This window comes from Novosphingobium sp. YAF33 (genome assembly GCF_052113265.1).
GTDB lineage: Bacteria > Pseudomonadota > Alphaproteobacteria > Sphingomonadales > Sphingomonadaceae > Novosphingobium.
This window is the reverse complement of record NZ_JBFRCW010000007.1, coordinates 394,460-450,508: the sequence shown is the minus strand read 5'-3', so window position 1 is coordinate 450,508 and position 56,049 is coordinate 394,460. Positions and strand designations below refer to the sequence as shown.

Annotated in this window: 50 protein-coding genes and 1 other RNA gene (2 of these 51 only partly in view); 27 read left to right on the top strand and 24 right to left on the bottom strand. The window is 65.6% G+C overall.

Features of this window, described 5'->3' with window-relative positions; all coding sequences use genetic code 11:
* On the top strand, positions 1-578 hold the 3' portion of the coding sequence (locus AB4Z00_RS17620; protein WP_314465952.1) for a DUF202 domain-containing protein. Its footprint begins 85 nt before the window's first position; 578 of the gene's 663 nt are visible here — the last part of the coding sequence; the start codon falls outside the window, past its left edge; the stop codon is at positions 576-578.
* A 48-nt stretch (positions 579-626) separates the two neighbouring features.
* On the top strand, positions 627-1,532 hold the full coding sequence (locus AB4Z00_RS17615; RefSeq protein WP_134093196.1) for a formylglycine-generating enzyme family protein: 906 nt from the start codon (positions 627-629) through the stop codon (positions 1,530-1,532).
* 31 nt (positions 1,533-1,563) lie between these two features.
* Here AB4Z00_RS17615 and AB4Z00_RS17610 read toward each other — a convergent pair whose 3' ends face one another.
* The 3 genes from AB4Z00_RS17610 to AB4Z00_RS17600 form a co-directional block, all read right to left on the bottom strand.
* On the bottom strand, positions 1,564-2,430 hold the full coding sequence (locus AB4Z00_RS17610) for a Na+-dependent transporter (protein WP_134093195.1): 867 nt from the start codon (positions 2,428-2,430) through the stop codon (positions 1,564-1,566).
* A gap of 122 nt (positions 2,431-2,552) precedes the next feature.
* A complete protein-coding gene (locus AB4Z00_RS17605; protein WP_442046742.1) occupies positions 2,553-3,809 on the bottom strand; it encodes a BamA/TamA family outer membrane protein in 1,257 nt (418 codons plus the stop codon).
* Positions 3,810-3,886: 77 nt separating this feature from the next.
* Positions 3,887-4,879 carry a SphA family protein gene (locus tag AB4Z00_RS17600; RefSeq protein WP_431566754.1) on the bottom strand — a complete coding sequence of 331 codons (993 nt, stop codon included), beginning with the start codon at positions 4,877-4,879 and terminating at the stop codon, positions 3,887-3,889.
* Between the two features lie 272 nt (positions 4,880-5,151).
* Between AB4Z00_RS17600 and AB4Z00_RS17595 the strand changes: the two genes are divergently transcribed.
* The 3 genes from AB4Z00_RS17595 to AB4Z00_RS17585 all read left to right on the top strand — a co-directional run bounded on the left by AB4Z00_RS17595 (position 5,152) and on the right by AB4Z00_RS17585 (position 8,442).
* Complete coding sequence (locus AB4Z00_RS17595; protein WP_132263524.1) at positions 5,152-5,844, top strand: DUF3313 family protein; 693 nt, start codon at positions 5,152-5,154, stop codon at positions 5,842-5,844.
* A 190-nt stretch (positions 5,845-6,034) separates the two neighbouring features.
* Positions 6,035-7,567, top strand: a complete 1,533-nt coding sequence (locus AB4Z00_RS17590; protein WP_442046741.1) for an arylsulfatase — start codon at positions 6,035-6,037, stop codon at positions 7,565-7,567.
* Positions 7,567-8,442 (top strand): acid phosphatase, encoded by an 876-nt coding sequence (locus AB4Z00_RS17585; RefSeq protein WP_442046740.1) that lies wholly within the window; start codon positions 7,567-7,569, stop codon positions 8,440-8,442. The genes AB4Z00_RS17590 and AB4Z00_RS17585 overlap by 1 nt, the downstream gene beginning before the upstream one ends.
* Before the next feature lie 6 nt (positions 8,443-8,448).
* Here the strand turns inward: AB4Z00_RS17585 and ligD are convergent, their stop codons facing one another.
* The 8 genes from ligD to AB4Z00_RS17545 form a co-directional block, all read right to left on the bottom strand.
* The gene (ligD, locus tag AB4Z00_RS17580) at positions 8,449-10,983 is read right to left on the bottom strand and encodes a DNA ligase D (RefSeq protein WP_442046739.1); all 2,535 of its coding nucleotides are present in this window, start codon (positions 10,981-10,983) and stop codon (positions 8,449-8,451) included.
* Positions 10,984-10,985: 2 nt separating this feature from the next.
* Entirely contained in the window at positions 10,986-11,465 is a 480-nt protein-coding gene (locus tag AB4Z00_RS17575; RefSeq protein WP_314465937.1) for an MgtC/SapB family protein, read from the bottom strand.
* Positions 11,466-11,468: 3 nt separating this feature from the next.
* Positions 11,469-12,449: a non-homologous end joining protein Ku gene (gene ku / locus AB4Z00_RS17570; protein ID WP_442046738.1), complete on the bottom strand. Its 981-nt coding sequence runs from the start codon at positions 12,447-12,449 to the stop codon at positions 11,469-11,471.
* 73 nt (positions 12,450-12,522) lie between these two features.
* The gene (locus AB4Z00_RS17565) at positions 12,523-12,834 is read right to left on the bottom strand and encodes a hypothetical protein (protein WP_243654096.1); all 312 of its coding nucleotides are present in this window, start codon (positions 12,832-12,834) and stop codon (positions 12,523-12,525) included.
* Between the two features lie 130 nt (positions 12,835-12,964).
* On the bottom strand, positions 12,965-13,924 hold the full coding sequence (locus AB4Z00_RS17560) for a glutathione S-transferase family protein (protein WP_134093188.1): 960 nt from the start codon (positions 13,922-13,924) through the stop codon (positions 12,965-12,967).
* A 95-nt stretch (positions 13,925-14,019) separates the two neighbouring features.
* A complete protein-coding gene (locus AB4Z00_RS17555) occupies positions 14,020-14,304 on the bottom strand; it encodes a DUF3325 domain-containing protein (RefSeq protein WP_442046737.1) in 285 nt (94 codons plus the stop codon).
* Positions 14,301-15,863 carry a PepSY-associated TM helix domain-containing protein gene (locus tag AB4Z00_RS17550; RefSeq protein WP_134093186.1) on the bottom strand — a complete coding sequence of 521 codons (1,563 nt, stop codon included), beginning with the start codon at positions 15,861-15,863 and terminating at the stop codon, positions 14,301-14,303. Before AB4Z00_RS17550 ends, AB4Z00_RS17555 begins: the two co-directional genes overlap by 4 nt.
* Positions 15,860-16,201, bottom strand: a complete 342-nt coding sequence (locus tag AB4Z00_RS17545) for a hypothetical protein (protein WP_442046736.1) — start codon at positions 16,199-16,201, stop codon at positions 15,860-15,862. The genes AB4Z00_RS17550 and AB4Z00_RS17545 overlap by 4 nt, the downstream gene beginning before the upstream one ends.
* A gap of 307 nt (positions 16,202-16,508) precedes the next feature.
* On the opposite strand from AB4Z00_RS17545, the gene AB4Z00_RS17540 reads away from it, so the two are divergent.
* The 4 genes from AB4Z00_RS17540 to AB4Z00_RS17525 all read left to right on the top strand — a co-directional run bounded on the left by AB4Z00_RS17540 (position 16,509) and on the right by AB4Z00_RS17525 (position 22,729).
* A complete protein-coding gene (locus AB4Z00_RS17540; protein WP_279388316.1) occupies positions 16,509-17,033 on the top strand; it encodes an RNA polymerase sigma factor in 525 nt (174 codons plus the stop codon).
* Positions 17,033-18,007 carry a FecR family protein gene (locus AB4Z00_RS17535; protein ID WP_442046735.1) on the top strand — a complete coding sequence of 325 codons (975 nt, stop codon included), beginning with the start codon at positions 17,033-17,035 and terminating at the stop codon, positions 18,005-18,007. The genes AB4Z00_RS17540 and AB4Z00_RS17535 overlap by 1 nt, the downstream gene beginning before the upstream one ends.
* Positions 18,008-18,233: 226 nt before the next feature.
* Positions 18,234-21,443, top strand: a complete 3,210-nt coding sequence (locus AB4Z00_RS17530; protein ID WP_442046734.1) for a TonB-dependent receptor — start codon at positions 18,234-18,236, stop codon at positions 21,441-21,443.
* An 11-nt stretch (positions 21,444-21,454) separates the two neighbouring features.
* Entirely contained in the window at positions 21,455-22,729 is a 1,275-nt protein-coding gene (locus AB4Z00_RS17525) for a metallophosphoesterase family protein (protein ID WP_314465931.1), read from the top strand.
* A gap of 137 nt (positions 22,730-22,866) precedes the next feature.
* Here AB4Z00_RS17525 and AB4Z00_RS17520 read toward each other — a convergent pair whose 3' ends face one another.
* The 4 genes from AB4Z00_RS17520 to AB4Z00_RS17505 all read right to left on the bottom strand — a co-directional run bounded on the left by AB4Z00_RS17520 (position 22,867) and on the right by AB4Z00_RS17505 (position 26,658).
* Positions 22,867-23,919 (bottom strand): tyrosine-protein phosphatase, encoded by a 1,053-nt coding sequence (locus AB4Z00_RS17520; RefSeq protein WP_442046733.1) that lies wholly within the window; start codon positions 23,917-23,919, stop codon positions 22,867-22,869.
* Between the two features lie 304 nt (positions 23,920-24,223).
* The gene (locus AB4Z00_RS17515; RefSeq protein ID WP_442046732.1) at positions 24,224-24,631 is read right to left on the bottom strand and encodes a DoxX family protein; all 408 of its coding nucleotides are present in this window, start codon (positions 24,629-24,631) and stop codon (positions 24,224-24,226) included.
* A gap of 290 nt (positions 24,632-24,921) precedes the next feature.
* The gene (locus AB4Z00_RS17510; protein ID WP_442046731.1) at positions 24,922-25,383 is read right to left on the bottom strand and encodes a helix-turn-helix domain-containing protein; all 462 of its coding nucleotides are present in this window, start codon (positions 25,381-25,383) and stop codon (positions 24,922-24,924) included.
* Between the two features lie 345 nt (positions 25,384-25,728).
* Positions 25,729-26,658: a LysR family transcriptional regulator gene (locus AB4Z00_RS17505; RefSeq protein ID WP_442046730.1), complete on the bottom strand. Its 930-nt coding sequence runs from the start codon at positions 26,656-26,658 to the stop codon at positions 25,729-25,731.
* A gap of 119 nt (positions 26,659-26,777) precedes the next feature.
* On the opposite strand from AB4Z00_RS17505, the gene AB4Z00_RS17500 reads away from it, so the two are divergent.
* The 3 genes from AB4Z00_RS17500 to AB4Z00_RS17490 all read left to right on the top strand — a co-directional run bounded on the left by AB4Z00_RS17500 (position 26,778) and on the right by AB4Z00_RS17490 (position 28,908).
* Complete coding sequence (locus AB4Z00_RS17500; RefSeq protein ID WP_132263489.1) at positions 26,778-27,476, top strand: pirin family protein; 699 nt, start codon at positions 26,778-26,780, stop codon at positions 27,474-27,476.
* Positions 27,477-27,614: 138 nt separating this feature from the next.
* A complete protein-coding gene (locus AB4Z00_RS17495; protein WP_132263487.1) occupies positions 27,615-28,511 on the top strand; it encodes a pirin family protein in 897 nt (298 codons plus the stop codon).
* Between the two features lie 13 nt (positions 28,512-28,524).
* On the top strand, positions 28,525-28,908 hold the full coding sequence (locus tag AB4Z00_RS17490) for an OsmC family protein (RefSeq protein WP_132263486.1): 384 nt from the start codon (positions 28,525-28,527) through the stop codon (positions 28,906-28,908).
* Between the two features lie 125 nt (positions 28,909-29,033).
* On the opposite strand, the gene AB4Z00_RS17485 is transcribed toward AB4Z00_RS17490, so the two are convergent.
* Both AB4Z00_RS17485 and AB4Z00_RS17480 read right to left on the bottom strand, forming a co-directional pair.
* The gene (locus AB4Z00_RS17485) at positions 29,034-30,344 is read right to left on the bottom strand and encodes a sigma-54-dependent transcriptional regulator (protein ID WP_442046729.1); all 1,311 of its coding nucleotides are present in this window, start codon (positions 30,342-30,344) and stop codon (positions 29,034-29,036) included.
* Positions 30,341-32,053, bottom strand: a complete 1,713-nt coding sequence (locus AB4Z00_RS17480; RefSeq protein WP_442046728.1) for a sensor histidine kinase — start codon at positions 32,051-32,053, stop codon at positions 30,341-30,343. Before AB4Z00_RS17480 ends, AB4Z00_RS17485 begins: the two co-directional genes overlap by 4 nt.
* 235 nt (positions 32,054-32,288) lie before the next feature.
* On the opposite strand from AB4Z00_RS17480, the gene AB4Z00_RS17475 reads away from it, so the two are divergent.
* The 4 genes from AB4Z00_RS17475 (at position 32,289) to AB4Z00_RS17460 (ending at position 38,019) form a co-directional block, all read left to right on the top strand.
* Entirely contained in the window at positions 32,289-33,611 is a 1,323-nt protein-coding gene (locus tag AB4Z00_RS17475; protein WP_132263481.1) for a dicarboxylate/amino acid:cation symporter, read from the top strand.
* 103 nt (positions 33,612-33,714) lie between these two features.
* The gene (locus AB4Z00_RS17470; protein WP_442046727.1) at positions 33,715-35,184 is read left to right on the top strand and encodes an alginate export family protein; all 1,470 of its coding nucleotides are present in this window, start codon (positions 33,715-33,717) and stop codon (positions 35,182-35,184) included.
* Between the two features lie 94 nt (positions 35,185-35,278).
* Positions 35,279-36,904, top strand: a complete 1,626-nt coding sequence (locus tag AB4Z00_RS17465) for an NAD-dependent malic enzyme (protein ID WP_314465913.1) — start codon at positions 35,279-35,281, stop codon at positions 36,902-36,904.
* Positions 36,905-36,933: 29 nt separating this feature from the next.
* Positions 36,934-38,019 (top strand): oxidoreductase, encoded by a 1,086-nt coding sequence (locus tag AB4Z00_RS17460; protein WP_442046726.1) that lies wholly within the window; start codon positions 36,934-36,936, stop codon positions 38,017-38,019.
* Positions 38,020-38,165: 146 nt separating this feature from the next.
* Here the strand turns inward: AB4Z00_RS17460 and rpoH are convergent, their stop codons facing one another.
* Together rpoH and AB4Z00_RS17450 are read right to left on the bottom strand one after the other, a co-directional pair.
* Entirely contained in the window at positions 38,166-39,068 is a 903-nt protein-coding gene (rpoH, locus tag AB4Z00_RS17455) for an RNA polymerase sigma factor RpoH (RefSeq protein ID WP_132263473.1), read from the bottom strand.
* A 94-nt stretch (positions 39,069-39,162) separates the two neighbouring features.
* Positions 39,163-40,107, bottom strand: coding sequence for an RluA family pseudouridine synthase (locus tag AB4Z00_RS17450; protein ID WP_442046725.1), 945 nt, complete (start codon positions 40,105-40,107; stop codon positions 39,163-39,165).
* Positions 40,108-40,125: 18 nt separating this feature from the next.
* On the opposite strand from AB4Z00_RS17450, the gene AB4Z00_RS17445 reads away from it, so the two are divergent.
* The 4 genes from AB4Z00_RS17445 (at position 40,126) to rnpB (ending at position 42,413) form a co-directional block, all read left to right on the top strand.
* On the top strand, positions 40,126-40,530 hold the full coding sequence (locus tag AB4Z00_RS17445) for a M67 family metallopeptidase (protein ID WP_442046724.1): 405 nt from the start codon (positions 40,126-40,128) through the stop codon (positions 40,528-40,530).
* A gap of 54 nt (positions 40,531-40,584) precedes the next feature.
* Entirely contained in the window at positions 40,585-41,226 is a 642-nt protein-coding gene (locus AB4Z00_RS17440; RefSeq protein ID WP_132263467.1) for a histidine phosphotransferase family protein, read from the top strand.
* A 32-nt stretch (positions 41,227-41,258) separates the two neighbouring features.
* Entirely contained in the window at positions 41,259-41,963 is a 705-nt protein-coding gene (locus AB4Z00_RS17435; RefSeq protein ID WP_132263465.1) for an N-acetylmuramoyl-L-alanine amidase, read from the top strand.
* A gap of 9 nt (positions 41,964-41,972) precedes the next feature.
* Positions 41,973-42,413: RNase P RNA component class A (rnpB, locus tag AB4Z00_RS17430), an RNA gene on the top strand.
* Positions 42,414-42,505: 92 nt separating this feature from the next.
* Here the strand turns inward: rnpB and AB4Z00_RS17425 are convergent.
* Positions 42,506-43,312, bottom strand: coding sequence for a metallophosphoesterase (locus tag AB4Z00_RS17425; RefSeq protein WP_442046723.1), 807 nt, complete (start codon positions 43,310-43,312; stop codon positions 42,506-42,508).
* A gap of 276 nt (positions 43,313-43,588) precedes the next feature.
* On the opposite strand from AB4Z00_RS17425, the gene AB4Z00_RS17420 reads away from it, so the two are divergent.
* Positions 43,589-44,401 carry a TorF family putative porin gene (locus tag AB4Z00_RS17420; protein WP_134093173.1) on the top strand — a complete coding sequence of 271 codons (813 nt, stop codon included), beginning with the start codon at positions 43,589-43,591 and terminating at the stop codon, positions 44,399-44,401.
* Positions 44,402-44,456: 55 nt separating this feature from the next.
* On the opposite strand, the gene AB4Z00_RS17415 is transcribed toward AB4Z00_RS17420, so the two are convergent.
* Positions 44,457-45,212 (bottom strand): SIMPL domain-containing protein, encoded by a 756-nt coding sequence (locus tag AB4Z00_RS17415; RefSeq protein WP_442046722.1) that lies wholly within the window; start codon positions 45,210-45,212, stop codon positions 44,457-44,459.
* 94 nt (positions 45,213-45,306) lie between these two features.
* On the opposite strand from AB4Z00_RS17415, the gene AB4Z00_RS17410 reads away from it, so the two are divergent.
* The 6 genes from AB4Z00_RS17410 to AB4Z00_RS17385 all read left to right on the top strand — a co-directional run bounded on the left by AB4Z00_RS17410 (position 45,307) and on the right by AB4Z00_RS17385 (position 52,114).
* Positions 45,307-45,735 (top strand): VOC family protein, encoded by a 429-nt coding sequence (locus tag AB4Z00_RS17410; protein ID WP_132263458.1) that lies wholly within the window; start codon positions 45,307-45,309, stop codon positions 45,733-45,735.
* A gap of 281 nt (positions 45,736-46,016) precedes the next feature.
* The gene (locus AB4Z00_RS17405) at positions 46,017-47,384 is read left to right on the top strand and encodes a glycosyl transferase family protein (protein WP_243654092.1); all 1,368 of its coding nucleotides are present in this window, start codon (positions 46,017-46,019) and stop codon (positions 47,382-47,384) included.
* Positions 47,381-48,640 carry a hypothetical protein gene (locus tag AB4Z00_RS17400; RefSeq protein WP_442046721.1) on the top strand — a complete coding sequence of 420 codons (1,260 nt, stop codon included), beginning with the start codon at positions 47,381-47,383 and terminating at the stop codon, positions 48,638-48,640. Before AB4Z00_RS17405 ends, AB4Z00_RS17400 begins: the two co-directional genes overlap by 4 nt.
* Positions 48,641-48,687: 47 nt before the next feature.
* Positions 48,688-49,602, top strand: coding sequence for a sulfite exporter TauE/SafE family protein (locus AB4Z00_RS17395; RefSeq protein ID WP_132263452.1), 915 nt, complete (start codon positions 48,688-48,690; stop codon positions 49,600-49,602).
* Positions 49,599-50,363, top strand: a complete 765-nt coding sequence (locus AB4Z00_RS17390; protein WP_442046720.1) for a TIGR02186 family protein — start codon at positions 49,599-49,601, stop codon at positions 50,361-50,363. The genes AB4Z00_RS17395 and AB4Z00_RS17390 overlap by 4 nt, the downstream gene beginning before the upstream one ends.
* Before the next feature lie 83 nt (positions 50,364-50,446).
* Complete coding sequence (locus AB4Z00_RS17385) at positions 50,447-52,114, top strand: ATP-binding protein (RefSeq protein ID WP_442046719.1); 1,668 nt, start codon at positions 50,447-50,449, stop codon at positions 52,112-52,114.
* A 30-nt stretch (positions 52,115-52,144) separates the two neighbouring features.
* On the opposite strand, the gene AB4Z00_RS17380 is transcribed toward AB4Z00_RS17385, so the two are convergent.
* From AB4Z00_RS17380 to AB4Z00_RS17370, 3 genes are all read right to left on the bottom strand, one after another.
* Complete coding sequence (locus tag AB4Z00_RS17380) at positions 52,145-53,575, bottom strand: MATE family efflux transporter (RefSeq protein ID WP_442046718.1); 1,431 nt, start codon at positions 53,573-53,575, stop codon at positions 52,145-52,147.
* Between the two features lie 7 nt (positions 53,576-53,582).
* Positions 53,583-54,329, bottom strand: a complete 747-nt coding sequence (locus AB4Z00_RS17375; RefSeq protein ID WP_442046717.1) for a 7-carboxy-7-deazaguanine synthase QueE — start codon at positions 54,327-54,329, stop codon at positions 53,583-53,585.
* Between the two features lie 362 nt (positions 54,330-54,691).
* A protein-coding gene (locus AB4Z00_RS17370; protein ID WP_442046716.1) for a valine--tRNA ligase crosses the window boundary here: on the bottom strand, positions 54,692-56,049 show its 3' portion. 1,312 nt of this gene lie beyond the right edge of the window; only the last 1,358 of its 2,670 coding nucleotides appear in the window; the start codon falls outside the window, past its right edge; its stop codon occupies positions 54,692-54,694.

Here is a 56,049-nt window from a genome sequence, read left to right as displayed (position 1 = left end):
CCGACGTTGCCGGAATAACCCCCGACGAGGCTTCGACCACTTTCTCCCGGTTTCGCAGCAATCTCTCGCGCTTTCGTACGAACCTTTCGGAGCACCGCACGGACCTGTCCGAATTCCGGACCGATCTTTCGCAGCATCGCACGGGTCTTTCCGAAAACCGCACGGAAATGTCGATGCGGCGTACCGGCATGTCCTTCCACCGGACGCGGATGAGCGCTGATCGGACGCTGATGTCCGAGATACGCACTGCGCTGTCGCTCATCGGCTTCGGTTTCACGATCTATCAGGCCTTCGCAAAGCTGCACGAAGCGGGTGTCATCGGCCAAAGCCAGACACCCCGGAACTTCGGCGTGGCGCTTATCGTGCTGGGCATATTGCTGCTGTTCGGCGGCATCGCGCGGCACGTCCAGTTTGCCCTGGAGCTTCGCGCCAGCCGAAAGGCCATGACGGGTGACGGGCTGATCCACGGCGAGACGGTGTTTCCGGTTTCGCTTACCCTGATCGTTGCAGTGCTGCTGGCTATTCTCGGCATAGCGGCGGTGCTGGGGATCGTCTTCAACATCTCGGGGATGAACTGAACCGTGGCATCGAATGCAGCAAAGACCCGCCCCGGATCCGATCGCGACATGGTCTGGATCGAAGGCGGGCAGTTCACCATGGGCTCCAACCACCATTATCCCGAGGAACGGCCCGAACGGCCGGCCGCGGTCGAAGGCTTCTGGATCGACCGCAACCCGGTGACCAACCGGGAATTCGCGCGGTTCGTGGCGGAAACCGGCTATCGCACTTTTGCAGAGCAGGCGCCGGACCCGGCCGACTATCCCGGCGCCCTGCCGGAGATGCTGGTGCCGTCCTCGCTCGTGTTCCAGCCGCCCGCCCGCCCGGTCGATCCGCGCGGGCCGGTCAGCCAGTGGTGGTCTTTCCAGTCCGGCGCGGACTGGCGCCATCCCACCGGACCGGATAGCTCCCTGGACGAGATCGCCGAACATCCGGTGGTCCATGTCGCGCTGGTCGATGTCGAGGCCTATCTCGACTGGGCGGGACTCTCGCTGCCGAACGAGGCGGAATGGGAGTTCGCGGCGCGCGGTGGCAGCGAAGGCACCGAATTCGCCTGGGGTTCCGAACTCGTGCCGGGCGGCGTCCATCAGGCCAACACCTGGCAGGGCGCCTTCCCTTATGCGAACTTGCGGGAGGACGGGTGGCTGCGGACCTCGCCCGTCGGCACTTATCCGGCCAACGGCTATGGGCTCAACGACATGATCGGCAACGTCTGGGAATGGACCGCCGACTGGTGGCGCGATTCTCCCGGTGCGGCGCCGGTCAGGAGCTGCTGCTCCACGGCGCGGGCCAAGGCGATGCAGGACAGTGTCGACCCGAACGATCCCACGCGCATCCCCCGGCGCGTGCTCAAGGGCGGCTCGCACCTTTGCGCGCCGAACTACTGCCAGCGCTATCGACCGGCGGCGCGCCATGCCCAGCCGGTCGATACCTCGACGTCCCATGTCGGTTTCCGGGCCATCGCCAGGATCTGACGCGAACGACTGAGCCTGCAGGGCCCGGGGATCAGACCTGATCTCCGGGCTTTTCCTGTCGCCGCAGGAGCATCTGGTAAGGGATCAGCACCAGGAACCCGACTATCAGGAACAGCAGGACTGCAGCCGAAAGCGCCGCATTGGCGTGATTGGCACCGGCCAGAGCCAAGGCGATGCCAGGGTGTCGCATGGCGGCGGAGATGGCAAGCGAGCCTCGGTCCGCCAGGTTGTCGCCACCAAGAAAATGGCCGCCCGCGATGGCCACGACGACGACGAGTATCATGGCCAGAACCGTGCCATTGCCGATCAGCGCCATCATCGCCGGCCAGACTTTGATCAAGATCGGCAGTGCGGCCAGCACGAGCAGCAGGTAGGCGGCAATGGTCACGGCTTTCGTCAGGCGCGGAGCGGGCGCCCTGAGCAGGACCCGGCCGACTACAAGCCCGACCACAAGCGGGATGGCCACGCCGATGAGGATATTGCGCGCGACCACGCTGACCGGGAACTGGGCGTGAACGCCGTAGAAGCGGGCTGCCAGGGCGCCAAGGATCGGCACGAAGATCACGGCGAAGACGGCGCCGGTCGCCATGAGGCCGTAGACATAGGGCGTGTGACCGCCCGCCTTCAAAGCCTTGCCCGGCATCAGTGGGGGCACGGGCGAAATGGCCATGAGCAGGATGCCTGCTTTTGCCGCCTGGGAAAGCGGGAACAGCGCGACGATGGCCATGGCCGCGAGGATCGGGATCACCATGATCGCCACGAAAGCGGGCAGCAACAGCCGCGGGCGCTTCAGGACATAGGCGAAGTCACCGCGCGACGATGCCAGTCCGGCCGCAACCACCAGCAGGCCGAGGCTCAAGGTCAGCAGTAACGGTATCAGTTGTTTCACGATCTCCATCGGTCTTCACCTTCCGTTGTGCTTTGCGATCATTGCCTTGGCAGGAGCAAAAGTTGATCGGGGAAAGTCCCTAGCCGCCTCGTGAAATGCCGCTATCCGCCTCTTCCGTGAGGCGGCGTCGCTCAGAACGCCTCGCCGATTCCGAAGTAGATGGCCTGTGAATCCCGACCCATCGCGATGTCGAGCCGCAAGTTCGTGCCGGTCTCTGGCGAGGCCTTGAAACGCAGGCCCATGCCCACGGCGGGCAGGAACTTGCCACGGTCGAGATCTCCGAGGCTGTCTCCGATCCCGCCGATCCCGCCGAACAGGACGCCGCCGAACCTGTCGCTCATCTGCTGGCGCCATTCGACTTGCGCGGTCCACATCGCGCGGTCGCGGTAGCGGCCCATTTCGTATCCCCGAAGGTCTCCGTTCTGGCCGTACATGCACAAGTCGTAGAACGGGGCCCCCTTGGATACCGCGCAAAGACTGCCGTGGATCGCGAGCGTGCCGGTGGAGGTCGCCGGGAAGTACCCACTGGCCGCGAACTGCCAGGTGTCATAGGAAAAATCGCTGCCCAGCGCGTCCATGTTGAAGACGCCGACGAGCGTGACATTCGCGCCCTTGCGCGGCGCGAACTGGTTGTCCCGGCTGTCGTAAGTCACGGCCGGGCCGATGCCCGAAGTCTGGCTGTCGAGCAGGTTGCCCGGTAGATTGAGATCGGGAAAGAGCGGGTTTTCTCGCTTTATCCGCGAGTTTACCTTGAGAAAGCGATAGCGCGCGCCGACGTAGAAGTGCTCTGCGATCTCGTACTGCCCCTGCGACAGGATCATGGTGCCCCGGTCCTCCAGGTCCACCGAGATGTCGCGGTCGCCCGCATTGGCGCCGATGCCGTAGAACTGCATGTTGATGTCGGCATAGCCGCCGAAGAGCAGCACTTTGAAACGGTCGTCGTCCAGCGACATGCTGTGCACCGCGCCGGCGCCCCAGCTCTTGTTGGTGGTATAAAAGGCGCCGCCGCCGGTGACCCAGGGCTGGCTGGAGCCGTTGGGGTTGTAGAACAGCACCCCCGCCACGGTGAGCCCGGCCCCGACCGTCGGGTTCGACATCGGAATGGGAACGACCAGCAGGTCGGGCTTCATCTTCTTGGCGGCGGGAGGTGCCGGCGGCGCGGCTGCCGATGTGGCGGCGTCGCCGGTTGCAGGCCGGTCGTTCTGGGGGGCGGACAGCGAAGTCGTCGCGATGACGGTGTCGTTCGCCATCTGCTGCACCGGCAGGTTCTGTGCCATGACGGGAAACGGAAGCCCGGCCAGCAGCAGCGTCGCCAGCATCGGGGCAGACCGGAGCGGGACCGCGGACAGGGGCCGAGGGGGCGTGGCATCCGGCCGCTGCTGCTGCATGGTCGGCTCTCCTTCTGGATGGGCACTTGTCTTGCGGCGCAGCGGCGACCGACAAGACGCGGCCGATCGGTGTCCGGTCAGTTCGTCGCGGCGGCCGGCGGGAAGATCTTGAGCGGCAAGGTCAGGCTCAACATGCCCGCGGTCCCCTCCTGACGGCGGCGGGCGTCGAATTCCTGGAATACGCGCACCCGGAAGGTGGCCGGGCTGCGGCCGAGGATCAGGTTATAGGCCGCCGTGCCGCCCAGCGCCGCAACCCGGCCCTTGTTGGGGCCGAGCACCGCACCTTCGCCGGTATCGCCGCTGATCTGGTCGTAATAATAGCCGACGATCCCGGCGGAGAATTTCTCGGAGAAGCTCTTCTCCACCGCGGCTTCGACATGAAGCTCGTTGCCGGTGTTGTAGTCGGTGACCTTGTTGTTGCCATTGAAAGTGACACCGGCCTTGGCGCTGACGTCCCAGCCGGAATCGGTGTCGTGCCAGCTCGCCGCCAGCGAGGCGTCGCCGGCCCAGCGGTGAAACGCGATGTTCGCCAGCTCGCCTTCGCGGTAGTGGCCCACCGGGATATTCACGAAGCCGCCGACCTGCAGGTAGAACTTGTCCCACTTCCAGCCGAGCGACATGTTGGCGAGGGGGTCGCCGATCGCCAGGGTATTGTCGGTGCGGGAGCGGGTGATGGACTGTCCGCCGGGCCCGGCGACGATCACCGAGGCATCGACGAAGGGCGCGGCCAGCGGCAGCGAGCCGCCAAGGGCCAGGGTGCCGCCCAGGAACTTGGTGGAGGGCACCCAGACCAGGGTGGTGAACTGTGCCGCCACGAAGGAGTCGAGGCCCAGCGCGACATTGCCGCCCACGACAAGGCTCTTGTCGGCCGCGATGTCGCCGCCGTAGAAATACATTGTGTCGTCCACGAAGATGCCTTCGACGGGCGGCTGAACGGCGGCGGCGGGGCCGCCGGATCCCAGCAGGTAGATGCTGGTGCCGCCTTCCGAGGCCTGGGCCGTGCCTGCGGCCTGGCTGCATCCCAGCGCCAGGAGACTCCACAAGACGTGCCGGAAATTGACATGGGGCATGTACCGCTCCTGATCCTCTGACAGGTCGAGGAGAGTGCGGCAGGCGGGCCGGGAGCTGAATCGGGGATTACCCCCGGATTGCCCGACGCATGTCCGGGTGAACGGGGCGGGAGTGGTCGGGCGGGAGTGGGCAGGGCGGGAGCGGGCCGTCGCCTGGGAGCGGAGTAGTCCCGCGCAAAGCCGGTAATGGTCCCGATGTGCGCGCCGCCGCGCTGCGGATAATGTCTTGCGAAAATGCCGGGACCCGAGACCGGGAACAGAGGAGACTCAAGATGCGCGCGCGCTTGTCCAGATATGCCGTCCTGCCCCTTCTGCTTGCTTGCGCCGTGCCCGCCCTGGCGGCCAAGGCACCGGATACCTGGGACGGGCTGATGCATGTGAAATCAAGCAAGATCGAGACGGTCTACCTTCAGCCCGATGCGGACTTTCGCGGCTACACCAAAGTCATGATCGACCCGGCGGAAATAGCCTTCCGCAAGAACTGGCAGCGTGAGCATGGCTTTGCCGAGGACAGGGGGCGCCCCGTCTCCAACGAGCAGGCGCGGGATATCCTAGAGCAGGCGAAGACCGGCTTCCACAAGCTGTTCGTGGAAGCTTACCAGAAGGCGGGATACCAGGTGGTGGACCAGCCCGGCTCCGATGTGCTGCGGCTGTCCACGGCGGTCGTCAATCTCGACGTGGTCGCCCCGGACCCCATGACGGCGGGCCGGTCGTGGACCTTTTCCCGCGACGCCGGGGGCGGCACGCTGGTGATCGAGGCGCGAGATTCACGCACCGGTGCCTTGCTCGGCCGTGCGGTCGATTCCCGCAGCATGGAAGACAGCCGGGCCTACTTGCGCAACACCGTGACCAACACGGCGGACTTCGAAGACCTCTTCGCTCACTGGGCCAAGCTGAGCGCTGCGGGCCTCACCGAATTGAAGAGCCTCTCGCCCATCAATGCCGAGGGGATGTCCAAGAAATAGCGAGAATACTAGAAAATAAAAGTTCCAGGCTGAAATGTGATCGTAACGTTGTTTGCGCGAGTGATGGGCTGGATAGGCAATATCCACTCCCCTAGGATGCAAAACAACTTGGTATCGGGTGAAACCCGGATGGCCGAATCGGCCCGCGTTCACGACCATTGCGGTCCTATCGTGCAGAAGGATGCCTATCATGCCGAATGGAAAGCCGAACATCCTGGTCATCTGGGGTGACGACATCGGAATCAGCAATCTCAGTTGCTATACCGACGGCCTGATGGGCTATCGAACGCCGAACATCGACCGGCTTGCCAGGGAAGGCATGAAGTTCACCGACAGCTACGGCGAACAGAGCTGCACCGCGGGGCGCTCGTCCTTCATCACCGGGCAGAGCGTGCTGCGCACCGGGCTCTCCAAGGTGGGTATTCCCGCCGCGCCCTCCGGCATGAATGAAAAGATCGTGACCATCGCGGCGCTGCTCAAGGAGCAGGGCTATGCCACCGGGCAGTTCGGCAAGAACCACCTGGGCGACCTGAACCACATGCTGCCCACCAATCACGGTTTCGACGAGTTCTTCGGCAACCTCTATCACCTCAATGCCGAGGAAGAGCCCGAGATGGAGGACTATCCGAAGGACCCCAAGTTCAAGGAACGCTTCGGCCCCCGCGGCGTGATCCACAGCTGGGCGACCGACAAGGACGATCCCACGGAGATGGAACGCTGGGGCAAGGTGGGCAAGCAGAAGATCGAGGACACCGGTCCGCTCACCAAGAAGCGCATGGAGACCTGCGACGACGAATTCGTCGCCGCGGCGCTCGATTTCATCAAGCGGCAGGAGGCGGACGACAAGCCGTGGTTCGTGTGGCTCAACACCACGCACATGCACATGTTCACGCACCCCAAGCCGGAGAGCAAGGGCCAGGCCGGTCGCTGGCAATCCGACTATCACGACACCATGATCGACCATGACAAGAACGTCGGCCAGGTTCTCGATGCTCTCGACGCCATGGGCATCGCCGACGACACGTTCGTCATGTATTCGACCGACAACGGCCCGCACCGCAACTCCTGGCCGGATGGCGGCATGACCCCGTTCCGCAGCGAGAAGAACACCAATTGGGAAGGCGCGTTCCGCATTCCGATGATGGTGCGCTGGCCGGGCAGGATCGAGCCCGGCTCGATCTCCAACGGCATCGTCCAGCACCACGACTGGCTGCCCACTTTCCTGGAAATGGCGGGCGAACCCGACATCGTCGAGAAAGTGAAGAAGGGCCACCAGGCGATCGGCCGCACCTACAAGAACCACATCGACGGCAAGAGCCTGCTGGGCCACATCACCGGCAAGGAGAAGGACAGCCCGCGCAACTTCTTCTTCTACATCAGCGACGATGGCGACATCCTGGCGATGCGCTACGACAACTGGAAGCTGGTGTTCCTGGAGCAGCGCTGCCCGGGCACCATGCAGGTCTGGGCCGAACCCTTCACCCGGCTGAGACTGCCCAAGATGTTCAACCTGCGGACCGACCCTTACGAGTTCGCGGATATCACCTCGAACACCTATTACGACTGGTTCCTGCACAACGCCTACTTCATCTATGCGGCCCAGACCGGCGCGGCGATGTTCGCGGAGACGTTCAAGGAATTTCCGCCGATCCAGCGTCCCAACAGCTTCACCATCGACGACGCCATCGCCAAGATGGCCGATGCCGCTGCCGGTTCCAGTTGATGGGGAGCGCGCGCCGTCCGATCCTCCTTTCGGCACTGGGTGCCGCCGCGATATTCGTATCCGCGGCGGCCCAGTCGCCCCAGGGAACCACTGCCGGCCCGGCGCCCGTGGAGACGGGCGCTGCCGGCGCCGGACCGCCCAGCATCACCGCCAAGCTGCCGCCGGGCATGCCGAAAGGCTACCTCTCGCTCTCGCAGCTTCCGGATAGCCTAGCACTGCTGCCGCCGCCACCGGCAGAAGGATCGGCCGCGTTCGCGCGGGACGAGGAAACGGACAAGACCATGGCCCGGCCGAAAGACAGTCCGCGCTTCATCCAGGCGGCGAGCGATGCCGATCTCAAGCCGGCGCATGCCTTCCAGGCTTTTGCCTGCGCCGCCGGCGTGACACCGGATGCCAAGCGCACGCCGGTGCTCTACCGCGTGATGAGCAAGGCGATGATCGACATCGGACTCTCCACCTACAAGGCCAAGGACCACTATCGCCGCGTGCGGCCTTTCGTGGCCCACGGCGACACGACCTGCTCGCCGCAGGACGAAGCCGTGCTGCGCACCGACGGATCCTATCCCTCCGGCCATAGCGCGCTGGGCTGGGGCTGGGCGCTGATCCTGGCCGAACTCATGCCCGATCGCGCCGATGCCATTCTCCAGCGCGGCCGTGATTTCGGGGACAGCCGGCTGGTCTGCAACGTCCATTGGGCAAGCGATGTCGATGCCGGGCGACTGATGGCGGCGGCCACGCTGGCGCGGCTCCATGCCGAGCAGGCGTTTCGTGCCGACCTCGACGCAGCGCGCGCCGAACTGGCCAGGACCGGAACGAAGCGCGCGCCGTCCGTAGAGGCATGCAGCACGGAAGCCGCGGGGCTTCGGCTGCAATAACGCGCGTCAGAAGTTCGGCAGCGGTTGCTCGGCAAAGCCCCAGCCGCGCAAGTCGGCTGCGTGTTCGATCAGGGCTTCGGCATCGTCTATCGAGAAGGGATGGGCGTCCTTCATTCCGTCCAGCTCGTCCCAGGAGATCGGAACCGCCACCGGCGCTCCGGCGCGGGCTCGGGCGGAATAGGGCAGGACGGCGGTGCTGCCGCGCTGGTTGCGCAGCCAGTCGATGAAGATCTTGCCCTTGCGCTTGGCCTTGCTCATCGTCGCCACGAAGCGGTCCGGTTCGGCCGTGCTCAGGGCTTCGGCGAACCGGCGGGCGAAGTCCTTGTGGCTGTCCCAGTCATGGCCGGGCGTCAGCGGCACCACGACATGGACGCCTTTGCCGCCTGACAACATGGCGAAGCTGACCAGGCCGATATCCGCAAGCTGGCGGCGCAAATCCTGCGCGGCGCGGCGGCAGTCTCCGAAGTCCAGCCCTTCGTCGGGATCGAGGTCGAAGATCAGCCGGTCCGGCTTCTCGACGGCGTCCGCCCGCGATTCCCAGCCGTGGAATTCGATGGTCCCCATCTGCACGCAGGCGACCAGCCCTTCGGCGTCGTCGATATAGAGGTAGTCCTCGCTGCCGCCGTCCTTCTCGCGGATCGGGACGTGAGAGACGTGAGGGCCGAACGAGCCGCTGTCGTGCTTCTGGAAGAAGCATTTCCGGGCGCGACCCTGGGGGCAGCGGACGAGGCTGATCGGCCGGTTGGCGGCGAAAGGCAGCATGAGCGGGGCCACCGCGGCATAGTAGTCGGCAAGCTGGCCCTTGGTCTGGCCGGTCTCCGGGAAGATCACCCGGTCCCGGCTGGATATTTCGACGTCGATCGCGGCCTTGGGAGCGGACTTGGGCATTTCGGGGGTGACCTCCTTCGCCGGCTTGTCGCTGCGCAGGCCCAGGAAACTGGCGTGACGCACACGCCCTTCGGCGGTGAATTCGGCAAAGGCGATCTCGGCGACAAGCTTCGGCGTTACCCAGGTTGCGCCGCGCGCTTCGGTCCGGTCGGCTTCCACCGGTGCGGTCTTGCGGACGAGCGGTGCCAGCCGGGCCGCCAGATCGCCCAGGGTGTCGCCGTCGAATCCGGTGCCCACTTTGCCGCGATAGACCAGCTTCCCCTCTTCGTACTGCGCCAGCAGCAGCGAGGAAAACGGCCGTCCCTTCGCACTCGATCGGCTCCACCCGACTACCACGAATTCCTGCCTGCGGGTACATTTCACTTTGACCCAGTTGCGGGTGCGGCGGCCCGCATAGGCGGCGTCGATGCGCTTGGCGATCACGCCTTCCTGGCCCGCCTGGCACATCGCCGCGTAGAGCTTTTCACCCGCGCCGATCACATGGTCCGCCACGAATAGCGGGGATCGGGCATCGGCCAGCAGCGCTTCCAGCCGCTCCTTGCGCTCGATATTGGGGAGCGAGGCCAGGTTCCGCCCATCGAGTTCGAGCAAGTCGAAGGCGTGGAATTCCAGTTTGTCGCCGGGTTTCTGGCTGCCGTGTCCGCGCTTGAGCACGGCCTGCAGGTTGGAGAAGCTGGGATTGCCGTCCGGTCCCCGTGCAATGATCTCGCCGTCGATCAGGCTGGGCGGAAGGTCGAGCGCGGCGAGGGTGTCTACAAGCGGGGCGAACTTGTCGCTCCAGTCGAGGCCGCTGCGGGTATATATTCGCACGGTATCACCGGCGACGGCGGCGAGTGCGCGGTAGCCGTCGAACTTGATCTCGTGCATCCACAAGTTGCCGTCCGGCACGGCATCGACGAGCGTGGCCAGCTGGACCGCGCGAAACTTCGGCGGGGCGCCTTTGGCCCGGCTGCCGGGCCGCCGCTTCGCTGCGGGCCTGGCCGTCTTGGCAGTCTCCGAATTGTGCTGCGCGGCGTCGTCCATGGCATCGGCAAAGGCCTTGCCCTTCTTGCCCTTGAGCGACTGCGTGCCCGCCTTGTCCGCTGCGATCTCGGCCATGGTGCGGCCGGTGAGCACGCTTTTCAGCCCTTCCTCGACCAGTTGATCGCCGGAGACGGCATGGGCGTCGCTGACCTTGCGCAGCAGCCAGTTCTCCCGCTTCTCACCGGGTCGGCCCTTCATCCGCACCAGCAGCCACTCGCCCTTCATCCGCTCCCCGTCGAGCGTGAAGTGGAGGTGTCCTTCCTCCAGGTCCTTCGCGCTCTTGCCCGCGATCGGCGCCCAGGTGCCTTCGTCCCAGAGCATGACGGTGCCGCCGCCATATTCGCCTTGCGGAATGTTGCCTTCGAAGCGGGCGTAGGAGAGGGGGTGATCCTCGGTACGGACGGCCAGCCGCTTGTCCTCGGGATCGGCGCTCGGCCCCCTGGTCACGGCCCAGGACTTGAGCACGCCGTCCACTTCCAGCCGGAAATCCCAGTGCAGCCGCCGCGCGGCATGCTTCTGGACGATGAAGATATTTCCCGTTTCGCTGTTCTGCCGCTTACCGGCCGGCTCGGCGGTTCGGGCGAAGTCTCGCTTGCGGTTGTATTCGGCGAGAGGGTCGGACTTGGCCATCCTTACCGCTCCTTGCCGGGCGAAGGATGCCGCCGGTCCCAGCGCGCCTCCACAAAATGCAGCGCCGTCACCATGACCAGGCTGACCAACATGCCGATGGCCACCAGCGGCCACTGCCCGGCGCCGCAGGCGATGCCGATGATCGCGGTCAGCCACATATGCGCGGCTGTGGTCAGGTTGCGCAGGCGCCCGCGGGAAAACACGATCAGCCCGGCTCCGATGAAGCCCACGAAAGCGCCGGTCGCCTCGAAGATGCGCAGAGGGTCCATGCGCGGTCCGTCGAGCTGGAAGTAGAGGGCGATGATGGAAGTGGTCATCGTGGCCGCCGCCACGCAGACCAGCCCGTGCGTGCGCAGGCCGGCCGGATGGCCGTGCCACTCGCGGTCGAGGCCGAGCAACAGGCCGACCACGGCGGCAACGCCAAGCCGCAGCAGAACCTCGGAATCGATCGCATGGAGGGGGATCGCCGGGTTGAGTTCCATGGCTCAGGCGCGCTTGCGGCTTCGCGTGGTCGTGGTGCTCGTGGTCTTCGTGGTCTTGGCCGGGCTCTTCGTCGCCGCCGGCTTCTTGGCGGCAGGCTTCTTCGCCTCGGCCTTCTTGGCAGGCGCCTTAGCCGCGGAGCCCTTGTCCGCTGCGGACTTGCTCGCAGGCGCCGCTTTCCCCGTGCGGCTGCCGCTGTCGCCGACCGACTTCTTGAGCGCGGCCATCAGGTCGATGACATTGCTCTTGTTGCCGCCCGATGGCGCCTCGACGTCTTCCAGCACGCGCTTGTTGCTTTTCGACTTGGCCTTCTTGTCGATCAGCCGGTGAAGGGCATCGATATAGCGATCATGGAATTCGGCGGGGTGGAAGGGCGCGCTCTTCTTCTCGATCAGCGTGGTCGCCAGATCGAGCAAATCGGCGTCGGGCTTGTCCTCGCCGATCTCGCGGAAATAGCCCTGCGCCTTGTGGACTTCGTCGGCGTAGCGAAGGACTTCCATCACCAGCCCCCGCCCGCACGGCTTGATCGAGACGAGTTGCTCGCGCCCGCGCACCGCCAGTTGGCCAAGCCCTACCTTGCGGCTTTGGCGCAGCGCCTCGCGCAGGACGACGTAGGCTTCCTCGGCAAGATCGTCCGCGGGAACGACGAAGTAGGGCTTTTCATAATAGAGCACGTCGATGTCGCCCGCGTCCACGAACTGCACCAGTTCCAGCGTCTTGCGGCTCTCGATCTTGACGGCTTCGATCTCTTCCTCGTCGAGCAGCACGTAGTTGCCCTTGGAGATTTCATAGCCCTTGATGATCTCGTCGCGATCGACCGGGCCTACGCCGGGCGCGACTTTCTCGTAGCGGATGCGCTTGCCGCTCGGTTCGTGGATCTGGTGGAAGGAGATGGTGGCGCCGGACTTGGTGGCCGGATAGACCTCGATGGGAATCGACACCAGGGCGAGCCTGATCTGTCCTTGCCAGTATGCGCGTGCGGCCATGGCCCGTTCCTTCCTCGCCGATGAGAAAGGCGCGGGCCCTGGGTTGGTTCCCGCAAAGCGGTCCGGTGAAATGTCAGCCGACGACGATAGCGCTGATCCGGTGGAAGAAGGGGTGATGCGGCGTGGCGCCGTGGGCCACCTGGGTGAACATCCCGTCGCCCAGGTTGGGCAGCTTCGATTCGACCCCGCAGACTTCCTCGCCGCCGCGCACGTCGATATGCGCGTGGAGCTTGCCGTCGAACTCCAGGCCGATGTCGACCGCATGCGGGAACTCGGCGCTCAGCACTTCCAGCACCCGATTGAGCCGGTCGGTCAGCGAATCTTCCGAGGAGGCATTGGGAAGCGAGGAACCGTCGATCGAGTAAAGGGATGCATCCTTGCGCATGGGGGGCGCCTCCTAAGAATTTCCGGAAGGGATAGATCGGAAGGGTACTGGGCTGATCGACCTCCAGCTTACCTGTTTTCCCGTAACAGGAAACACCGCAGTTTCCCCGAGCGACGCGGTCCGTCCCGTTTCAGGCTGGCCCGCTGCCGCGGCCATGCGGGCTGTCCAGATCAAGTATCGGGCCGGACGGGACAATCCCGGTGGGATTGATCGTGCGGTGGCTCTCGTAATAATGGCCCTTGATGTGCTGGAAGTTTACCGTGCCGGCCACGCCCGGCGTCTGGTAGATGTCGCGCAGGAACCCCTGCAGGTTGGGATAATCGAATATCCGCCGCAGGTTGCACTTGAAGTGGCCGACGTAGACCGCATCGAAGCGCACCAATGTGGTGAACAGGCGGATATCGGCCTCGGTCAGTCTGTCGCCCACCAGATAGCGATTGCGCGACAGGCGATCCTCCAGCCAGTCCAGCGAATCGAACAGCGGCTGGACGGCTTCCTCGTAGGCGTCCTGGCGGGTCGCGAAGCCGGCCTTGTAGACGCCGTTGTTGACCGTGTCGTAGACCCGGGCGTTCACCGCATCGATCTCCGCGCGCAGGGCCTCGGGGTAGAAGTCTCCCGGCGCCGCGCCCAGCCCGTCGAAAGCCTGGTTGAACATGCGGATGATCTCGGAGGATTCGTTGTTGACGATCCGCCCGGTCTTCCGGTCCCAGAGCACCGGCACGGTCACGCGGCCGCTATAGGCCGGATCGGCGGCGGTGTAGACCTGGTGGAGGAAGCGGGCCTGGTGGATCGGGTCCGGGATGACCCCGGGTGCCGGATCGAAGGTCCAGCCCTTTTCCAGCATGAGCCAGTTGACCACCGAAACGGAGACCAGTTCCTCCAGCCCCTTGAGCGCGCGAACGATCAGCGTGCGGTGCGCCCAGGGGCAGGCGAGGCTGACATAGAGGTGATAGCGGCCGGGTTCGGCGGCGAATTCCCCGTCCGTCGTCACCCGGTCGCGAAAAGCGGCGTCCTTGCGGACGAAACGGCCGCCGGTGGATTCGGTGTCGTACCAGACGTCATGCCATTGACCGTCGACCAGCATTCCCATGGATGGCTTCCCTTCGTGCACGGATCGCGCCGGACTGCCGCCCGCCGCTTCATACCTTCAGGACGTCCGGACGCGGTGTTTGTGCCCGTGGGATGTCAGTTCTTTCGCGAGGCGCCGGTTTTCCAGCAAAGCCAGGCCACGTTGAGCCAGGCGCCCATCGTCAATTGCCCGGCCCAGGCGACCAGCGCATAGCCGAAGCCGAACACGGCAATGTCGATCGCGAGGACCAGTCCCACCAGAGACCAGCCGCCGGTCCGCGCCAGGCGGCTCTCGCGCTCGGTCAGGGCGCGGCCGGCAAAGTCGCGCTGGTGGCGCTTCATCGAAAGCGCGAGGGCGGTGAAGGCGCCGGCGGAGAGGAGGACGGCGAGAAGGTGGATCATGCGGCCATGGCCTCCGGGGTCTTGCGCCGAACGGCGCGGGGGCCTTCCGCCCGCTTGCGCGCGGCGCGGCGCGCGCCCTTGGCGAAGCCGGCGGCCAGCACCAGCATCACCAGGTCGAACGAAACGAACAGCCAGTCGCCCGCCAGGAGGCTGGCGGGCAGTCCGCGCGAGGTGGTCAGGGCGTTCACCACCGGCACGGCTGCGAACAGCGCGGCGGCGAGGCCGAGCGCCTCGGGCCAGGCCCGTGCCGAGGGGCGAACCACCGCCCAGACGAAAACCGCCAGCCAGGTGAGAAACAGGCTGTTGATCTCATGATCGGCGCGTTCGGCCATGCTCAGGGGCAGGAGGCGGTTGGCCAGGAAATAGGCCGCTATGCCGGCCGGGAAGCCCGCGACGGTGGCGATGTTGAGTTTCTCGACCAGGCGGAAGCCGAAGTGCGGATGGCTGGGATCGGGCAGCTTGGTGCGGCGCTTGACCGTCCAGAGCACCAGCCCGCTGCCCACCATGATCGTGCCGCCCAGGCCCGAGAGGAAATAGAGCCAGCGCAGGCCGTATTCGGCGTAGCGTCCCGCATGAAGGCCGATCATCACGCTTTCGGTGGCGAGCGCCGCGCCCTTTGCCATGCTGTGATCCGCGGGGCGGCCGGTGATGCCGTTGAAGGAGATTTCCTCGCCGCGCGAACCGATGGCGCCTTCCGATGCGCGGGCGATGTTGACCATGGCGGTGGAATCGCCGGGATTGGTGATCTTCACGTAGCCCACGCGCTTGCCGTCCCACGCGGCCGAAGCGGTGCGCATCAGCGGTGCCACGGCTACGAGAGGCGCAGGATTGCCGCTGCGTGCCACGTCCACGCTCTTGCCGAAGACGGCGTCCTGGAACGCCGTACGGTCGGCATAGTTCGCGGCAATGCCCCAGGGCATGTACATGATCGCCAGCGTGACCAGGCCGGTGAATGTGATCATCAGGTGGAAGGGCAGGGCGATCACGGCCGTGACGTTATGCGCGTCCAGCCAGGAACGCTGGCCCTTGTTGAAGCGCAGCATGAAGAAGTCGGCGAAGATCTTCTTGTGCGTGATGATCCCGGACAGGATCGCCACCAGCATGAACATCGCCGCCACGCCCACCAGGTAGCGGGCCCATAGTACCGGAATGTAGTGCAGGTCGAAATGGAAGCGATAGAGGAAGTAGCCGCCGCGCGTGTCGCGGGTGGAGACTTCGCGGCCGCTCTGGTCCAGCACGGCGCTGGTATCCGCGCGCTTGCCGCGCTTCTGGCCTTCGGCCGCCTGCCAGTAGACTTGCGTGGTGGCACTGCGGCTGTTGGGCAGGGAGATGTACCAGCTCGTCGCATCGGGCGCGGTGCGCTGGAGGAAGCGGACGGCGCCCTCGGCCGAAGTGACCGGATCGGCGCTACCGGTGATCTCGGGCTGCATCCAGCGCGTGATCTCGTCCTGGAAATAGGCCGAAGTGCCGGTGGCGAACATGGCGAACAGCAGCCAGCCCAGCAGCAGCCCCGTCCAGGTATGGAGAAGCGCCATCGACTGGCGCAGACCTTCCTTCACAGCCGGCCTCCCATGCCGAGCGAGAGCCAGAGAGCGGCCCCCAGCACGCCGCTGGAGACCGCCAGCCAGAGCCAGAGCCGCGAGACCGAGCGCAGGCCGAACGCGAAAAGGGCGATCGTGGCGAAGATGGCGAAGGAAAGCAGTGTGGCGGTGACGCTCGCCTCAGCGGGATTGACCGCCAGACCGTGCGCCAGCAGCCGCGCCAGGCAGGCCGTGGCCAGCGAGGTGACCAGGTAGTTCGCCGGAACCGCTGCGACGATGCGCGACGCGACGTTCCAGCGGCCGATGCGGCGGCCGGCGGGACCCGTCGTTCTGGCATTCGCGGCACTCTTGGCCATGCTCGTTCTTCCCTCGAGAGCAGGATATTGCAACTCAATCGCAAGAATGGCCGGTAATTTCGGCGGGCTCCGGAGTCAATGGTTCAGAATGGCGAGGCGGCTTTGGAAGCGCCATTGGGACGGGAGGATGCGGGGCGGGCAGGGCGGGTGTGCGGGGTTTCGCGCTGCCGGCGAGAGGGTTGGTGCGCGCGTTAAGAGCGCTTGCGCATGGGGATTTCCTCAAACCGTCATGGTGCCCGCCTAGGCAGCGCGCGCCGGACTTTGGACGGCCGGGCGCAGGGTGGAAAAAATCGTGTTATCGAATGCCATGGATCGTCCTGCGGCGCCGCCGCAGGACTGGAATGCAGTGAGGTCCACGCTTCTGCGCTACCTCCGTGCGCGAGGGGCGCGACCGGACGTGGCGGATGACGTGGCGCAGGAAACGCTTGCGCGCCTGATCGCTCTCAGCCAGACGCAGCAGATAGGCAGCCTTTTTGCGCTGGCCTTCAGGATCGCGGACAACCTGATGATCGACACGCGGCGCCGGGAAATGCGCCAGGAGACGCAGCACTCTGATGACGTTGACGACGAATGGGAAAGCGACGACCCCTCGCTCGACAGGATTCTCGATTCGCGCCGGGCGCTCGACGTGCTCTCGCTCTGCCTGCGACGGATGCCGCCGCTGCGCCGCGAAGTCCTCATCCGCAGGCGCCTGAATCATGAAAGTTGCCGTGCGATCGGCGAAGATCTCTCGATGAGTGCGAAGGCAGTGGAAAAGCATATCACCCGTGGCCTGCTCGATCTGCGCGCGGCGCTCGATCGCGCCGGTGTGGACTTCGCGGAGTTCGCCTGATGACGGCCCAGAGGCAGGAATTCGACGTGATCGACCGGGAGGCCGCTGAATGGGTCGACCGGATGAACCGTCCGCTGCACGACGCTGAAGTCGCCGCCGAGTTCGATCGCTGGATCATGGGCGATCCGCGCCATGTCGAAAGCTATGCGCGGCACCAGGCGCTCTGGCAGTCCGGCCGCTTGCGCAGTGCCCTGGAGGCCGCCGAAGCCGCGCCCGACGATTTCGGCACCTTCGAGGATGAGGCCGTRCCGAATTGGGCCGGGCAGGCGTGGAAGCAGTTCGCGGGCTTCGCGGCCGTGGCGCTGTGCCTGGTGGTCGTGCTCTCGATGGGCGCCCGCACGCTGGTGAGCGAATCGAGCTATGCCGCCGCCCGCGGTACCTCGCGCGAAGTCGTGCTGCCGGACGGATCGAAAGTGCGCATGAGCGGCGGGACCCGGATGGACGTGCGCATCACGCCCTGGTCGCGCGAAGTCGCGCTCCAGAACGGCGAGGCCTTCTTCGACGTGGCGCACGAGAAAGTCCGCACGTTCTCGGTCAACGCGGGCGATTCCCGCGTGACCGTGCTGGGGACGGCCTTCGACATCGACCTGGTGGACAGCCAGACGCGGGTGGTGCGCGTCTATCGCGGCCTGGTCAGCGTCGATGCCGGGGCGGGGCGGCAGTGGCGGCTTCCCGCAGGCAACGGGATCGAAGTCGGCGGCGGCCGGGTGCGCAGCCTGGGCGACGTGCGCGGCGATCATCCCGGCTGGATCGACGGCTGGTTCGACGCGGACGACACCTCGGTTCAGCAGCTCGTGCAGCGCATCAATCGCGGTTCGGACCTGCCGGTGGTGCTGGCCGATCCGGGATTGGGCCAGCTGCTCGTGACCGGGCGGTTCCAGACCTCCGATCCCGAGATGGTGCTGGAAGCGCTGGCGGCGATCCACGATCTGCAGTGGCGCAAGGAAAAGGCGCGCTACGTCCTTTCCCATTGAGTTCGTTTGCAGGACGCCGGCTTCGGGCGTTCTGCGGCGGCGCGGCCAGGCCCGCTCATGTCATCGTCTCGCCGTGTGGGCGGAAGGCTGAGCCGGGGGGGCTGGCTATCTTCCGCTGTCATCAAGTTTACTTGATAACGTAATGAAAATGTAAGAAAAAATAATTGTCGGGATTGGTTGTCTGCCTGCGTCTTCCCCCCGAATGCCTGATCCAACGGGGGATATGATGTTTCGTTCAAGTAAAGCCCTGGCCCATGCCTCGGCATTGGCCATAGCGCTGGCAACGGTCGGGGGCGGCCTTGCCGCGCCGGTCGCCGAGGCGGCCACCGCTCAGTACAGTTTTACCATTCCGGCGCAGGACCTGGGCCGCGCGCTTCAGGAATTCTCGCGGGTCACCGGCATGCAGGTGGCCGCGGCGCCGGATGCGGTGCGGGGGCGCCGCAGCACGGCCCTGTCGGGCAAGATGAGCGCGCAGCAGGCCCTGTCCCAGCTCGTGCGCGGGGCCAATGTCGAAACCCAGCTTCGCGGCAGCACCGTGATCCTGCGCGCCCGTGCCGCCCGGCCCCGTCCGGCCGCGGTCGCTCCCGCGCCGGCGCGCCGGGCTGCCCCGGTCGCGACTGTCGCCGCCGAAGAGCCTTCCGGGGCCGGCGACAGTGAGATCGTCGTCACCGGCTATATCGAGGCGGTTCAGCGTTCGCTCGACATCAAGCGCAAGAACGACACGGTTTCCGACACGGTCAGCGCCGACGACATGGGCAAGCTGCCCGCCAACAACATCTCCGAGGCGCTGGCGCGCCTTCCCGGCGTCAATGCCGTGCGCAGCCCGACCACGGGCGAGGGCGACCGCATCACGGTGCGCGGCCTCTCGACCGAGCTGAACAACTATTCGATCAACGGCGTGCGCCTTGGCGGTGCCGGTTCGCGCGACAACAACTTCTACCGCGGCGTGAGGCTCTCGGTCCTGCCGCCGGACGGTATCAAGCAGATCACCGTCTACAAGACCCTGACGCCGGACCGCGACGGTGACGCGCTGGGTGGCTCGGTGGACATTTCCACTCCCACCGCCTTCGACCAGACGCCGATGTATGCTCGCCTCTCGGCCGAGGGCGGCATGCTCGACAAGTACGATCATCGCAAGTCGGGCCAGGTTTCCGGCGCCCTTTCGCGCCAGTTCAACGATCATTTCGGCATCTACGTCTCGGGCAGCTGGAGCCGGCGCAAGTCGCAGTTCGAGCAGAACGGCGTGGACGGCGATAACCAGCCGGACACCTGGTACGACAACAGCGAGACGCTGGGCTGGGATCCCAACCGCTTCGTGATGCGCGGCATGGACCTGGGCTTCGGCGAGACCGACGTGAAGCGCTGGGGCGCCAATACCAGCATCGACTATCGCTCCGACGACCACGATTTCCACTTCCGCGGGCAGTACAACAAGTACCGCAAGGACGAATTCCTCAACCGCCTGAACTTCCGCAACGACACCGCGAAGAATTCGACGCGGCTGGTGCAGGTGGACGTGGCCGATACGACGCTGCTCCAGCCCGAAGACAGCATCGTCGGTACCGATTCCAGGCTGGGCCGCATCTATGGCTATTCGCTCGGCCAGATCGTCGACCAGGACGGCGACGGGCTGATCACCGATGCCGACCGTAAGGGCAAGTCGTTCTACAGCCTCAACGGCGGTTCGGGCACCTGGGACCCGCAGGGCTTCCGCCTGCGGCGCTTCTGGGAAGGTTCGCGTGAGACGGGCAGCCTGGCTTCGGCCAACCTCGGCGGCATTTCGCGCGTGGGCGAACTGACGATCGACTACGACGTGTCCTACTCGCAGTCGGAAGACAATCTCGACGACGGCTACACCCTGGAGTTTCGCAGCGACAAGTACGGCTGGCTGGGCAATCAGGGCGTGCTGTTCAGCAGCAGCGAAGATTCGCGCTTCCCCAAGTGGCTGCTCAATTCCGCCGGTCTGGAAGCGGTGCAGGACCCCTCGCAATACGACTTCAGCAGCCTCGAAGGCGAAGTGGGCGGAAGCAGCGAGAAGCTGTGGCAGGCCCAGTTCAACCTCGAATGGAAGCCGGTCGATTCCTGGGTGGAATCGTTCAAGACAGGCGCCAAGTTCTACAATTCGCGCCGCCGCACTTATCAGGGTTCGTTCCTGAATCTCGAGGCGGACGGCACCCTGGCGGACTTTTCCGAATTCTACGGCAAGGATGTGAACAGCCTGTTCGGCGGCGCCTATAGCGGCCTCTATCGCCTGGGCACGACCATCGACAACCGCAAGATGCTGGCCGAACTCCAGCGCGCCGAAGATGGCGACAGCGAGATCTTCGACGGCTTCGCGGTCGACCCCAACGACGCCGAACTGTCCAACGAGGACAGCTTCCGCTTCAACGAGCGCGTGATCTCCGCCTATGCCATGGGCACGGCGCGCTTCGGCCGCGCGCAAGTGATCGCAGGCGTGCGCATGGAAGCGACGCGCAACACCATCGACGCCTGGAACATGGACCTGATCCAGGGCGAGCGCTTCGTTTCGGACAAGTCCAGCTTCGTGAACGTGCTGCCCTCGGTTCACGTCAACTATGAACTGGACAGCCGTACCAAGCTGCGCGGCGCGGTCTGGACCAGCTTCGCGCGTCCCGACATCGCCCGCATGAGTTCGGCGCGCGAATATGGCTACGAAACCGATCCCGATGGCGACGGCGAGGAAAACCCGATCTCGCAATGGGTGCTGACTTCGATCGCCCAGGGCAATCCGAACCTCAAGCCGATGCGCTCGCTCAACCTCGACATGTCGCTGGAGCACTACGCCGGCAATACCGGGGCCTATTCGGTGGCGCTCTACTACAAGCACATCGAGAATTTCCTGTTCCGCTCCTCTTCCAGCAACATCCGTGACGGGACGCTGGGCGAGAACGTCGATCCGACCGGCGTGGCGATCTCGATGCCGAACAACGGCAAGTGGGCGGAAGTCTACGGCATGGAAATCAGCGGCCAGCAGCTCCTGCACTGGCTGCCGGGCATTCTCGGTTCGCTGGGCGTGGGCGGAAACCTGACGTTGCAGCGCTCGAAGGCGGTGACGGGGCTTTCCTGGCACCCTGAGGGCTACACCCTGCCGCTGATGGAAACGCCCGAGACGATCGCCAATCTCCAGCTGTTCTGGGAGCGCAAGGGCTGGGAAATCTACGGTGCGTGGAACTACCAGTCGAAATTCCTCGGCGGCATCCAGGACTTCGGCAACAATCCCTATGAGCAGGCCTATAGCTTCGTGGATCTGACCTTCCGCAAGACCTTCCTCAAGAAGTCCTCGGTGCAGCTCCAGGTCCAGAACCTCTTCGACTCGCATACGTATTGGGAAACCGTGTCGTCGGGGACCGGGGCGAGCCGCGCCTACATCAAGAACGGGCGCAGCATCACGCTCGGGCTCAACCTGATCTTCTGAGGACACTTGCGATGAAGAAGAAAGCCCATGTCCTGCTGGGAGCGCTGGCCTTGTGCCTGCCGCTCCCGGCCTTCGCCGCCGATGCGCCGGTGCAGCAGCAGGAGCCGCTGGCACCTGCCACCGTCCGGCCCGAACGCGTGATCCTGAACCTCACCGCCGATCCGACCACCGAGATGGCCGTCACCTGGCGCTCGGCGCCGGGTCTGCCGGGCCAGGTCCAGTATGCGAAGGCGACAAGCAGTCCCGACTTCGTGAAAACGCCGCTGACGGCCGAGGCGAAGACCGACGACGCCACGCTGGCCGTCCGCGAGGATCCTGCCTTCCGCGCGGCCTATCACTCGGCAGTGCTGGCGGGGCTCGAGCCGGACACGGTCTATGCCTACCGCGTGGGCGACGGCGCGCATTGGTCCGAGTGGTTCCAGTTCCGCACCGCCGCGCGCGAGGCGAAGCCGTTCCGCTTCATCTACATGGGGGACATGCAGAACCAGATCCTGTCGGAAGCCTCGCGCACCTTGCGCATGGCCTTCCGCCAGGCGGGCGACGCGGCCTTCACGATCCATGCCGGGGACCTCATCAACCGGCATGACAGCGATGCCGAATGGGGCGAATGGTTTGCCGCGGGCGGGTTCCTCTATGCCCAGACGCCGCAGATGCCGACGCCGGGCAACCACGAATACGTCAAGGACGAGGCGGCGCGGGCCGGCTCCTCGATCAACGGCCAGTGGCGCCGGCAGTTCACGCTGCCGGAGAACGGCCCGGCCGACGTTCCGGCGAGCCGCGAGACGAGCTGGTACACCGATTACCAGGGCCTGCGCCTGATCTCGATCGACTCCATGCAGGTCGACCGGGACGAAACGGCGCGCAAGGCGATCGTGAAGTGGCTCGACGGCTTGCTGGCGAACAACCCGAACCGCTGGACGGTCCTGTTCCTGCACTTCCCGCTGTTCTCCAGCGAGCCCGAGCGCGACAATCCGAAGCTGCGCGCCGCGCTGAAGCCGCTGATCGACAAGTACCGCGTGGATCTGGTCCTTCAGGGGCACGACCACGGCTATGCCCGCGGCGCGATCGGCAAGAACGGCCCCGCGGCGGACGATGCGGGCACCACATATGCCGTCTCGGTCGCCGGACCGAAGATGTACGAAGTCGGCAGCCTGCCCTGGGCGCGCAAGTCGGCATCGCGCACGCAGGCCTATCAGGTGATCGACGTCAGCCAGGAAGCCCTGGCCTACCGCGCCTATACCGCCACCGGAGAGCCGCTCGACGCGGTGACCTTGCGGAAACCCTGAGTACGCGAAAAGGCCGGAGCAAGCTGGGGGGCATTGCTCCGGCCCTTGACGAGGCTGCGCTTCGATTGCGACCCGAAGCGTGGTTTCGTCCAGCCCGCCCGGCCCGATCGGCCGGGCGGGCGCATGGCCGTGACCCGTCAGTCGAGCATGGTCTTGCGCAGCTTGGCGATGTCGGCGTCGGTCAGGCCCACCTTCTGTTTCAGGTAACCTTCCGAACCGCCGTACTGCTGGTCGAGATACGTGAAGAACTGGGCCAGGTGCGACGCGCCACTGGGCGTGTAGAGCGGCTCGGCCTTGGGCGGCTGGCCGTCCGCACGCGCGGCGTAGTACTTGAGAATGGGATTGTTCGGGAAGTCGGCCGGGTCGACCTTGGGCATTTCCCATTTGGGGCGGCGCAGTTCGGTGGAGCGGTGATAGTCCTTGAGGATCGTCTCGCGGTCCACGCCGAGCACGTCGTAGATCAGGGCGGTGGCGATGCCGGTCCGGTCCTGCCCGGCGGAGCAATGATAGACCACGGCGCCCTCGTTCGCGAGCAGGCGATTGAACAGCGCGCGGAACTGCGGGACCAGCATGATTTCCATGCCCTGATACATGTTCTCGCCGCCGCTCTTGGCCATCTTCGCGAAGAGCGGTTTGAGCGAATAGTCGTTGGCGAGGAACAGCGCGCCGGTGCGGTCGTCCAGCATGTCGGGTGCGACTTCGCGTTCCTCGATCGAGCGCAAGTCGACCACGGCGCCCAGATTGACCTGGCCCAGCAGCGCATAGTCCGCCTCGCTCAGCAGCGGCATCGCGCCGGAGCGGAAAGCCTTGTCCCACTTCACCGTATGGCCGTCCTTGGTGACGTAGCCGCCGATGTCGCGGAAGTTGCTGCCCTGCTGAAGCGGCACCACGCGCTCGGCGACGACGGTGGTCTTGCCGCCCTTGCCCTGGATGATGACGTAGCGGCGTTCGCTGGCCGGGATCGGCAGCTTCAGCGCGGCGTCCTTGCTGGCGGCGGCGAAGCGCTGGTCGTTCTTGTCGAGCGCCGTGTCGGTGCTGATCCAGATCGTGGCCGGTGCCGTGTCCGTCCGGGCCAGCTCGACGGTCTGGTCGTCCAGTCGCGTCAGCGTGGCCAGCTCGCGCGCGGAGGCGGGAGAATGGGCCATCGCCGCGACGAGGGCGGAGAGGACGGTCGGGGCAATCTTGCGCATGGGCGGAGTCCTTGATGTCTGTCTGATGCCGGCTGCTAAAACGGATGTATGTATCTTGTGTGACAGGCCTGAGGTCAATGCGCCGGCGTGTTATCGCGGAGACGATCCTGCGGCCGCTTTCCTTGATGTCAGTTATTCGGGCCGTTTCAGCGGTTCTTCCACGGATCCGGGGTGCCATCTCTCCGAGGCGTCAAGGCCGGGATGCGAGTCTGTAAAACGGATGTCTGTACTCTGGCGGAGCTGGAACGAAAAAGGGGCCGCGTTTCGGCAGCCCCTGGTTTTGCGGGTTCTGGCTGGTTCTGGATCAGTCGCGGCCCTTGCCGAAAGCGACGATCTGCAGGAGGCCTCCGGCCATGGCGACGTTCTTGAAGAAGTGGATGAACTGGTTCTGGTCTGCGAACTGCGCGTGGAAGAACAAGGCGGTGGCGAGGCTGAACAGGGCAAGCGCGGCAGCGACGCTGCGCAGGCGATATCCCGAGATCAGCAGGGCGCCGCCGATGACTTCCACCGCAACGGCACCGGCCAGGGCCACGGCGGGGAAGGGCAGGCCCACCGAACCGATATAGGCCATGGTTCCAGCGGGATCGGAAAGCTTGGAAAGGCCGCTGAGGATGAAGATGGCGGCGATCAGGATGCGGCCCACAAGCGGCAGAAACTTCAGGATCCCCTTGTCTTCGGCAGCGGGAGCGAGCGTAGCGGTGGTAGTGTTCATGGTCATTCCCCTTGGGGCTGGTCTGGAGAGGGTCCGGCCGTGACGGCTGCGGGGTGCCTCGTTGAACCGGGAAATGCCTCGAAAAACGAATTCCAGAAATCCAGATAAAATGGACCGCTCTGTTCGATGAAACTGAAATGCCTCGATGCGTGCGAAAATGCGGGACTGGCGGTGGGCGGGGGAATGGGGTCCGCCAGTCCCGAGGAGTTCGGGTACGCCGGAGGCGCGCCGAACGTGGTCCCGGCATGGTCGCCGCCGGGATCGAACGCAGGGTGTCGGGAAAGGGACCGTCAGTCGGTGAGCGGCCGCCAGCGGTTGCGCCAGGCCCTGGGCGTGTTGCCCACCACGCGGCGGAAGAGGCGGGTGAGGTGGGCCTGGTCGGTCAGGCCGCAGATGCAGGCGATTTCGGACAAGGCATCGTCGGTCCGCAGCATCAGGCGCTGGGCGTGGCGAATGCGTTGGCGGATGACGTAGGCATGGGGCGGTTCGCCAACGCTGGTCTTGAAGGCGCGGCAGAAGTGCCCGGTGCTGAGCCGCGCCACGGCGGCCAGTTCGCAGCAGGCCAGCGACTGGCCGAGATTCTCCTCGATATGGCCGATGACCCTGCGCAGCTGCCAGCCTGCAAGTCCGCCCTTGGCGGATGAGTCGCCATCAGGGACGGACTGCGGCGCGACCGGAACGAGCAGGTCGTGCTCCGCCAATCGGCTTCTGGCCAGCGCGAGGCTGTCCGGCCCCACCCCGCCGGTGTCCATTGCCTTGGCTAAAGGGATGGCCTGCGGGATTGCCGGCGGTTCAGCGTGGTAATGTCTTGAATCCTGTCCCGTATTCGTCGTCGTCGTGCTCAGGACTCCGTGAAGCATGACCAACTCTCCAAGCTCGACGACCGATCCGACCTCTACGGCAGGGGCAATCGCGATGATGGGGCAAATCTCGATAACGGTGATTGTCGCATAGTAATTCGATACGAAAAGTCTGTTCACCGCCCGAATCATCAGGCCCCATCTTCATAGTCTATGGAGATTGCAGTCTTGCTTCCTTTCGGGAATGGGGGATTTTTACTATTGCCAGCCGGCTTTTCCCCCATTTACGCTTTTAATTCAGATATCCGGGAGAGCGATCAGCGTCTCGTCGATCTCGCATTGGGCCACGAAGCGGTCGAGCAGCCAGGCGGCCGCGGGGCCGGGCGGCGTGTCGCGGCGCCAGATGCCGCCGAAGCGGTAGATGCCGCCGGGGTGATCGGGCATCGACAGGCGGATCAGGGTGCCGGACACGAGATCGGCCTCGATCATCGGCAGCGGCATGTTGCCCCAGCCGATGCCCTGGCGCAGCAGGGCGTGCTTGGCGCCAAGGTCGGCGAGGCGCCAGGTCTTGGGGCTCATGACCGAGAAGTCCTTGCCCTCGGTGAAGCGCGAGCGGTCGCTGAGCACCAGCTGCGTATATTCGCGGCCGGCGCCGGGCGGGATCAGGTCCATGCGGCCGAGCGGATGGTCGGGCGCGGCCACGGGCACCATCGCCACCGAGCCGACCGAAACGCTTTCCAACCCGTCGACACCGGCAAAAAGCGGGCCGGACAGGCCGACCACCGCCGTGCCGTCGAGCACCATCGCAGTGATCGCGCCTAGCGCTTCCACATGGAGGCGCAGCTGCACGGTCGGAAATTCCGCGGCAAAGGCCCGCAGGATCACGCCGAGGCGCTCGGCCGGAAACATGACGTCCACCGCCAGGTCGACTTCGGCTTCCAGACCGTCGAGCAGGCCTTTCACTTTGGCGCGCAATCCGTCGATCCCCTCGGCCACGCCGCGCGCTTCCGACAGGACGGCACGGCCGGCTACGGTAAGCTGCGGCTTGCGCGTGCCTTCGCGTTCGAACAGCAGGACGCCGAGCTGGGCTTCGAGGTTGGCGATGCCGTAGCTGATGACGGAGACCGCACGGTTCAGCTTGCGCCCGGCGGCAGCGAAACTGCCGGTGTCGACGATGGCCAGGAAGATGCGCAGCTGGTCCAGGGTCGGCGTACCGGGGTTGCTCACTTTTCAATCTCCTAGAACAGTCAGGTCGATTTTATCCCTCTGAACTTGAAATGCAGGCAAGTCTATATGGGGTTTCAAGAGAGGGCGGCACCTCACCCCGCCGCCCCCGGAGACAGGATATGATCGAACTTCGCCCTTATGACAGCCTCGGTGGTGCCAACCACGGCTGGCTCGACGCCAAGCATCACTTCTCGTTCGCCGGCTATCACGATCCGGCCCGCGTCCACTGGGGCAACCTGCGCGTCTGGAACGACGATGCGATCGCGCCGCAGACCGGCTTCCCGCCGCACCCCCACCGCGACATGGAAATCATCACTTATGTCCGCGAGGGCGCGATCACTCACCAGGACAACCTGGGCAACAAGGGCCGCACCGAGGCCGGCGACGTCCAGGTGATGAGCGCGGGCACCGGCATCACGCACTCGGAATACAACCTTGAGGACGTGACGACGAAGATCTTCCAGATCTGGATCATCCCGACCCGCGACGGCGAAGAACCGAGCTGGGGCGCCAAGCCCTTCCCCAAGGGCGACCGGTCGGGCCAGTTCGTCACGCTGGCATCGGGTTACGAGAATGACAACGATGCGCTGCCGATCCGCACCAATGCCCGCGTCATCGGCGCCACGCTCAAGGCCGGCGAAACCGCAGAATATCCGCTGGGCAAGGACCGCAAGGCCTACCTGGTGCCGGCCATCGGCGCGGTGCAGATCGAGGACGTGCGCGTCAACGCCCGTGACGGGGCGGCCATCAGCGACCTCGACGTCCTGCGGGTGACCGCGATCGAGGACAGCGAGATCGTCCTGGTCGACGCGGCCTGACACCAAGGCCGAAACGAGTTGGGGAGCGGGCGGAAATCGTCCGCTCCCTCATCTCCCGGATTGCAATTTACCAGATCGGCGCCGACCTTCTTCCCCGGCGCTCAGGCATACAAAAGAAGCGTAAGGAAGGATTGCCCCATGACCGTTCGCTCATCCGATATCGAAGGTGTAGACCTTGTCGTTCTTCCCCCCGTTCGCGACCTTGGGGACGGGTTCCAGGTCCGCCGCGCGCTGCCCACTGCGCAGCGCCGCATGGTCGGCCCTTTCATCTTCTTCGACCAGATGGGTGAGGCGGTGTTCCGCAGCGGCGAAGGCCTCGACGTACGCCCGCATCCGCACATCGGCCTTTCCACGCTGACCTACCTCGTCGAAGGCGAGATCCTCCACCGCGATTCCCTCGGCTCCGTTCAGGCGATCCGGCCCGGCGAGGTCAACTGGATGACCGCGGGCAGCGGCATCGTCCATTCCGAGCGCACGTCTCCCGAAGTCCGCGCCAGCGGCGGCAAGCTGTTCGGGCTCCAGACCTGGATCGCCCTGCCGAAGGAAGCCGAAGAGATCGCGCCGGCCTTCGCCCACCACAAGGCGGACGAGATCCCCGTGACCGAGGATGCCGGAACGCGCCTGACGCTGATCGCCGGTACGGCCGACGGCCTGACCTCGCCGCTCAAGACTTATTCCGACATGGTCTACGCCGATATCGTCATGCTCGACGGTGCGCGCTACCAGGTGAAGGCCGAGCACGTCGAACGCGCGATCTATGTCGTTGGCGGCGAAGTCGAAGTGGAGGGGCAGACCGGCAGCTTCAAGGAGACCGAACTGGTGGTGTTCAAGCCCGGCGCCGAGGTCATCCTCAAGGCCAAGGGCGGCACGCGCCTGATGCTGCTGGGCGGGGAGCCACTGCCGGAGAAGCGCCATATCTACTGGAACTTCGTCTCTTCCTCGCTCGACCGCATCGAGCAGGCCAAGGACGACTGGAAAGCCCAGCGCTTCGACCGCGTGCCCGACGAGAGCGAATTCATCCCCCTTCCGGCCTGAGGAGCTTCACACCATGGCACATGGAACCGCGCATATCGGCGAAACCCCCTGGCGCACCGAGATCGTGGTCGGCGGTCACGCGATCACGGCCGACGAGCCCCAGGCGCTCGGCGGGCAGGGGGCGGGACCGGCGCCTTACGACCTGCTGCTCGCCAGCCTGGGGGCCTGCACGGCGATCACGTTGAAGATGTACGCCAGTCGCAAGGGCTGGCCCCTGGTATCTGTCGATGTCGACTTGCGGCTCGCGGGTGCGAAGGACCAGATGCATATCGAGCGCAAGCTCTCGATCGTGGGCCTCGACGAGGAGCAGAAGGCTCGGCTTGCCGATATTGCCGAGCGGACACCCGTGACTTTGACGTTGAAGTCGGGGCTGCCGATCGAGACCGAGCTGGTTTGAAGTTCTCGCTCTCTTCCTCGTCTTTGCGAGCGTAGCGAAGCAATCCAGGGGCGGCTTAGTGCGGCTCCTGGATTGCCGCGTCGGCTTCGCCTCCTCGCAATGACGAAGGGAGGTGTTGTGCCTCTTCAGCCCTTCTGCCGCAGTGCCCCCAGGTCGATCCCATGCTTGTTCACTTTGTAGTAGAACGTCTTGCGCGGCAGATCGAGCGCGCGGATGGCCGCGCCGATCTCCCCGTTAGCGGCGATCACGGCGGCGACGATTTCCTCGCGCTCGAAGGCGTCGACCCGCTCGGTCAGGCCCTTGTTGCCCGAAGGGGAGGGCGTGGGCGAGGGATCGCCGAGGCCCAGCACGAACTGCTCCGCGAAATTGGCGAGTTCCCGCACGTTCCCTGGCCAGTCATGGCGTTCCAGCATCGTGCGGACCGCCGCGGTGACGGGCGGAAGCTCGCGGGCGACGCGGCTGGCGGCATCGCCGGCGAAGCGGGCGAAGAGAGCGGGGATGTCCTCGCGCCTTTCCCGTAGCGGCGGGATGCGTAGGCGCATGGCGGCGAGGCGGTAGAACAGCGGCGGCAGCAGCGAGGGCGGCGGGCCGTCAGCCGCGTCCTGGCTGGTGGAGATCACGCGCACGTCGACGGGCATGGCCTCGCCCCGGCGGCGCAGGACGCGCTGCTCCACGAAGGGCAGCAGGCGCTCCTGCAAGTGCGCCGGGCCGCGGTCGATATCGTCGAGGTAGAGCGTGCCGCGATGGGCCGCGGCCAGGCCGGGTTCGTCGATGCCGGTTGCAGTGAAGAGCGGTTCCGCGAGCGCCTCGGGCATCCCGGCGCAGGCCAGCGGCAGAAAGCGGTGGCGCGCGCGCTTTCCGGCGCGGTGGATCAGGCGGGCGAGGAGGTCCTTGCCGGTGCCGGTCTCGCCTTCGATGAACAGGTCTATATCCGCATTGGCCAGCACCGGTACCATCTCGCGAAGCCTGCGGATGGCGGGGCTTTCGCCCAGGAACAGCGGCGCGTCGGCATCTTGCGACATGGCCCGCAGGCGGCGGTTTTCCAGCGTCAGCCCGCGCGCGGTGGCGGCGCGGGTGACGGCGGCGATCAGCGCCTCGGGCGCGAAAGGCTTGGTGAGAAAGTCCCAGGCGCCCGCCTTGAGCATCTGTACCGCCATCTCGATGTCGCCGTGGCCGGTGACCAGCACGACGGGCAGATCGGCATCGCGCTTGTGAAGCTGGCGGAACAGGTCGATGCCGGAGACGTGCGGCATACGCACGTCGGTAACGACCACGCCAGGCCAGTCGGCGGTGAGCGCCGCCAGCGCCGGGGCGGCGGCCGGGAAGCTTTCGACTTCGAACCCGGCGAGTTTCAGCAGCTGTGCCGTCGAACGGGCAAGGTCTTCGTCGTCCTCGACGAGGGCGACGCGGCGGGTGCCGGCGGAAAGGTCGGTCATCGGGCCAGTCTCAATTGCAGTTCGAAGGCGGCGCCGGTGTCGCTGGGCACGAGGCGCAGGGCGCCGCCGAACTCCTGCGCGATGTCCTGCGCGATCACCAGGCCCAGCCCGAGCCCTTCGGCGCGGCTGGTGGCGAAGGGCGTGAACAGGCGATCCGCGATGTCCGGCGCGATGCCGGGGCCATTGTCGGCGACAGTGATGCGCAGCGTTTCGCCCTCGATCGCCAGCGACAGGATGATGCGGGGCGCCGCGCGCCCGGCGAGCGCTTCGATCGCATTCTGGAGGAGGTTCACCAGGATCTGTTCCAGCCGCACCTTGTCACCGCGAACCTTGAGGCCGTGGGGAATCGCCGGGGTTTCGAAGGTCAGCGCGGCAAGGCGCTCCTTGAGCAGGAGGCGCGCGCCGTCGAGCACTTCGGCCAGCGGCACCGCGCTCTCGCCGGTGCTGCCCTTGCGGGCGAAGCCGCGCAGCTGCGCGGTGATGATGCCGATGCGTTCGGCAAGGCGGTCGATAGCGGAAAGATTCTCGCGCACTTCCGCGGCCGCACCGAGGTCCAGCAATTGCCCGGCCGAGCTGGCATAGTTGCGGATCGCGGCCACGGGCTGCGCGGTTTCGTGAGCGACGCTGGCCGTGACTTGTCCCAGCGTGGCGAGGCGATTGGCGAGGCGGAGTTCCTCGCGCAGCAGGGCCGCGCGCTGTTCGAGCGCACTGCGCTCCTCCATCTCGCGGCGCAGTTCGGCCGTCCGCTCGGTGACGGCGGCTTCCAGCTGGGCAGTGCGTTCACGGCGGCGGCGGTTGCTCTGGGCGAGCCACCAGAGGGCGCCGACGGCGAGCAGGGCCAAAGTCGCGGCCACGGCCTGGGCGCTGCGCATCGGCGTGGTGACGGCGACCCGGATCGGCAATGCCAGATTGACCTGCCACTGGTCGCGGTTGGGCGCGCTGGTGGCAAGAAGCAGGCGTCCGCTGCGTTCGGGCATGTGCAGCAGGCCGTCACCGTCGCTGGAGAAGCGGGCGGGCGTCAGGCGCGGAATTCCGATGTCGCCGGCAATGGCCCGCTGAAGGGCAGGATCGAGCGGGCGCGTCATGGCGAAGCGCCAGGCGGGGCGGCTGGCGACGAGGACCACCCCGTTGCGGTTGGTCACGAAGGTCTCGCCGCCTGCCGTGCGCCACTGGGCCTCGATCCGGTCGAAGTCGAGCTTGATGACGATCACACAGTCCCCGGCGGCTTTTCGCGCCAGGTAGAGGCCGGGGCGATGGCTCACGGTGCCCAGCGCGAACTGGGCGCCGTCGCCGCGGCGCAGGGCGTCGCGGTAATAGCGCCGGAAGCGGTAGTCGCGGCCGACGAAACTGTCGCGGTGGCGCCAGTTGCTGGCGGCGATCGCGAACCCGTCTTCTCCCACCAGGTAGATGGCCGAGGCGCCGATCTGGCCGGCGAAGGATTCCAGCTTGGCATTGAGCCGCGCGTCCGCGCCGCTTTCGCGATTGGCGGCGGCGATCACGTCGCGGTCGTCCGCCAGGGTCTGCGGCAGCAGGCGGAACCGGGCGATCTCGCTGTCGAGCAAGGACTGGCGCAGCCGTGCGTCGGCAGCGACCGATGCGGAGAACGCCGCGGTGGCGCGCTGGCGCACGAATTCGCCGGCCAGACCCGCGGCAAGGAGCGCGGCGGCCAGGGCTGCCAGCAGCCAGTAGAGCGTGTGGCGACGATTCACTGCGCCAGCCTAGACCGGCAGCGAGCGATGTGCAAATTTCTGCACATCGCTGCAACGCAATGTGCCGATTGTTGCCCCTCGGCTCCGCATCCCTCCGCCGTAAAGGCCTGGAAATCAGCCATTTCCAATGAATGCAAAAACTGCTTTTGCCGCAGCGTGGAATCGAACAGTTTCTGCCCGGCACGCGATAAGCATAAGTCTTGAGCGTGCCCGAGAGAGGAAGGAAGGCCTTACCATGCACGCCCAGTTGTCCGACACGCACGAACCGACCGCGCCAAAGCGCTGGTACGGACATCTCTATGTGCAAGTGCTCGTCGCCATCGCGGCGGGCGTGACGCTGGGCCACTTCGCCCCGGCCACGGGTGAGGCGCTGAAGCCGCTTGGCGATGCCTTCATCAAGCTGGTGAAGATGGTGATCGCGCCGGTCATTTTCCTGACCATTGTCACCGGCATCGCCTCCATGCGCGACTTGCGCTCGGTGGGCCGGGTGGCGGGCAAGGCGTTCGGCTATTTCTTCTTCTTCTCTACCCTGGCGCTGATCGTCGGGCTGGCCGTCGCGAATGTGGTTCGTCCCGGCCAGGGCCTGAACATCGATCCCGCCACGCTCGATGCCTCGAAGGTCGCACTTTACTCCGAGAAGGCACACGAAACGTCGATCACCGGGTTCCTGATGGAAATGATCCCGGACACATTCCTCTCCTCCATGACCCAGGGTAATATCCTTCAGGTCCTGGTGATCGCCATTCTCTTCGGTATTGCGCTGGCCATGCTGGGCGACCGCGGTGCGCGTCCGCTTTCGCTGCTGGAAGACGTGTCGCTGGTGTTCTTCAAGCTGGTCTCGATCGTCATGAAGGCCGCGCCGATCGGTGCTTTCGGCGCCATGGCCTTCACCATCGGCAAGTACGGCGTCGGCAGCCTTGCCAACCTCGTGGGCCTCGTCGCGACTTTCTACCTGACTTCCGCGCTCTTCGTGGTGGTGGTGCTGGGCGTGGTCGCGCGGCTGGCAGGGTTCTCGATCTTCTCGCTGATTTCCTACCTCAAGGCCGAACTGCTGCTGGTGCTGGGCACGTCTTCCTCGGAAAGCGCGCTGCCTTCGCTGATGGAGAAGATGGAGCGCGCCGGCTGCCCCAAGAGCATCGTCGGCCTCGTCGTTCCCACGGGCTACAGCTTCAATCTCGACGGCACCAATATCTACATGACGCTGGCGGCGCTGTTCATCGCGCAGGCCTGCAACGTGGAACTGACGCTGGGCCAGCAAGTGCTGCTGCTGGGCGTGGCCATGCTCTCGTCAAAGGGTGCGGCGGGCGTCACCGGCGCGGGCTTCATCACCCTGGCCGCCACACTGTCGATCGTGCCTTCGGTGCCGGTCGCGGGGATGGCGCTGATCCTGGGCGTCGACCGCTTCATGTCGGAATGCCGCAGCCTCACCAACTTCATCGGCAATGCCGTGGCGACGGTGGTGGTCTCGCGCTGGGAAGGCCAGCTCGACACCGAGCGGTTCAAGGCCGTGCTCGCCAATCGCGAGCCCGCTGCCACCGCGAGCCCCGCGCTCGTCTGACCCGAGATTGTTTGGGGCCGGTGCCGCTTTGAAAATGCCCCGCGGGCATTTTTCAAACGGACACTGACCCTCGGGGCTGCGGCCCCGCACAGGAATCATCCCCATGAAGACCGGTCTTCCGCGGCTGCTTGCCGCCACCCTTTGCTGCGCCCCGGCTCCGGCGCTTTTCGCAGCCCCCACCGCTGCACTGGCAGACGAGGCGAAAGCCCCGATCTACCCGGTTTCCTCCAATGGCGACGGCGCCGTCACTAACGGCTACAGCATCTCCCGCTGGGCCGAGGACTGGCGGTCCATGGCCGATACCAAGAAGCGCGACGATTTTCTCGACCGGCTCAAGTTTCTGGCCCTCAACGAGACCGGAGATATCTACGTCACGCTTTCGGGCGAACTGCGCCTGCGGGTCAACCAGACCACCAATCCCAACTTGCGCGAGGCCGAGGCCCAGCGGCAGGACATCAGCCGCATGGTGGTGGGCGCCGACGTCCATGTCGGCCCGCATTTGCGCTTCTACGGGGAACTGGCCCATGCCGGCCTCGCGGGCGAGAACATCGGCACGCCCGCCACCAACATGAGCAACGGCCTCGTCGCCCAGCAGTATTTCGCGGAGGCCAATGGACGGCTGGCAGGGCTGGACGTGGGCATCCGCTATGGGCGGCAGGAGTTCGTGGACGGACCCAACCTGCTGACGTCGCAGCGCGACAACAACACCATCCACTACACGCTCAACGGCGTGCGGGCCTGGGCGCGCGGCAAGGCGGTGCGGGCGGACGTCTTCGACTTGCGCCCCACCGCTTATGGCGAGGACGGCATCGGCGACGACAAGAGCGATCCCGAGCGCCGCTTTTCCGGCGTGACGCTGGGTTATGCCGTGCCGAAGACGTTCCTGGGCGATTCGAAGCTCTTCGTGGATCCCTTCCTCTGGCGGCGCCGTAACGGCGTGGGTACTTGGGGAGGGCGGATCGGCCCGGCCACGCGCTATTACGGCGGGGTCCACGTCTACGGCGATGCCGGGCCGATCAACCTCGACTGGACGGTGAACCACCAGTGGGGCGAATTCATCGACCAGAAGATCGACGCCTGGCAGGTGCTGCTGGCGCAGTCCTACCGGCTGGGGGCGTCGAAGTCAGCGCCGCGGATCGGGCTCAGCGCGGACTATGCCAGCGGCGGGGGCGGCTATGGCGACGGCAAGCTGCGCGATGCCTACTCGCCTTTCGGCAACAACGTCTATTTCAGCTACCAGCTCTACCTGACGCCCAGCAACTTGCGCGCCATCGCGCCCACTTTCAGCTTCACGCCGCTGAAGAACGTGAAAGTGAATGCCGAATACCGCTTCGCCTGGCGTGACAGTGTCACCGATGCCGTCTATCGGGCCAACGGCCAACCCTTTGCCGGCACCCAGAACGGCCGGGCGCGCAAGATCGCCGAACTCGCCCGCTTGCAGGCGGTCTGGCAGATCTCGCCCCGCGTCTCGCTCACCGGGCGCTACGAGCATCTCGAAGCCGGCCCCGCGCTGACCGATGCGGGATACCGCAGCTCCGATTTCCTGGCGGGCTGGCTGAGTCTGCGTTTCTAGGGCGAAATTCGCCCTGGATCATTGGTTTGAAGCATTTTTTCGAGTCGTCAGGCGGCCTGCCTGACCTGAAAATGCTGTGAAGGAAAGGTCGTCGATGTCTCCCACCCGTCACGCTGCCGCCCGTGCGCTGCTTTCCGATCCCCTGACCAACAAGGGGACCGCTTTCACCGCCGAGGAGCGTGACGAGTTCGGCCTCCATGGCCTGCTGCCGCCCCATGTCGGCACGCTGGACAGCCAGATCGAGCGCCGCCGCAAGGCGCTGGAGGAAAAGGAAAGCGACTTCCAGCGCTACGCTTTCCTGCGCGAGCTTCAGGATTCGAACGAAGTGCTGTTCCATGCGCTGGTCCAGAGCGACCTGCCGCGCATGCTGCCGCTGGTCTATACACCCACCGTGGGCGAGGGCTGCGAGCGCTTCAGCGAGATCTGGCGCCGCCCGCGCGGCCTGTTCCTGAGCTACCCCAACAAGGACCGCATTTCCGACATCCTGGCCGACCCCGCCTATGACCGGGTCAAAGTGATCGTCGTCAGCGACGGCGAACGCATTCTCGGCCTGGGAGACCAGGGCGCGGGCGGCATGGGCATCCCCATCGGCAAGCTGGCGCTCTATACCGCCTGCGCCGGCATCCACCCTTCCGAAGTCCTGCCGATCCTGCTCGACCTCGGCACTGACAACCATGCGCGCCGCGAAGACCCGCTCTATGTGGGCTGGCGTGCCGGGCGCGTCCGGGGGCAGGACTACGACGATTTCGTCGAGGCTTTCGTCAGCGCCGTGGATGACCGCTTCCCCGGCGTCCTGCTCCAGTGGGAGGATTTCGCGGGCAAGAACGCCTACGATCTCCTGGTCCGCTATCGTGACCGGCTGCTCAGCTTCAACGACGACATCCAGGGCACCGCCGCCACGGCCGTCGGCACGCTTCTGGCAGCGATCGGCAGGACCGGCGTGCCGCTGACCGAGCAGCGCGTCGTGCTCTTCGGCGCGGGCGCGGCGGGCAGCGGCGTGGCGGAGATGCTGGTCCAGGCTATGGTCGCCGAAGGTCTCGACGACAGGTCCGCGCGCGCCCGGATCTGGGCGGTCGACAGGGACGGGTTGATCCTTTCCGACGTGCCCCGCCTGCCGCCGCAGCAGCTTCGCCTTGCCCGCGATCCGGCAGAGATCGCAGGCTGGAACGTCAGCGGCCAGAACATGATCTCGCTTCAGGAAGTGGTCGCCAATGTCCACCCGACCGTGCTGATCGGCACATCGGGCCAGAAAGCGGCCTTCGATGAGCGCACCGTCCGCACCATGGCCGAAAACGTCGAGCGCCCGGTGATCTTCCCGCTGTCGAACCCCATCTCGCGCGCCGAAGCCCATCCCGCGGACATCCTGGAGTGGACCGGCGGCAAGGCGATCGTCGGCACCGGCAGTCCCTTCGGCACGCCGGGCGTCACGCAAGTCAACAACGTCTATGTCTTCCCCGGTGTCGGCCTTGGCGCGCTGGCGAGCGGGGCGACCGCGATCAGCGACGGCATGTTCATGGTTGCCGCGCGCCGCCTGGGCGAACTGAGCCGCGCCGATCACGACGGCCTGCTGCCCGCCGTGACCGAGCTTCGCGACGTGGCACTGGAAATCGCCGTCGTGGTGGCGGCCCAGGCACAGGCCGAGGGTCTCGCCACGGCCGAGCCGGATGCGCTGACGCGGGAAAGCATTGCCGCCAGCATGTGGCAGGCCCAATACGCCTGAACGGCCACTAGCCCGAGAAGGAACACGACATGACCCCGGCAAGCGAAGCTCTCAAGGTCGGCCTCCTCGGGTACGGCTATGCCGGGGCCACGTTTCACGCTCCGCTGATCGGCGCGGTGGAAGGGCTGGAACTGGTCGGCGTCGCCAGCCGGAGCGCCGACAAGGTCCTGGCCGCGTTCCCCGGTGCGACGGTGCATGCCGACCCCGCGGCCCTGCTGGGCGATGCAGAACTCGATCTGGTGGTCGTGGCCACACCCAACGATACGCACTTCCCGCTGGCCCAGGCCGCCTTGCGCGCGGGCAAGAACGTCGTCGTCGACAAACCCTTCACGCTCGACATGGCCGAGGCCCGCGCGCTGATCGCCTTGGCCGAAGAGACCGGCCGCCAGCTCACCGTGTTCCACAATCGCCGCTGGGACAGCGATTTTCGCAGCATCTGCAAGGCCATCGAAGAGGGCCTTCTCGGCGAAGTCTCCCATCTCGAAAGCCACTTCGACCGCTTCCGCCCGCAAGTGCGTGACCGTTGGCGCGAGAACGATGGACCGGGCGCCGGCATCTGGTTCGATCTGGGGCCTCATCTCGTCGACCAGGCGCTGCTGCTGCTGGGCTTGCCGGACCGGGTCACGGCTTCTCTGGCACTCCAGCGCGAAGGCGCGCGCAGCGCTGACTGGGCCCATGTGGTGCTGGAGTTCGGCGCGAAGCGGGCGGTTCTGCATGCCTCGATGCTGGTGGCGGGCGGCGTGCCGCGCTTCATCGTCCACGGAACCGGCGGCAGCGCCGTCAAGCAGGGCATGGACGTGCAGGAAAGCCAGTTGCTCTCCGGCATGGCGCCTGGCGCTGAAGGGTGGGGAGAGGACCCCGATCCGCTCGTGCTTTACAATGGCGAAGGACAGGCGAGCCGTCTTCCGGCCGAACCCGGCGACCAGCGCGCGTTCTATCGCCTGGTGGGAGAAGCGGCGCGGGGCAGGGCGGCCAATCCGGTGCCGCCGATCCAGTCGCTCGCGGTCATGGCCGTGATCGAGGCGGCAGAGCGATCTGCTGCGGAAGGACGCAGCATGGAGCTGCCGCTGACCGAAGCCGAGCGCGCGGCCTGGACGGCAAGCCGGGCCGGGTGAGCCTGTCCTGGTCGTGACAGCAGCCGAAGAACCCACCTCTCGGGTCCTTCGCCGCCGTCATCCCGAACCCGTTTCGCGCAAGCAGCCCAAACGAAAACGGGCCGCCCTTTCGGACGGCCCGTTTCTCATTTCCTTGCAGCCGAAGCTCAGCCCGCGGGCAGGAGCTTGCGGTCGCTGGCGATGCGGTTCATCGCCTTCTGCAGCTTCTCGAAAGCGCGCACCTCGATCTGGCGGACGCGCTCGCGGCTGACGTGATAGACCTGGCTCAGCTCTTCGAGCGTCTTGGGGTCTTCGGTCAGGCGGCGTTCCATCAGGATGTCACGCTCCCGCTCGTTAAGGCCGTCCATGGCCTCCACCAGCATGGCGTGGCGCACGGTGGCTTCTTCGGCATCGGCAACGGTTTCGTCCTGAAGCGGGCGTTCATCCGCCAGGATGTCCTGCCACTGTCCTTCGCCTTCCTCGCGCAGGGAGACGTTCAGCGACGCATCGCCGCCCATCATCATGCGCCGGTTCATGTTGACCACTTCCTGCTGGGAAACCCCGAGCGTGGTAGCGATCTTGGCGACATCGTCCGGATGAAGATCCGAATCCTCGTAAGCGTCGAGGTTCTTCTTCATGCGGCGAAGGTTGAAGAACAGCTTCTTCTGCGCGGCCGTGGTGCCCATCTTCACGAGCGACCACGAACGCAGGATGTACTCTTGAATCGAGGCCTTGATCCACCACATAGCATAAGTGGCGAGGCGGAAGCCCCGATCGGGTTCAAACTTCTTCACGCCCTGCATGAGGCCGATGTTGCCTTCGGAGATGAGTTCCGAGACCGGCAGGCCATAGCCGCGGTAACCCATGGCGATCTTCGCAACGAGGCGAAGATGGCTGGTGACCAGCTGGCCGGCTGCCGCCGGATCCTCATGCTCCTTGTAGCGCTTGGCGAGCATGTATTCCTGCTCGGGCGCGAGAAGCGGGAACTTGCGGATCTCGGACAGGTAACGGTTGAGGCTCTGCTCACCGCCCAGTGCCGGCACCGCCGGGAGATTACGTTCCTTGCTCACAATATCCGTCCTTTCCGGTCGGCCCGCGGTCGAAGACCCTTGCGAGGCGTCTTAGCTTGCGGCCACCTGTTCAAGATAGCACAATTATCCGATTTCAGTTTCGCAGTTCATCGATCAGCGTCTGCATGTCGTCGGGCAGCGGACTGATGAAATGGACTCTCTCTCCAGTAACGGGATGGACGAAGCCGAGTTCCGCGGCATGAAGAGCCTGACGGACGAAGCCGAGTCGCTGGAGGATCGGACGAATCGCAGTTGGGGTACGACCATATACAGGGTCTCCCAATAGCGAATGCCCGATTGACGACATGTGAACGCGCACCTGATGCGTCCTTCCGGTTTCCAGCCGGCACTCCACGAGCGATGCGTTCTTCAGCGTTTCCAGTGTCTTGTAATGGGTGACGGCATGCTTGCCGCGCCCGTCCTCCACCAGGGCCATTTTCTTGCGGTTGACACTCGACCGGGCGATGGCGCCGCGCACCGTTCCCGCGATCGGGATGGGGCGCCCGGACACGACGGCCCGGTAGGCGCGTGCGATCGAATGGTCGGCGAACTGCGCGGCCAGGCCCTCATGCGCCTTGTCGGTCTTGGCGACGACGAGCAGGCCGGACGTGTCCTTGTCGATTCGATGGACGATTCCCGGCCGCGCCACGCCGCCGATGCCGGAAAGCTGGCCGCGGCAGTGATGGAGCAGGGCGTTGACCAGGGTTCCGTCGAGATTGCCCGCCGCCGGATGCACGACGAGACCGGCCGGCTTGTCGACGATGACGAGATATTCGTCCTCGAACACGATGTTCAGCGGAATGTCCTGCGCGGCCGCCTCTGCCGGTGCGGCTTCGGGCACGTCGATCGCGAAAGCGGTGCCGCCCGCCACCTTGAGCGAGGCCTGTGAGACCGGCTTGCCGCTCAGCGTTATGCGCCCTTCGCCCATCAGCGCCTTGACGCGTTCGCGCGAAAGTCCGCTGGCCTCTGCCAGCGCCTTGTCCAGACGGCCGCCCGCGCTGCCGATGAACCCTTCGATGATGTTTTCGTAAGCCCCCATTGCCTGTAGGATTTGGGGATGAATGTCGAAGTGACAAGTGAGCTGATCGCAAGATTGCATGCAGAATCTTTACGTGCCCATCCGGAGGAATGCTGCGGCATCCTGCTGGGCACGCGGGAAAATGACGGCGAACGGATTGCGGGCGTGATTCCCGCCGCCAACGTCGCCGCGGAGCCTGCGCGTCATTTCGAGATCGACCCCCGCGTCCTGCTGGCCGCACACCGTGCCGCGCGCCAGGGCGGACCGCAAGTTATCGGCTATTACCACTCCCACCCCACCGGCGATCCCGTGCCTTCCGCCACGGACTGCGAACATTCCACCGGGGATTTGCGCGTTTGGGCGATCATAGCGGACGGGCAGGTTGCTTTCTGGCGCGATACCGGGAAAGGATTTGCGGCCGTCACGAGCCGTATTGTCGAATGATCCTTCGCAACGGCCTGAACTCGAATGATTACTGCAAAGGGAAGTCCCCGTTCCATGACCACAAGCTCGCTCGAACTTGCCAGCCTGCTTTGTTCGCGCCTGTGCCATGACATGCTCAGTCCCGTTGGTGCGCTGACCAACGGGCTGGAGCTGCTCGCGGACGAGAAGGACCCCGAAATGCGCCAGCGCTGCTTCGAGCTGCTGGACCAGAGCGCGCGGATTTCGGCTGATAAGCTTAAGTTCTTCCGCCTGGCCTTCGGCGCTGCGGGCGGCTTTGGCGACATGGTTCCCGTCACCGAGGCGCGCGCCCTGATCGATGCGCTGGTGGCCAACAACGCCCGCATCGTGCTGAACTGGGCGCTCGCCAGCGATATGCTGCCCAAGCCGGCGGTGAAGACGCTGCTCAACTTCGGCCTGATCGGCATCGAGGCGCTGCCGCGCGGCGGCACGCTGGATCTCGCGGCGGAATTCCGCGACGGCATGAGCGAGATCGTCGTGCGTGCGGCCGGCCCGCGCATCGCTTTCGACCGCGACATCGGCCGCGCCCTCGAAGGCGCGCTGCCAGAAGGCGACTTGTCGAGCCGCACCGCGCCGGCCGCGATGATCCAGCAACTTGCCCATGCCCAGGGCGGCAAGCTGCAATATGCCCTGGCGGACGACGCGCTGGTGCTCGGCGCCGTGCTGCCCGGCGCGTGAAGGCCTGAACGGAGAAGGGCGGAAGGACGACGATGAACCGCTGGCTTGTCAATTCCATCGTCAAGTCGCCCAACTTCAATGAGCGCAAGTTGCCGATCTCGATGGTCGTGCTGCATTATACCGGCATGAAATCCGCCGCCGAGGCGTTGGAGCGGATGTGCGATCCCGAGGCGGAAGTCTCGGCGCACTACATGATCGACGAGGCGGGCGCGGTGACCTCGCTCGTCCCCGAGGAAAAGCGGGCCTGGCATGCCGGGCGCTCCTACTGGCGGGGCGTTACCGACGTGAATTCGGCCTCGATCGGCATCGAACTGGTCAATCCCGGGCACGAATGGGGCTATCGTCCCTTTCCCGAAGCGCAGATGGAAGCCTTGCTTCCGCTGCTGGCCGATATCGTCAAGCGCAACCACATTCCGCGCGGCAACGTCGTCGGCCATTCCGACATCGCCCCGGCCCGCAAGCAGGATCCCGGCGAGTTCTTCGACTGGGCCAGGCTGGGCGACCTGGGGCTGGCGCTGAAGATCCCGCTCGCGAAGATGAACTTGTTCTACGACAATCCGGGCGCCTTCTATCTCGCGCTGGAACGGTTCGGCTACGACATTTCCGACGGCCGCGCCGCGGTCACGGCTTTCCAGCGCCGCTGGCGGCCCGAACTGATCGATGGCCAGATCGATGGAGAAATCGGCGCGATTCTCTTGGAACTGCTGTTGGAGCAGGGCAGCGGCCGTGCTAGGTGACCGCTCGCACCGGGGGGCCGGGCAGCCGCGGGCGTCTTTTGACGCGCGAGGAAAGTCCGGGCTCCACGAAACAAGGGTGGCGGGTAACGCCCGCCGGGCGAGTCGGGTTTTCAGGCCCGGCGAAGCTTAGGGAAAGTGCCACAGAGAGCAGACCGCCTCGCCAACAGGGTTCGTCCCTTGCGGCAGGTAAGGGTGAAAGGGTGCGGTAAGAGCGCACCGCGCTTCCGGTAACGGAAAGCGGCATGGCAAACCCCACTCGGAGCAAGACCGAATAGGGGCTGCGCGCCGTCTTTGAACGGCGGGTTCGTTTCGGACCCAGGCAGCCCGGGTTGGTCGCTTGAGCGGCGCAGCAATGCGTCGCCTAGAGGAATGGCTGCCGCCGCGGCGTAAGGTCCCTCCTTGGGGAGACCACGCCAGGTACAAAACCCGGCTTACAGGCTCCCCGGTGCATTTTCATGACAACGCGCGATGCCGGATCGCCGCGCACGCTTTGTCGAACCGCTCAGGCGGGGGCCGAACCGCTCAAGCGGGGGCCGAACCGCTCAAGCGGGTGCTTCCGCAGCGACCTGGACCGTGATCCCGTCCTCGCTCTCGCAGGCCTGGATGAACCAGCGCTCGCTGCCCTGGAGCCCGATGGCGGTGAGGCGGCCGTGCATGTAGGCCCCGGTGTCGATACCCACGCGGTTGCCCCGGATCTCCGGTTCCTGCGTGATCGTATGCCCATGGATGACGAAGCCGCCGAATTCCCCATTGTGGCTGAGGAACGGTTCGCGGATCCACCGGCAGTCGTGCCCCAGCTGGTTTTCCAGCGGCGTTTCGGGTCGGACGCCGGCATGGACGAAGACGTAGTCGCCCACGCGGATCATCTTCTGGAACCCGTCGATGAAGTCGAAATCGTCCTGCGGGATGGCTTCCATCGCCGCGCGCTGCAGTTCGTCGAGTTCGGCATCCATCACGAATTGCGGGTCCATGCCATAGGACAGGATGGTCTCGCGGCCGCCGAATTTCAGGAAGCTGCGAAAGGCGTCCAGCTTGTCGCGGGAGACGAGCAGCATTTCCTCGTGATTGCCCTGGATGAATTCGACATCGCGTTCGCGCGCCCATTGCCGGGCGCGGGCCAGCACCCCGGAACTGTCCGGTCCGCGGTCGATCAGGTCGCCGAGCAGGATGACCAGGCTATGCGCACTGTTTCGTTGGGCGTCGTCGCGCTCGATCGCCTCTATCAGGCGCTCGAACAGGTCCAGGCGGCCGTGGATGTCGCCGATCGCATAAATGCGCTGTCCAATGGGCAGTTGGGGAAGGCGGGCGCTGGGAGCGCGGCCGAGGAGGTTTCTGATCTTCGCGAGCATTGCGTTGGCGACGACTATAGGAAACGCGGCTCATGCCCACAAGCACAACGCGGCCTTCGTCATACGCATTAAGCCGAGGCGTGCCGGCTTCGCGGGTAGTGGCCCAAAATCCACACAAGGTTTCCAGAATGTTTCTGGAATGAGATTTTTCTTGTTACCATCTTGGGTGCGGTGCAGCAATATTGTGCAGCTGCAATCGCCTTCAAGACAGAAAGGCGATGCGGCAAAGCAGGCTGGGACGAGACACCCCAAGAAGAATTCAGTGAGGGAATGACCATGTTTATGTCCGTCCGCGGCGCTTTCGCCGCCACTCTGCTCGCATCCAGTGCAATCGCAGCAACTCCGGCTTTCGCTGACGAGGCCGATGCGCCTTCCGAAGTGACCGTGACCGGCAACGTCGCGCTGACCAGCGACTATCGCTTCCGCGGCGTCTCGCTCTCCGGTGGCGATCTGGCCGTCCAGGGCGGCATCACCGTCTCCCACAAAAGCGGTTTCTACGCCAGCATCTGGTCCTCCTCGCTTCACAGCAGCGAAGTGGACGTGGATGGCGACGGCGTGGGCGACGGATCGGTCTATGGCGACCAGGAACTCGATCTCATCGGCGGCTGGACGGGCGAAGTGACTTCGGGCCTGACGCTTGACGCCGGGCTGCTCTATTACGTCTACCCTAGCGGCAAGATCGGCGACGCGAACTATTGGGAGCCCTACGCCTCGATCAGCGGGCAGGTCGGACCGGCCAAGCTGAAGCTGGGCCTTGCCTACGACTGGAAGCAGAAGGGCCTGCTCGACAACAACGGCAGCAAGTCGGACAACCTCTACGTCTACGGCAATGTCGACGTTGCCATTCCGAACACGCCCGTCACCGTTTCCGGCCACCTTGGCTATACCGACGGCGTCCTTTCGCCCTGTTACTATTGCACGGACACCCGGACGTTCAACGACAAGACCGGCATCGACTATTCGATCGGCGCCTCGATGACGCTGTTCGGCCCGCTTTCCGCCAGCATCAGCTATGTCGGCGTCAGCGGCGTCTCGGTCGACAGCTACACGGACGACACCGTGGTGGGCACGCTTACCGCCTCGTTCTGATCGACAAGCGTTTTGCAGGAGGACCCGCCCGGAGCGATCCGGGCGGGGCTTGCCTCTACTTGAGATAGAAGTCCACGGTCGTGACCACGCGCACCTTCTTGTAGGGCGTATCGGACACGCCCCAGCCACCACCCGAATCGCCGTCGCGCGCTTCGATGGTGAAATAGCCCTGGGTCGCGCTCTTGATGGCGCCGACCTGGGCGCCGCTGTCCTGCGCGAACTGTTCGGCAGCCGCCCGTGCATCGCGGGTAGCAGCGGCGACCATCGGCGGCTTGATGTCGTTGAGGCGGGTGAAAGTGAAAGCCATGCCCGAACCTTCCTCCAGGATGACCCCGCGGCGCACCAGTTCGAACTGACGCCTCACCGCCGATTGCGCGCGCTTCACGTCCTGAGTGCGCAAAGTGACGCGCTGGCGGACAGTGAAAGTGACGACGCCATTGTCCTTGCTCTGCTGCACGTTGGCCCCGGTCGGCTGCAGCGCATCGGCAGGGAACCCGAGTTCGCGGAAGAACGTCTCTATCGCCTGCGTATCGTTCTCGACGCCCGATTGCGCCGTCGAAAGGTCGCCGGCGGAGGCGGAATAGGCGATCGTCCAGGTCGCAAGGTCGGCCGTGACGTCGCGCTCCGCCAGCCCGCGAACCGTCACCGAGCGATCCGCCCGGTGCGCGCGCTTCATGCCGTCGCCAAGGAGATAGCCGCCGGCCACCAGCCCGATGGCCAGGATCGTGGAGGCCGCCAGCCAGCCCCTGACGACAGGATCGCGCAAGAAGGAGGTGGAGTGGCGAGGGTCGGATGGGCTAGTGTCAGGCATCGCGGCTTCTCCCTGAAGTCTCGCGGAACATGGCCGAACAGGTGTGTATCCGCGATGAACCGTTTTTCATATGCGATAAGTTGAAGGAATCTCCGTGACCAAGTACCTCCACACCATGATCCGCGTGACCGATCCGGACGCGACGATCCGCTTCTTCGAACTGATCGGCCTGCAGGAAACCCGCCGCTTTTCGAGTGAGCAGGGCCGGTTCACGCTGATCTATCTTGCCGTGCCGGGCGAGGAGTCCGAAGTGGAGCTGACCTATAACTGGCCGGCCGAGGACGGCTCGTTCGAGCAGTACGAGGGTGGCCGCAATTTCGGCCATCTCGCCTTCCAGGTCGATGATATCTACGCGACCTGCCAGACGCTGGCCGATGCCGGCGTGACGATCAACCGCCCGCCGCGCGACGGCCACATGGCCTTCATCCGTACGCCGGACGGCATTTCGGTCGAGCTGTTGCAGGACGGCCGTCTCGATCCCGCCGAGCCCTGGGCATCGATGCCGAACATCGGCAGCTGGTAAGCCAGACGCCGTCGGGCGCGGGCTACGCTTGCTCAGTGCATTGGGCAACGCCCGGCGGCTTTTCGGACGGGTTCCCGAAAAGTTAGTTAACTTTGTGAAATAGACGCTTGTTCATTGGTGTGCCGCTGGCGCCGGACATACCTCCCGCCCCGCAACGGAAGTCTTGGGAATCGGTTGGCGCCAGTGCCTCCGACAGCCGGGACAGGGATTAATTCCGATCTCCAGCGGGGGCTAACATGGGATTGGTTGAACTTGTTCGGCAGGCGCTTTCAGGCCTGCTTATGATCGAGCAGGAGCTTTTGCTCTTCGCCGGTTTCTGGGTGCTCATCGGCACTCTCGACGAAGTGGCGGTCGATTGCTGCTGGCTATGGTTCCGCATGACGGGGCGGGCACGGACGCAGCGCATCACGGGCGACGCTGCCCGCGCGCCGCTGCGGGGCAAGGCGGCGATCTTCATTGCCGCCTGGCAGGAAGACCAGGTGATAGGTCATACGATCCGCCATGCCTTGTCCGCCTGGCGGCAGGACGATTTCACGCTCTATGTCGGTTGCTACGGCAACGATGCCGCCACTGTCGGCGCAGCGATGGAGGGCGCGGGCACGGACGCGCGCGTTCGGGTGATCATCCATGAACGCGCCGGACCGACCACCAAGGCGGATTGTCTGAACCGGCTCTACCGCGCGCTTTGCGACGATGAACGCCAGAGCGGCCGGGCCTATCGCTGCGTCATTCTGCACGACGCCGAAGACATGGTCCATGCTGCCGAACTGGCCGTGGTCGATGCCGGTCTGGCTTCGGCGGACTTCGTGCAGATTCCGGTACGGCCGGAGCCGCAGGCGGCATCGCGCTGGGTGGGCGGCCACTATCTCGACGAGTTCACCGAAGCTCATACCAAGTCGCTGGTCGTCCGCGATGCCTTGGGGGCGGCGATTCCGGCAGCTGGAGTAGGCTGCGGGTTCGGCCGCGACATGCTGGAGCGGATCGCGCAAGGCCGCCTGGCCGAAGGCAATCCGGGCCCGTTCGCGGCGGAATGTCTCACCGAGGATTACGAACTGGGCGTTCTGGTATCGCGCGAAGGCGGGCGCTCGCGCTTCCTTCGCGTGCGGGACGAGCAAGGGGAACTCGTCGCGACGCGGGCCTATTTCCCGGCCCGGTTCCGCGAATCGATCCGGCAGAAGACGCGCTGGATCCACGGCATTGCCTTCCAGGGCTGGGAAAGGCTCGGCTGGGAAGGCAGTTCGGCGGATACCTGGATGGCCCTTCGCGACCGGCGCGGGCCTCTCACCGCGATCGTGCTCGCCAGCAGCTATGCCCTCATCCTGGTCGAGGGCATTCTCGGGGTTCCGCGGATCCTGGGCTGGGAAACCGCCACGAAGCCGCCGCCGATGCTGGCCTGGATGATCGCGGTCGGTCTGTTCAGCCTGGTGTGGCGCAGCGTGGTGCGCGCCGCACTCACGACCCGCGAATATGGGGTTGCCGAAGGTTTCCGCGCCATCCTGCGCATTCCGGTGGCCAATTACATCGCGATCATGGCCGGGCGTGATGCCTTGGCCTCCTACATCCGCACGCTGAGGGGCGGCGAGGTCACCTGGGACAAGACCCGGCACGATGCGCACCCGGCCTCGCTTGGCGGAGTGGCGGCAGCATGAGCCTGACACAGCCTTTTCGCGGACAGCCGCTCGTGGCCTTGCTGGCAGTGCTGGCAGGCTGGATGGGCGGCCGGATCTCAACCTGGCAAAGTCCTTTGCCGATCGAGGCGGACATCGTTCATGCTTCTCCGGTCGCAAGCGGCGGCGGACAAGGCCTCGCTGGCAACGGCAGCGATGATGCCTTTGAAGGCCCGCTGTCGCCGCCAGGCTCGGGGCTCTATCCGCCCCTGGAATACCTGGCGATGGAGCGGGGCATGGCCGGGCCGGGTTATGCCATGCCGGCAAGGGCGGGCCAGCCTTATCCCGTATTCGTGCGCGTGCCGGTATGGGTGAACGGGCCGGGTTACGGAGTAGCGAGCCGGGCGCCGGCGGCTTTTCCTGCGAGTCCGGATCGCCCGATGCAGTATGGGATAAGCGGCCTGCCCGGCGAGATGGAGTGGGGCGCGCGCGGCTTCGATGTCGCGCCGGCCCGCTTCGTGTCCGGCACGGCAGCAGGGTCGCGCATGCCTTCGGGCCTGCCGCCGCTCTGGCAGCTTGCGGCCCAGCCGGGTCCGCCATCGAGCGTAACCCCTGTCGCGGGACCGAGGCCGTTCCCCAGGCGATGGTCCGGAGATTCCTGGGCGCTGCTTCGACACAACGGAGCAGGGGGGATCACCAACGGCGCGCTGCCGGCGACCTATGGTGCCAGCCAGACCGGCGCGGTGCTGCGCTATCGCCTTTCTCTGGACGATCCGCGGCGCCTTACGGGCTACATGCGCACGACCACGACGCTGAGTTCGGTCATGCGCGAAACCGCTGGCGCGCTGGGCTTTTCCGCCCGGCCTTTCCCGAAGCTGCCGGTCATCGCCGCACTCGAGGCCAGATTGACGGAGCAGGGGGGCGTGCACCGTTTCCAGCCGGCGGCCATGGCGATCACCGAGCTTCCGCCGTTTCCTCTGCCGCAAGGCTGGCGGGGCGAGGCCTACGGGCAGGCGGGCTATGTCGGCGGCACCTTCGCAACGCCTTTTGCTGACGGACAGTTTCGCGCCGACCGCGGGCTGTTCTCGGTAGGGCGCCTGGAAGGACGCCTGGGCGGAGGCGCCTGGGGCGGCGTGCAAAAAGGTGCCGGACGGCTCGATGCCGGACCGAGCGCGACGTTTGCCGTGCCGCTGGGACGCGGGGCATTCGGAAGGGTTGCCGTCGACTGGCGGTTCCGGATCGCCGGCGATGCCGATCCCGGCTCGGGGCCTGCCGTCACTCTATCCGCAGGTTTCTGATTCCCGGCTTTCCTAGCGGCGGATGCTGCGGTAGCGAGAGGGGTGGAATGGATGTCTACCTCCCCATAGCCAACCTCTCCGTCAACGGTCTCATCATCGTTGGCCTGGGGGCGATCACGGGCCTGCTTTCGGGCATGTTCGGCGTGGGCGGCGGCTTCCTCACCACGCCGTTGATGATCTTCTACGGGATCCCGCCGACCGTGGCGGCTGCTTCCGCCGCCAGCCAGGTGACCGGCGCCAGCGTCTCCGGCGTATTCGCGCATACCCGGCGGGGCGGGGTGGATTACCACATGGGCACGGTCATGGTGGCCGGCGGCATCATCGGCACCGGCATCGGCGCGGCGCTGTTCAGCCTGCTGCAGCGGCTGGGGCAGATCGATACGGTCATCAATATCCTCTACGTGCTGATGCTCGGCTCGATCGGCGGACTGATGGCCAAGGAGAGCATCCAGACGATCCGTGCGGAGCGATCCGGGGTGCCCATCGCGGCCCGCAAGCGCCGCCATCACCCGATGGTCGCCAGCCTGCCGCTGCGCTGGCGCTTCTACCGCTCCGGGCTGTACATCTCACCGCTTGCTCCGCTGTTGCTCGGCATGGGCACCGGCATCCTGACGATGCTGATGGGCGTGGGCGGCGGCTTCATCCTCGTGCCGGCGATGCTCTATATCCTTGGCATGAGTGCCAATGTCGTGGTCGGCACTTCGCTCTACCAGATCCTGTTCGTCACCATGGCGACGACGATGATGCATTCGATGACCACCCATGCGGTCGACATCGTGCTGGCCTCGCTGCTGCTGCTGGGATCCGTCACGGGCGCGCAACTCGGCGCGCAATTCGCCCAGAAGGCGAGCCCGGTGAAGCTGCGCCTCGTCCTGGCGATCATCGTGCTGCTGGTCGCGGGGCGCATGGCGATCGGGCTGGGTTATCGTCCGGACGAGATCTACACGGTCGCCCCGCTGTGAAGCGCGGGCTGGCCCCGTTTCTCGCGCTTGCCGCGGCCCTGGCGCTCGGCGGCGCGCGGGATCCGATCCTGGTTCCCGAAGTGTCCCAGCACGAAGTGGACCTGCGGCAAGGCTTCACCGGCACCGAATTGCTGCTGTTCGGCGCGATCCTCACGCCGGAAGGCTCCCGCGCCGCGCAGGATTACGACATCGTGGTCGTGCTCAAGGGACCGACCCAGTCCATCGTCCTGCGCGAAAAGCAGAAAGTCGCCGGCATCTGGATCAATGCGGACAGCACGGAATTGCGTTCCGCGCCGTCCTACTATGGCCTGGCGTCGACCCGGCCGATCAAGGACATCGTCGACGACAAGACGGCCGCGATCTACGAACTCGGTCTAAAGTGGCTGCAACTCTCGCCGATCGGGGCCATCGATCCCACCGAGCAGGCGCGATTCTCCGATGGCCTGGTCGATCTCAATCGCCGCAACGGCCTCTATCGCGACGAGGAGGGCGGCGTGAAAGTCAGTGAGCAAGTGCTCTACCAGGCGCGCATCCGGCTGCCCTCGCAAGTGCCCATCGGCACCTATACGGCGGAGACTTATGCCATTTCGCGGGGGCGGGTGGTCGCTTCGGCCAGCAGCCAGGTCCAGGTGCGCAAGCTCGGCTTCGAAAGGGCGATCGCCAACTTCTCGGAAAACTACGGCTTTGCTTATGGCCTCTTGGCGGTCCTCGTTTCGGTGGGCATGGGCTGGCTTGCCGGACGGCTTTTCGCCCTCCGCTAGGCAGCGTTGCAGGCCCCTCTTAGGCGGAAATTAACCGCGCCGAACTAGCGCTTTCGAACGAAAACGCTTGTTTCGAGGGCTCAATGAACGAGATGCGAATGGACGGCTTCGATCCTGCGACGGCCCCGCACCCCCGGGTGGGCGGTGAAGAGGGGCGCGAGCCGATCGGCGTGATCCTGGAGATTTCCGGTGCCGGCGCCCGCATCGCCTTCGATCTGGCGCGCCTCAACGATGCCGCGCAGCACGTCGATCCTTCGATCGCCATGTCGGGGCAAGTCGGCAGCCAGGTCAAGGTCCGGGTGGGCCGGGGCTGGTTGCTCGCCAGCATCCGCAACCAGAAGAGCGACGCCACCATCCCCGGCGGCATCGTCGCCGAGGCCGACTTCCTGGGCGAAGGGCTGGAGGAACGGCTGACGGGTCGCATCCACGGATTTCGCCGCGGCGTCACGCGCTATCCCACGCCCGGCGCGCTGGTCTACCCGGCCGACACGGACGACTTGCGCCAGGTCTATGCCAGCGACGGACGGCAGGCGGTTCAGATCGGCACCGTCTATCCCACCAAGGACATTCGCGCCGGGCTCTACATCGATGCCCTGCTCGGCAAGCACTTCGCGCTGCTGGGTTCGACCGGCACCGGCAAGTCTACGAGCACCGCGCTGATCCTCCACCGGATCTGCGAACAGGCGCCGGAAGGCCATATCATCATGGTCGATCCCCACGGCGAATATGCTGCCGCCTTTCGCAACACCGGCGTGATCCTCGACGTCTCGAACCTGCAGATGCCCTATTGGCTGATGAACTTCGAGGAACATTGCGAGGTGCTGGTCACGACGCGCGGCGATGAGCGGCAGCTGGATTGCGAGATCCTGGGCAAGTGCCTCCTGGAGGCGCGGGCGAGGAACCGCCTGGCGGAGCAGATCGGCAAGATCACCGTCGATTCGCCGATTCCCTACCTGCTCTCCGACTTGTCCAACATCCTGAACAACCACATGGGCAAGCTTGACAAGGGCCACTCCAGCGCCCCCTACATGCGGCTGCGCAACAAGCTCGACGAATTGAAGGGCGATCCGCGCTACCAGTTCATGTTCTCGGGTATGCTGGTGGGCGACACGATGGCTGAGTTCGTCTCCCAGCTGTTTCGCCTGCCTTCGCGCGGGCGGCCGATCTCGATCATCGACGTGTCCGGCGTGCCGTCCGACATCACCAGCACCGTGGTGGCCGTGCTCAGCCGCATGGTCTTCGACTTCGCCGTATGGGCGCGGGAGGAGAAGACGCGGCCGATCCTGCTCGTCTGCGAGGAAGCGCACCGCTACGTTCCGAACGAGAAGAACGCCGACGGTTCGTCGGTCGGCCGCATCCTTTCGCGCATCGCCAAGGAGGGCCGAAAGTACGGTATTTCGCTGGGCCTCATCACGCAGCGGCCGTCCGACCTTGCCGAGGGCGTGCTCTCGCAGTGCGGCACGATCATCTCGATGCGTCTCAACAACGACCGCGACCAGGCCTTCGTCCGCGCGGCCATGCCTGAAGGCGCGCGGGGCTTCCTCGATTCCATCCCGGCGCTGCGCAACCGCGAATGCGTGATCTGCGGCGAGGGCGTGGCGATCCCGATCCGCGCCTCGTTCGACGATCTGGAGGAATTCCGCCGCCCGGCTTCCGCCGATCCCTCGTTCATCGACCTCTGGAGCCAATCCGGCGGCGAGGAGGAGATGGTGCTCCGCACGGTCCAGCGCTGGCGGGCCCAGGGCAGGTAAGCAAAACCGCGGAGAAGCCGGCGCGCGCGGTCAGGCCTTGAACGCCGCGCGCCACTTGCCCCAGCGGTAGTAGCCGATCGTCAGAGCTACGGTCAGGGCCGAACCGACGGGATAGGACCACCACACCGCGTCGCTGCCGATGACCGGATAGGCGAGCCAGTAGAAGCCCAGACGTCCCGGATAGAGACCCAGGAACATGATTACGAGCGGCGCCACCACGGCGCCATAGGCGCGCATCGTGCCGGTGAGGATCATCGTGATCGACACGATCACGAAGCTGGCCGTGCAGACGAGCTGAATGTGCCGGGCGATCGGCATGGCCGGGCTGTCTCCGCCCAGGAACAACGCCAGCAGCGGGCGGTCGAACAGCACGATCAGCGCCGCCACCAGGGTCGAGAGCGCCAGATTGGTGACGAGGCCCACTTCGGTCACTTTGCCGACACGGCCATGGTCGCCCGCGCCGAGCGACTGCGCGACCATGGCGCTCACCGCCGAGCCGATCGCGAAAGCGGGCATCTGGAGGTAGTTCCACAATTGCAGCGAGGCCCCGTAGGCCGCCGCGGCGTCCAGCCCCTCGCGGTTGACGAGGCTGACCATGATGAGGCCGGCGGAGGACACCAGCAGCATCTGGGCGCCCATCGGCAGGCCCTTGACGATCACATAGGCCAGTTCAGGGCCGCGCGGCACGAGATAGCCCAGTTCCGGCCCGCGCAGGCGCATCGGCAGGTCCTGCCGGTAGATGCGCCAGAGCTGGTAGACCAGGCCGGCGAAGTTCGCGAAGGCCGTGGCCATGGCCGAGCCGGCGATACCCAGCGTGGGGATCGGGCCGGGCCCGATGATGAGCAGCGGATTGAGCACGATGTCGAGCGCGACCGTCAGGATCATGGCGTAGAGCGGCGTCTTGGAATCGCCCGCGCCGCGCATGCCCATGGAGACCATCATCGACATCGAGCCGAGCGGGATCGTCACGAAGATCACCCGCAAGTAGGCGAGCGCCTCGACCCGGCTGGCCTCGGGCGTGCCGAGCGAATGGAGCAGGGCATCCGCGCCGAACCAGCCGCCGATGCCGCAAAGCCCCGAGAGAACGAGACAGAAGCCCAGGCCGGAGCCGAACGTGCGCCGCGCCGCGTCGATGTCGCGCGCGCCGAAATGCTGGCCGACGCGCACCGTCGTGGCCATGCCGAAGCCGAACACCAGCGCGAAGAGCAGGAACATGATGACGTTGGCATTGGCCGTTGCCGCCAGCGCGGCCTCGCCCAGCAAGCGCCCGACCCAGATCRCATTGACCGACCCGTTCAGCGTCTGGAGCACGTTGGAAATCAGCATCGGCACCGAGAAGACCATCAGCGTCTTCAGGATCGGTCCTTGCGTGAGGTCGCCCTTCATCCGCTCCATCTGCCGGGGGGGCTGTCCCTCCTCGGGTTCGGTTTCCCCGTGCGGAATCGGTGATGCCTCGTTCATATGCCCCTCAAGTTCCCCGCGTATCGCCCCAGATGTGTATGTGCAGCCGGTCCGTGAAGCGATAGCCTTCCTGCGTGCATAAATCCGAGAGCCATCCCGACCTCTGCCGGATGACATCGCTGGAGCGACCTTCCGGCATCAGGAATATCCGCTCGGCGGGGATCGCGTGGCGTTCCTGGAGCGCGCGGACTTCGGCCACGTCGGCAGGTTCCGCCACAACGAACTTGAAGTACGCGCGCGGATCGGCCGCCCAGGCATCGAGCCGCTCGGGTACCAGAGCCAGTTCTGCAGGATTGCCGCTGTGCGAGAGCTTGGGGCTGACGTTGTACTGCTGCACCCGTGCGTCGAGGCTGGCATGCGGCGCGACCGAGCCGTTCGTCTCGATCTCGACATGCATCCCCGGTCGCGCCTCATCGAGCGCTGCCAGCATCCGCGCCAGTTGCGCGCCTTGAAGCAGCGGCTCGCCGCCGGTGATGACGAGGCGGTCGGGCGGCAGGTCCGCCACCATGCGCGCCACGTCGGCTTCCTCGGCCATGACCTGGTTGGCCTTGCGCTCGAACGCCAAATCGTCACGGTGGAAGCGGTTATCGCCGGTGAAGCGCCAGGTGTAGGCGGTGTCGCACCACTCGCAGGCAAGGTTGCACCGCGACAGCCGCACGAAAGTGCTCGGCCGCCCCATGCTGGCGCCTTCGCCCTGAAGCGAAGCGAACACTTCGGGTTCGCCGGGAGTGGTGGTGGCAAGGGCAAGCGTCACGGGTATTCTCGAATGCAGTTTGATGGAGCGTGGTTGACACAGTTTACACGGTCCAGGGGAGAAAATGTCACCTTCTGTCGAAAGGTGTCATCTCGCAGCTGATTGCGTGCAAGGGGGCAGGGTGATCACGCGCGCGAAGGTGTCAGATGCGCGTGATGTAGGAAAACGAAAAGTGAGAAGTCCTGGGGGATGATCCCCCAGACCCTCGGAATGTCGAGGTCTCGCCCTGCCTGGCCGTTTTGCGCCCACTGGGAGCCGGGAGACAAATGGCCTGCGGTCGCAAGGAGGGCACGGGCGTGGCTGCGCGCGCGACCTCGCCAGTATCGGGGTGCAGGGGTGTTAACCCCTGCGTTTCCCTTTTCTTATCCCAGCCGCGCCAGCGCAGCCGCCAGACGCTCCGCCTCGGCCGAATGGTGCGCATGATCCGCACGCGCCTTGTCGATCGCCTCGGGCTTGGCCTTCTCGACGAAGGCCGGATTACCCAAACGCTTGTCGAGCGAATCCCGCTCCTTGACCGAGGCGGCCATGGCCTTTTCCAGACGCGCCTTCTCGGCAGCGATGTCGATCACGCCTTCCAGCGGGATCGCCAAGGTCGCATCACCAGCGCCCACCTGCATGGCGGCACCAGCCGGAGCCGCCTCGAAGTGGATCGCATCCAGACGCGCCAGACGGTCGATCGCGGTGCCGTTGCGGCCGATTACCGCGCGGGTCGCGTCGGAAGGGTCGGCGACATAGGCGGTGAGCCGCGCGCCCGGTGCGATGCCGAGTTCCGACTTGGCGCCGCGAAGGTTGCCGATCAGCGCGATCAGCCACTCGACTTCGGCCTTGGCTCCGGCGTCCACCGTGGCATCCGGTGCGGGCCATGCGGCGACGATCAGGTCGTTCTCGCGGGTGCCCATCTTGCTCCACAACTCTTCGGTGACGAAGGGCATGAAGGGGTGGAGCATGACGAGGATCTGGTCGAGCACCCAGCCGGCGACGGCCTTGGTCTCGTCATCGAAGCTGCCCTTGATCAGTTCGATGTACCAGTCGCAGAACTGGTTCCAGACGAAGTGGTAGATCGCATTGGCAGCGGCGTCGAAACGCAGGTCCGCCATGGCCTTGTCGAGCAGGGCGACGGTCTCGACGACTTCGCCGATGATCCACTTGTTGACCGCCGTGGTCGCCTTGGGAGCGGCGATGGAGGTGCTGGCGACGATGCCGTTGGACTGGCAGAAGCGCGCGGCGTTCCACAGCTTCGTGGCGAAGTTGCGGTAACCTTCGACGCGCTTTTCATCCATCTTCACGTCGCGGCCCTGGCTCTCCATGGCGGCCATGAAGAAGCGCAGCGCGTCGGCGCCGTACTTGTCGATCAGGCCCAGCGGATCGACCACATTGCCCTTGGACTTCGACATCTTCTGGCCATCGGCGGCGCGGACGAGGCCGTGGAGGTAGAGCCGCTTCCACGGCACTTCCTTCATGAAGTGAATGCCCTGCATCGCCATGCGCGCATCCCAGAAGAACAGGATGTCGAAGCCGGAGACGAGCAGGTCGTTCGGATAGTGCTTCTTCAGCAGCGGCGCATCTTCATCAGGCCAGCCGAGCGTGGCGAAAGGCCAGAGCGCGGAGGAGAACCAGGTGTCCAGCACGTCGTTGTCGCGGGTCAGCTTCTTGTTGCCGGCCTGCGCCTGTGCCTCTTCCTCGGTCTCGGCGACGAAGATTTCGCCGTCTTCCGAATACC

What these genes read in the sequence shown, in the direction of transcription:
- AB4Z00_RS17500 (WP_132263489.1), top strand. Translation starts at nt 26,778, where the DNA reads ATGATCGAACTTCGCCCTTATGACAGCCTCGGTGGTGCCAACCACGGC.
- AB4Z00_RS17615 (WP_134093196.1), top strand. Translation starts at nt 627, where the DNA reads ATGGTCTGGATCGAAGGCGGGCAGTTCACCATGGGCTCCAACCACCAT.
- AB4Z00_RS17465 (WP_314465913.1), top strand. Translation starts at nt 35,279, where the DNA reads ATGTCTCCCACCCGTCACGCTGCCGCCCGTGCGCTGCTTTCCGATCCC.
- AB4Z00_RS17560 (WP_134093188.1), bottom strand. Translation starts at nt 13,924, where the DNA reads ATGGGAATGCTGGTCGACGGTCAATGGCATGACGTCTGGTACGACACC.
- AB4Z00_RS17585 (WP_442046740.1), top strand. Translation starts at nt 7,567, where the DNA reads ATGGGGAGCGCGCGCCGTCCGATCCTCCTTTCGGCACTGGGTGCCGCC.
- AB4Z00_RS17495 (WP_132263487.1), top strand. Translation starts at nt 27,615, where the DNA reads ATGACCGTTCGCTCATCCGATATCGAAGGTGTAGACCTTGTCGTTCTT.
- AB4Z00_RS17385 (WP_442046719.1), top strand. Translation starts at nt 50,447, where the DNA reads ATGAACGAGATGCGAATGGACGGCTTCGATCCTGCGACGGCCCCGCAC.
- AB4Z00_RS17605 (WP_442046742.1), bottom strand. Translation starts at nt 3,809, where the DNA reads ATGCAGCAGCAGCGGCCGGATGCCACGCCCCCTCGGCCCCTGTCCGCG.
- AB4Z00_RS17435 (WP_132263465.1), top strand. Translation starts at nt 41,259, where the DNA reads ATGAACCGCTGGCTTGTCAATTCCATCGTCAAGTCGCCCAACTTCAAT.
- AB4Z00_RS17525 (WP_314465931.1), top strand. Translation starts at nt 21,455, where the DNA reads ATGAAGAAGAAAGCCCATGTCCTGCTGGGAGCGCTGGCCTTGTGCCTG.
- AB4Z00_RS17515 (WP_442046732.1), bottom strand. Translation starts at nt 24,631, where the DNA reads ATGAACACTACCACCGCTACGCTCGCTCCCGCTGCCGAAGACAAGGGG.
- AB4Z00_RS17485 (WP_442046729.1), bottom strand. Translation starts at nt 30,344, where the DNA reads ATGACCGACCTTTCCGCCGGCACCCGCCGCGTCGCCCTCGTCGAGGAC.
- ligD (WP_442046739.1), bottom strand. Translation starts at nt 10,983, where the DNA reads ATGGCCAAGTCCGACCCTCTCGCCGAATACAACCGCAAGCGAGACTTC.
- AB4Z00_RS17610 (WP_134093195.1), bottom strand. Translation starts at nt 2,430, where the DNA reads ATGGAGATCGTGAAACAACTGATACCGTTACTGCTGACCTTGAGCCTC.
- AB4Z00_RS17540 (WP_279388316.1), top strand. Translation starts at nt 16,509, where the DNA reads ATGGATCGTCCTGCGGCGCCGCCGCAGGACTGGAATGCAGTGAGGTCC.
- AB4Z00_RS17595 (WP_132263524.1), top strand. Translation starts at nt 5,152, where the DNA reads ATGCGCGCGCGCTTGTCCAGATATGCCGTCCTGCCCCTTCTGCTTGCT.
- AB4Z00_RS17555 (WP_442046737.1), bottom strand. Translation starts at nt 14,304, where the DNA reads ATGATCCACCTTCTCGCCGTCCTCCTCTCCGCCGGCGCCTTCACCGCC.
- AB4Z00_RS17510 (WP_442046731.1), bottom strand. Translation starts at nt 25,383, where the DNA reads ATGGACACCGGCGGGGTGGGGCCGGACAGCCTCGCGCTGGCCAGAAGC.
- AB4Z00_RS17565 (WP_243654096.1), bottom strand. Translation starts at nt 12,834, where the DNA reads ATGCGCAAGGATGCATCCCTTTACTCGATCGACGGTTCCTCGCTTCCC.
- AB4Z00_RS17600 (WP_431566754.1), bottom strand. Translation starts at nt 4,879, where the DNA reads ATGCCCCATGTCAATTTCCGGCACGTCTTGTGGAGTCTCCTGGCGCTG.
- AB4Z00_RS17415 (WP_442046722.1), bottom strand. Translation starts at nt 45,212, where the DNA reads ATGCCTGACACTAGCCCATCCGACCCTCGCCACTCCACCTCCTTCTTG.
- AB4Z00_RS17520 (WP_442046733.1), bottom strand. Translation starts at nt 23,919, where the DNA reads ATGCGCAAGATTGCCCCGACCGTCCTCTCCGCCCTCGTCGCGGCGATG.
- AB4Z00_RS17405 (WP_243654092.1), top strand. Translation starts at nt 46,017, where the DNA reads ATGATCGAGCAGGAGCTTTTGCTCTTCGCCGGTTTCTGGGTGCTCATC.
- AB4Z00_RS17545 (WP_442046736.1), bottom strand. Translation starts at nt 16,201, where the DNA reads ATGGCCAAGAGTGCCGCGAATGCCAGAACGACGGGTCCCGCCGGCCGC.
- ku (WP_442046738.1), bottom strand. Translation starts at nt 12,449, where the DNA reads ATGGCCGCACGCGCATACTGGCAAGGACAGATCAGGCTCGCCCTGGTG.
- AB4Z00_RS17395 (WP_132263452.1), top strand. Translation starts at nt 48,688, where the DNA reads ATGGATGTCTACCTCCCCATAGCCAACCTCTCCGTCAACGGTCTCATC.
- AB4Z00_RS17440 (WP_132263467.1), top strand. Translation starts at nt 40,585, where the DNA reads ATGACCACAAGCTCGCTCGAACTTGCCAGCCTGCTTTGTTCGCGCCTG.
- AB4Z00_RS17475 (WP_132263481.1), top strand. Translation starts at nt 32,289, where the DNA reads ATGCACGCCCAGTTGTCCGACACGCACGAACCGACCGCGCCAAAGCGC.
- AB4Z00_RS17420 (WP_134093173.1), top strand. Translation starts at nt 43,589, where the DNA reads ATGTTTATGTCCGTCCGCGGCGCTTTCGCCGCCACTCTGCTCGCATCC.
- AB4Z00_RS17425 (WP_442046723.1), bottom strand. Translation starts at nt 43,312, where the DNA reads ATGCTCGCGAAGATCAGAAACCTCCTCGGCCGCGCTCCCAGCGCCCGC.
- AB4Z00_RS17450 (WP_442046725.1), bottom strand. Translation starts at nt 40,107, where the DNA reads ATGGGGGCTTACGAAAACATCATCGAAGGGTTCATCGGCAGCGCGGGC.
- AB4Z00_RS17530 (WP_442046734.1), top strand. Translation starts at nt 18,234, where the DNA reads ATGTTTCGTTCAAGTAAAGCCCTGGCCCATGCCTCGGCATTGGCCATA.
- AB4Z00_RS17590 (WP_442046741.1), top strand. Translation starts at nt 6,035, where the DNA reads ATGCCGAATGGAAAGCCGAACATCCTGGTCATCTGGGGTGACGACATC.
- AB4Z00_RS17460 (WP_442046726.1), top strand. Translation starts at nt 36,934, where the DNA reads ATGACCCCGGCAAGCGAAGCTCTCAAGGTCGGCCTCCTCGGGTACGGC.
- AB4Z00_RS17575 (WP_314465937.1), bottom strand. Translation starts at nt 11,465, where the DNA reads ATGGAACTCAACCCGGCGATCCCCCTCCATGCGATCGATTCCGAGGTT.
- AB4Z00_RS17400 (WP_442046721.1), top strand. Translation starts at nt 47,381, where the DNA reads ATGAGCCTGACACAGCCTTTTCGCGGACAGCCGCTCGTGGCCTTGCTG.
- AB4Z00_RS17445 (WP_442046724.1), top strand. Translation starts at nt 40,126, where the DNA reads ATGAATGTCGAAGTGACAAGTGAGCTGATCGCAAGATTGCATGCAGAA.
- AB4Z00_RS17470 (WP_442046727.1), top strand. Translation starts at nt 33,715, where the DNA reads ATGAAGACCGGTCTTCCGCGGCTGCTTGCCGCCACCCTTTGCTGCGCC.
- AB4Z00_RS17490 (WP_132263486.1), top strand. Translation starts at nt 28,525, where the DNA reads ATGGCACATGGAACCGCGCATATCGGCGAAACCCCCTGGCGCACCGAG.